Annotated in this window: 55 protein-coding genes (1 of these 55 running past the window's edge); 31 read left to right on the forward strand and 24 right to left on the reverse strand. The window is 37.4% G+C overall.

Annotated elements, in window-relative coordinates:
- Positions 1-75 precede the first annotated feature (75 nt).
- The 4 genes from GVN22_RS20820 to GVN22_RS20835 all read right to left on the reverse strand — a co-directional run bounded on the left by GVN22_RS20820 (position 76) and on the right by GVN22_RS20835 (position 3,592).
- Complete coding sequence (locus GVN22_RS20820) at positions 76-795, reverse strand: pirin family protein (RefSeq protein WP_205690985.1); 720 nt, start codon at positions 793-795, stop codon at positions 76-78.
- 478 nt (positions 796-1,273) lie between these two features.
- Positions 1,274-1,876: a Crp/Fnr family transcriptional regulator gene (locus tag GVN22_RS20825; RefSeq protein WP_166552940.1), complete on the reverse strand. Its 603-nt coding sequence runs from the start codon at positions 1,874-1,876 to the stop codon at positions 1,274-1,276.
- Between the two features lie 43 nt (positions 1,877-1,919).
- A complete protein-coding gene (locus GVN22_RS20830) occupies positions 1,920-2,897 on the reverse strand; it encodes a YheT family hydrolase (protein ID WP_166552941.1) in 978 nt (325 codons plus the stop codon).
- An 80-nt stretch (positions 2,898-2,977) separates the two neighbouring features.
- Positions 2,978-3,592 carry a YigZ family protein gene (locus GVN22_RS20835; protein ID WP_166552942.1) on the reverse strand — a complete coding sequence of 205 codons (615 nt, stop codon included), beginning with the start codon at positions 3,590-3,592 and terminating at the stop codon, positions 2,978-2,980.
- A 230-nt stretch (positions 3,593-3,822) separates the two neighbouring features.
- Here GVN22_RS20835 and GVN22_RS20840 point away from each other — a divergent pair, with 230 nt between their 5' ends.
- From GVN22_RS20840 to miaA, 3 genes are all read left to right on the forward strand, one after another.
- Positions 3,823-5,400: an NFACT RNA binding domain-containing protein gene (locus GVN22_RS20840; protein ID WP_166552943.1), complete on the forward strand. Its 1,578-nt coding sequence runs from the start codon at positions 3,823-3,825 to the stop codon at positions 5,398-5,400.
- Between the two features lie 644 nt (positions 5,401-6,044).
- A complete protein-coding gene (locus GVN22_RS20845; RefSeq protein ID WP_166552944.1) occupies positions 6,045-7,718 on the forward strand; it encodes a sodium/sugar symporter in 1,674 nt (557 codons plus the stop codon).
- A gap of 77 nt (positions 7,719-7,795) precedes the next feature.
- Positions 7,796-8,707, forward strand: a complete 912-nt coding sequence (miaA, locus tag GVN22_RS20850; RefSeq protein WP_166552945.1) for a tRNA (adenosine(37)-N6)-dimethylallyltransferase MiaA — start codon at positions 7,796-7,798, stop codon at positions 8,705-8,707.
- Positions 8,708-9,069: 362 nt separating this feature from the next.
- Here the strand turns inward: miaA and GVN22_RS20855 are convergent, their stop codons facing one another.
- Positions 9,070-9,303, reverse strand: a complete 234-nt coding sequence (locus GVN22_RS20855; RefSeq protein WP_166552946.1) for a hypothetical protein — start codon at positions 9,301-9,303, stop codon at positions 9,070-9,072.
- Between the two features lie 383 nt (positions 9,304-9,686).
- On the reverse strand, positions 9,687-10,127 hold the full coding sequence (locus GVN22_RS20860; protein WP_166552947.1) for a GNAT family N-acetyltransferase: 441 nt from the start codon (positions 10,125-10,127) through the stop codon (positions 9,687-9,689).
- Between the two features lie 304 nt (positions 10,128-10,431).
- Between GVN22_RS20860 and GVN22_RS20865 the strand changes: the two genes are divergently transcribed.
- From GVN22_RS20865 to GVN22_RS20895, 7 genes are all read left to right on the forward strand, one after another.
- Positions 10,432-11,958 carry an aldehyde dehydrogenase family protein gene (locus tag GVN22_RS20865; protein WP_166552948.1) on the forward strand — a complete coding sequence of 509 codons (1,527 nt, stop codon included), beginning with the start codon at positions 10,432-10,434 and terminating at the stop codon, positions 11,956-11,958.
- Between the two features lie 90 nt (positions 11,959-12,048).
- Entirely contained in the window at positions 12,049-12,966 is a 918-nt protein-coding gene (locus GVN22_RS20870) for a DUF1338 domain-containing protein (RefSeq protein ID WP_166552949.1), read from the forward strand.
- A gap of 249 nt (positions 12,967-13,215) precedes the next feature.
- Positions 13,216-14,271 carry a saccharopine dehydrogenase family protein gene (locus GVN22_RS20875; RefSeq protein WP_166552950.1) on the forward strand — a complete coding sequence of 352 codons (1,056 nt, stop codon included), beginning with the start codon at positions 13,216-13,218 and terminating at the stop codon, positions 14,269-14,271.
- A 514-nt stretch (positions 14,272-14,785) separates the two neighbouring features.
- Positions 14,786-15,958 (forward strand): PepSY-like domain-containing protein, encoded by a 1,173-nt coding sequence (locus GVN22_RS20880; RefSeq protein WP_166552951.1) that lies wholly within the window; start codon positions 14,786-14,788, stop codon positions 15,956-15,958.
- Between the two features lie 104 nt (positions 15,959-16,062).
- Positions 16,063-17,367: a hypothetical protein gene (locus tag GVN22_RS20885; protein ID WP_166552952.1), complete on the forward strand. Its 1,305-nt coding sequence runs from the start codon at positions 16,063-16,065 to the stop codon at positions 17,365-17,367.
- 451 nt (positions 17,368-17,818) lie between these two features.
- Positions 17,819-18,373: an RNA polymerase sigma factor gene (locus tag GVN22_RS20890; RefSeq protein WP_166552953.1), complete on the forward strand. Its 555-nt coding sequence runs from the start codon at positions 17,819-17,821 to the stop codon at positions 18,371-18,373.
- Positions 18,357-19,754: an outer membrane beta-barrel protein gene (locus GVN22_RS20895; RefSeq protein WP_166552954.1), complete on the forward strand. Its 1,398-nt coding sequence runs from the start codon at positions 18,357-18,359 to the stop codon at positions 19,752-19,754. The genes GVN22_RS20890 and GVN22_RS20895 overlap by 17 nt, the downstream gene beginning before the upstream one ends.
- A gap of 173 nt (positions 19,755-19,927) precedes the next feature.
- Here GVN22_RS20895 and GVN22_RS20900 read toward each other — a convergent pair whose 3' ends face one another.
- From GVN22_RS20900 to GVN22_RS20915, 4 genes are all read right to left on the reverse strand, one after another.
- Positions 19,928-22,255 (reverse strand): carboxypeptidase regulatory-like domain-containing protein, encoded by a 2,328-nt coding sequence (locus tag GVN22_RS20900; protein ID WP_166552955.1) that lies wholly within the window; start codon positions 22,253-22,255, stop codon positions 19,928-19,930.
- 459 nt (positions 22,256-22,714) lie between these two features.
- Positions 22,715-22,936 (reverse strand): hypothetical protein, encoded by a 222-nt coding sequence (locus tag GVN22_RS20905; RefSeq protein ID WP_166552956.1) that lies wholly within the window; start codon positions 22,934-22,936, stop codon positions 22,715-22,717.
- Positions 22,937-23,085: 149 nt separating this feature from the next.
- Positions 23,086-23,712 carry an NAD(P)H-dependent oxidoreductase gene (locus GVN22_RS20910; protein WP_166552957.1) on the reverse strand — a complete coding sequence of 209 codons (627 nt, stop codon included), beginning with the start codon at positions 23,710-23,712 and terminating at the stop codon, positions 23,086-23,088.
- A 161-nt stretch (positions 23,713-23,873) separates the two neighbouring features.
- Positions 23,874-24,341, reverse strand: coding sequence for a nuclear transport factor 2 family protein (locus tag GVN22_RS20915; protein WP_166552958.1), 468 nt, complete (start codon positions 24,339-24,341; stop codon positions 23,874-23,876).
- A gap of 132 nt (positions 24,342-24,473) precedes the next feature.
- On the opposite strand from GVN22_RS20915, the gene GVN22_RS20920 reads away from it, so the two are divergent.
- From GVN22_RS20920 to GVN22_RS20930, 3 genes are all read left to right on the forward strand, one after another.
- Positions 24,474-25,352 (forward strand): ChaN family lipoprotein, encoded by an 879-nt coding sequence (locus GVN22_RS20920; RefSeq protein WP_166552959.1) that lies wholly within the window; start codon positions 24,474-24,476, stop codon positions 25,350-25,352.
- Positions 25,353-25,986: 634 nt separating this feature from the next.
- Entirely contained in the window at positions 25,987-26,556 is a 570-nt protein-coding gene (locus GVN22_RS20925; RefSeq protein WP_166552960.1) for a hypothetical protein, read from the forward strand.
- A gap of 163 nt (positions 26,557-26,719) precedes the next feature.
- Positions 26,720-27,280, forward strand: a complete 561-nt coding sequence (locus GVN22_RS20930; protein WP_166552961.1) for a GNAT family N-acetyltransferase — start codon at positions 26,720-26,722, stop codon at positions 27,278-27,280.
- 73 nt (positions 27,281-27,353) lie between these two features.
- Here GVN22_RS20930 and GVN22_RS20935 read toward each other — a convergent pair whose 3' ends face one another.
- Complete coding sequence (locus GVN22_RS20935; protein WP_166552962.1) at positions 27,354-28,526, reverse strand: glutathionylspermidine synthase family protein; 1,173 nt, start codon at positions 28,524-28,526, stop codon at positions 27,354-27,356.
- Between the two features lie 35 nt (positions 28,527-28,561).
- Positions 28,562-29,236, reverse strand: coding sequence for a hypothetical protein (locus GVN22_RS20940; protein ID WP_166552963.1), 675 nt, complete (start codon positions 29,234-29,236; stop codon positions 28,562-28,564).
- A 379-nt stretch (positions 29,237-29,615) separates the two neighbouring features.
- Here GVN22_RS20940 and GVN22_RS20945 point away from each other — a divergent pair, with 379 nt between their 5' ends.
- Together GVN22_RS20945 and GVN22_RS28465 are read left to right on the forward strand one after the other, a co-directional pair.
- Positions 29,616-30,644: a trypsin-like serine protease gene (locus GVN22_RS20945; RefSeq protein ID WP_166552964.1), complete on the forward strand. Its 1,029-nt coding sequence runs from the start codon at positions 29,616-29,618 to the stop codon at positions 30,642-30,644.
- Positions 30,645-30,729: 85 nt separating this feature from the next.
- The gene (locus GVN22_RS28465; protein ID WP_166552965.1) at positions 30,730-31,080 is read left to right on the forward strand and encodes a LytTR family DNA-binding domain-containing protein; all 351 of its coding nucleotides are present in this window, start codon (positions 30,730-30,732) and stop codon (positions 31,078-31,080) included.
- Positions 31,081-31,262: 182 nt separating this feature from the next.
- Here GVN22_RS28465 and GVN22_RS20955 read toward each other — a convergent pair whose 3' ends face one another.
- The 3 genes from GVN22_RS20955 to GVN22_RS20965 form a co-directional block, all read right to left on the reverse strand.
- On the reverse strand, positions 31,263-32,600 hold the full coding sequence (locus tag GVN22_RS20955) for a Gfo/Idh/MocA family protein (protein WP_166552966.1): 1,338 nt from the start codon (positions 32,598-32,600) through the stop codon (positions 31,263-31,265).
- A gap of 121 nt (positions 32,601-32,721) precedes the next feature.
- Complete coding sequence (locus tag GVN22_RS20960; RefSeq protein ID WP_166552967.1) at positions 32,722-34,089, reverse strand: DUF1080 domain-containing protein; 1,368 nt, start codon at positions 34,087-34,089, stop codon at positions 32,722-32,724.
- A 227-nt stretch (positions 34,090-34,316) separates the two neighbouring features.
- Positions 34,317-35,246: a carbohydrate kinase family protein gene (locus GVN22_RS20965; protein ID WP_166552968.1), complete on the reverse strand. Its 930-nt coding sequence runs from the start codon at positions 35,244-35,246 to the stop codon at positions 34,317-34,319.
- Positions 35,247-35,341: 95 nt separating this feature from the next.
- On the opposite strand from GVN22_RS20965, the gene GVN22_RS20970 reads away from it, so the two are divergent.
- Positions 35,342-36,595, forward strand: a complete 1,254-nt coding sequence (locus GVN22_RS20970; protein WP_166552969.1) for a dipeptidase — start codon at positions 35,342-35,344, stop codon at positions 36,593-36,595.
- 247 nt (positions 36,596-36,842) lie between these two features.
- On the opposite strand, the gene GVN22_RS20975 is transcribed toward GVN22_RS20970, so the two are convergent.
- Together GVN22_RS20975 and GVN22_RS20980 are read right to left on the reverse strand one after the other, a co-directional pair.
- Positions 36,843-37,529: a hypothetical protein gene (locus tag GVN22_RS20975; RefSeq protein WP_166552970.1), complete on the reverse strand. Its 687-nt coding sequence runs from the start codon at positions 37,527-37,529 to the stop codon at positions 36,843-36,845.
- Between the two features lie 5 nt (positions 37,530-37,534).
- Complete coding sequence (locus tag GVN22_RS20980) at positions 37,535-38,404, reverse strand: dsDNA nuclease domain-containing protein (protein WP_166552971.1); 870 nt, start codon at positions 38,402-38,404, stop codon at positions 37,535-37,537.
- A gap of 185 nt (positions 38,405-38,589) precedes the next feature.
- On the opposite strand from GVN22_RS20980, the gene GVN22_RS20985 reads away from it, so the two are divergent.
- From GVN22_RS20985 to GVN22_RS21005, 5 genes are read left to right on the forward strand one after another with little or no spacing between them, the layout of a single operon-like run.
- A complete protein-coding gene (locus GVN22_RS20985; protein ID WP_166552972.1) occupies positions 38,590-39,195 on the forward strand; it encodes a hypothetical protein in 606 nt (201 codons plus the stop codon).
- 32 nt (positions 39,196-39,227) lie between these two features.
- Positions 39,228-40,061: an ATP-binding cassette domain-containing protein gene (locus GVN22_RS20990; RefSeq protein ID WP_166552973.1), complete on the forward strand. Its 834-nt coding sequence runs from the start codon at positions 39,228-39,230 to the stop codon at positions 40,059-40,061.
- 28 nt (positions 40,062-40,089) lie between these two features.
- Positions 40,090-40,875, forward strand: a complete 786-nt coding sequence (locus GVN22_RS20995) for a hypothetical protein (RefSeq protein ID WP_166552974.1) — start codon at positions 40,090-40,092, stop codon at positions 40,873-40,875.
- A 4-nt stretch (positions 40,876-40,879) separates the two neighbouring features.
- Positions 40,880-41,248 (forward strand): GntR family transcriptional regulator, encoded by a 369-nt coding sequence (locus GVN22_RS21000; RefSeq protein WP_095167038.1) that lies wholly within the window; start codon positions 40,880-40,882, stop codon positions 41,246-41,248.
- Positions 41,249-41,251: 3 nt separating this feature from the next.
- On the forward strand, positions 41,252-41,896 hold the full coding sequence (locus GVN22_RS21005) for a hypothetical protein (protein ID WP_166552975.1): 645 nt from the start codon (positions 41,252-41,254) through the stop codon (positions 41,894-41,896).
- Between the two features lie 52 nt (positions 41,897-41,948).
- Here GVN22_RS21005 and GVN22_RS21010 read toward each other — a convergent pair whose 3' ends face one another.
- A complete protein-coding gene (locus tag GVN22_RS21010) occupies positions 41,949-42,119 on the reverse strand; it encodes a hypothetical protein (RefSeq protein WP_166552976.1) in 171 nt (56 codons plus the stop codon).
- A gap of 302 nt (positions 42,120-42,421) precedes the next feature.
- A complete protein-coding gene (locus GVN22_RS21015; protein ID WP_166552977.1) occupies positions 42,422-42,613 on the reverse strand; it encodes a hypothetical protein in 192 nt (63 codons plus the stop codon).
- 387 nt (positions 42,614-43,000) lie between these two features.
- On the opposite strand from GVN22_RS21015, the gene GVN22_RS21020 reads away from it, so the two are divergent.
- From GVN22_RS21020 to GVN22_RS21045, 6 genes are all read left to right on the forward strand, one after another.
- Entirely contained in the window at positions 43,001-43,774 is a 774-nt protein-coding gene (locus GVN22_RS21020) for a PASTA domain-containing protein (protein ID WP_095167050.1), read from the forward strand.
- 30 nt (positions 43,775-43,804) lie between these two features.
- Positions 43,805-45,712, forward strand: coding sequence for a T9SS type A sorting domain-containing protein (locus GVN22_RS21025; RefSeq protein WP_166552978.1), 1,908 nt, complete (start codon positions 43,805-43,807; stop codon positions 45,710-45,712).
- Between the two features lie 33 nt (positions 45,713-45,745).
- Positions 45,746-46,042, forward strand: coding sequence for a rhodanese-like domain-containing protein (locus tag GVN22_RS21030; protein ID WP_166552979.1), 297 nt, complete (start codon positions 45,746-45,748; stop codon positions 46,040-46,042).
- A gap of 176 nt (positions 46,043-46,218) precedes the next feature.
- Positions 46,219-46,506 carry a rhodanese-like domain-containing protein gene (locus GVN22_RS21035; RefSeq protein ID WP_166552980.1) on the forward strand — a complete coding sequence of 96 codons (288 nt, stop codon included), beginning with the start codon at positions 46,219-46,221 and terminating at the stop codon, positions 46,504-46,506.
- A gap of 167 nt (positions 46,507-46,673) precedes the next feature.
- Entirely contained in the window at positions 46,674-47,522 is an 849-nt protein-coding gene (gene lgt, locus GVN22_RS21040) for a prolipoprotein diacylglyceryl transferase (protein ID WP_166552981.1), read from the forward strand.
- A 223-nt stretch (positions 47,523-47,745) separates the two neighbouring features.
- Positions 47,746-48,177, forward strand: coding sequence for a hypothetical protein (locus GVN22_RS21045; protein ID WP_166552982.1), 432 nt, complete (start codon positions 47,746-47,748; stop codon positions 48,175-48,177).
- 198 nt (positions 48,178-48,375) lie between these two features.
- On the opposite strand, the gene GVN22_RS21050 is transcribed toward GVN22_RS21045, so the two are convergent.
- From GVN22_RS21050 to GVN22_RS21070, 5 genes are all read right to left on the reverse strand, one after another.
- Positions 48,376-49,581, reverse strand: a complete 1,206-nt coding sequence (locus GVN22_RS21050) for a C40 family peptidase (RefSeq protein ID WP_166552983.1) — start codon at positions 49,579-49,581, stop codon at positions 48,376-48,378.
- 61 nt (positions 49,582-49,642) lie between these two features.
- Complete coding sequence (locus GVN22_RS21055; RefSeq protein ID WP_166552984.1) at positions 49,643-50,893, reverse strand: serine hydrolase; 1,251 nt, start codon at positions 50,891-50,893, stop codon at positions 49,643-49,645.
- A gap of 177 nt (positions 50,894-51,070) precedes the next feature.
- Positions 51,071-52,129, reverse strand: coding sequence for an aminotransferase class I/II-fold pyridoxal phosphate-dependent enzyme (locus tag GVN22_RS21060; protein ID WP_166552985.1), 1,059 nt, complete (start codon positions 52,127-52,129; stop codon positions 51,071-51,073).
- A 279-nt stretch (positions 52,130-52,408) separates the two neighbouring features.
- Positions 52,409-53,422: a dipeptide epimerase gene (locus GVN22_RS21065; RefSeq protein ID WP_166552986.1), complete on the reverse strand. Its 1,014-nt coding sequence runs from the start codon at positions 53,420-53,422 to the stop codon at positions 52,409-52,411.
- Positions 53,423-53,515: 93 nt separating this feature from the next.
- On the reverse strand, positions 53,516-54,724 hold the full coding sequence (locus GVN22_RS21070; RefSeq protein ID WP_166552987.1) for a molybdopterin molybdotransferase MoeA: 1,209 nt from the start codon (positions 54,722-54,724) through the stop codon (positions 53,516-53,518).
- Between the two features lie 119 nt (positions 54,725-54,843).
- Here GVN22_RS21070 and moaC point away from each other — a divergent pair, with 119 nt between their 5' ends.
- The 4 genes from moaC to tyrS form a co-directional block, all read left to right on the forward strand.
- A complete protein-coding gene (gene moaC / locus GVN22_RS21075) occupies positions 54,844-55,335 on the forward strand; it encodes a cyclic pyranopterin monophosphate synthase MoaC (RefSeq protein ID WP_166552988.1) in 492 nt (163 codons plus the stop codon).
- Complete coding sequence (locus tag GVN22_RS21080) at positions 55,335-55,892, forward strand: molybdenum cofactor guanylyltransferase (RefSeq protein WP_166552989.1); 558 nt, start codon at positions 55,335-55,337, stop codon at positions 55,890-55,892. Before moaC ends, GVN22_RS21080 begins: the two co-directional genes overlap by 1 nt.
- Positions 55,893-55,996: 104 nt before the next feature.
- Positions 55,997-56,659 (forward strand): thiamine diphosphokinase, encoded by a 663-nt coding sequence (locus GVN22_RS21085; protein WP_166552990.1) that lies wholly within the window; start codon positions 55,997-55,999, stop codon positions 56,657-56,659.
- A 548-nt stretch (positions 56,660-57,207) separates the two neighbouring features.
- Positions 57,208-57,671: the start of a tyrosine--tRNA ligase gene (gene tyrS, locus GVN22_RS21090; RefSeq protein ID WP_166552991.1), read on the forward strand. It continues 841 nt past the right edge of the window; the window shows 464 of its 1,305 coding nt (coding positions 1-464); it begins with the start codon at positions 57,208-57,210; the stop codon falls past the right edge of the window.

The raw sequence follows: 57,671 nt of genomic DNA on the forward strand, positions 1-57,671 counted from the left end.
CTCTTTGCCTCTTTGCCTCTTTGCCTCTTTGCCTCTTTGCCTCTTTGCCTCTTTGCCTCTTTGCCTCTTTGCCTCTTACAATGTCATTGGTACATCCATCAATAGGATTTCGGCATCTTGTGTTAGGGCTTTCAAAGCGATAGATTTTGTATTCCAGATACCCAAGCCATCACGTTGATTAACTGTTTGACCATCGATTTCAAAATCTCCTTTTAGAATAAAAGCATATACACCGTTTCCTTGACGTTTTATATCGTAGTTGGCAGTTGTACCAGCATCGAACGTACCAATATTAAACCATGCATCCTGATGAATCCAAACGCCTGCATCTTCTGGATTAGGAGAGAGAATTTGTTGTAAACGGTTGCGACGGTCAGCAATATCTAGCGTCATTTGGTCGTAGCGAGGCGTAACGTTTTTCTTGTTAGGGAATACCCAAATCTGTAAAAACTTTGTTTCTTTATCGCTGTTGCGGTTGTATTCGCTGTGATACACACCTGTACCAGCACTCATAACCTGAATATCGCCCTTTTTGATGACTGCCACGTTATTCATGCTGTCTTTGTGCTCAAGGTCACCTTCTAATGGAATTGAGATAATTTCCATATTGTCGTGCGGGTGAGTTCCAAAGCCACGACCTGCTGCTACTTGGTCGTCGTTGAGTACACGCAAAACACCAAAGTGGACTCTTTCTGGATTATAATAATTAGCGAAACTAAAAGTATGATGACTTTTTAGCCATCCATGATTGGCATAGCCGCGAGTATCGGCTTTATGCAATATTGTATTTGCCATGATTTTTGTCTGAGGATTGGGTAAATGATTCAAACCGATTACTTCCAATGGTTGCAATTCATCATTTTGATGATTGTTGAGTTCTTTTCCTAGAACTTTAGAACTCACAAACATTCCAGTTCCCAATATGCCTTTCTTAAGAAATTCCTTGCGTTCCATCGTTGTAAATCGTTTTGTTAAATGAACAGTACAAAGATGCACGAAGCGCAAGCCTCAAAACATTGAACTAGGACAAGAATTTTGGGATAATTTGAAGATTTGTTAATTTGAAGATTTGGAAATGGAGTTGTTTGATTTTTTCTGTCAGGGGTGAATAAATTCACCCACTAATTATTGAACAAGTTATCGATTCAGTTTGAAAACTGTTTAAAAAGTAAGTCCAAGACTAAGTCTTGAACTAGGAGTTCCAAGTTTGTTCAGGAAGAAAAAAATGACCTGTGTTTTTTTGCTTATAGCCTAATGCATACGGCTTTACAGCCTAAAACTGTTTTGCCAATTTGGCACGAACTTTACTCAAAAATTCGGCAGAAATACCCAAATACGAAGCAATATAATGTTGAGGAACTCTTTGAGGAATACTTGGATATCTTTTCAGAAAATCAAGATACTTTTCCATCGCAGGTTTGGCAATGGTATTGATTAATCTGTTTTGGGTAACAGACAAATTCCGTTGTACTAGCAAACGGAAAAATCGTTCGAACCGTGGAGCTTTTTCGAGAAGTGTTTCTTTGGTGTTATGGTCAAGGTATAAAATTTCACAAGCCTCAAGCGTTTCGATAAAAATGTTACTTGGAACTTGTTCATGAAAACTTGCAATATCACTAATCCACCAGCCTTCCACGGCAAATTGTAGAATAACTTCCGCACCTTTATCATCCAAATAATAAGTACGAGCACAACCTTTCACGATAAATGCTTCAATATCACAAACGTCTCCAGCTTTTAGCAAAAAGGTTTTTTTCGGGACTTTTTTATAAGTCAATAGGTCATTAAAAATGCTTAATTCTTCTGCTGTAAACGAAACATATTTGCCGATGGCTTGATTAATAATATCGTTGTATTGACTTGAGTAAGGTTGCATAGGATAAAAGATTGATAGTACGATTGAGAATAAAATGTAGACTTTAAATTAGTTGCCTATTGTAGTTGCCCTTCACAAACTCCCAAGTTCGATAATCTCCCCAATAAATGCCATTTTGATTAGGAGCGTAAAAACCACAATGTCCGCCGTGAGCGGGATATTCACTGAAAAGGTAATTCGACTTTTTAGCTTTATCCAAAATCGCACAACTTTCTGATAATACAGGGTCGTTAGCGGCATTTAAGATTAATGAAGGAATCCTAATTTGGTCTACTACATGAATTGCACTACATGAATCATAATAGTCTGCGGCATTTTTGAGACCGTGCAAAGGCGCAATGTATTCTCCTGTAAACTCATCTAAGGTTTTGTATTTTTCAAATAATGAAAACCATTTCGGGTCAATCAACTCAGTTCTTTTTTGTAAAAAACGATGAAGTTTACTTTTAAAGCGATTTGCATAAAAGCCTTCAGCACCCATCGCATCCACGCTTCCTTGAATATCGGTAGGAACAGAGATCGCTACAACTGATTTAATTTCTTGGGCTATGTTTACACCTTGCTCTCCAGCATATTTGAGCGATATATTTCCACCTTTGCTATATCCCACCAACGTAATTTGCGTGTAGTGTTTCATCGCCAAGCAATGATTGATTACATACGCCAAATCTTGAGAATCACCATGCGTTGTTAATCGCTCCAAACGATTATTTTCACCGCTCAGTCCTCTGTGATTCCAGCAAACCGCATCCCAATGGTTTTGATTAAACAATTTTACCGCTCCCAAAATATAGGGTCTTGTAGAGTTTCCCAGAAATCCATGTGTAACAATGACAAGAGATTTGCTAGGAACAGAACTTTTACTCCAATCCAAATCCAAAAAATCTCCATCAGGCAACTCTATGCGCTCACGTGTATAGTGCACTCCCTCAACCTTACGAAGCGTAGAAGGGTAAATAGTCGAGAAATGTGGGTTTCTCCAGATATGTTTTGCTTTGTAAGATGACTCGATTAAAGGCATATTGGGGTAGTGATGAGTTTTGAGTGCGGAGTGTTGAATTTAGTAATTGCTTTTGATTGCTAATGGCTGAAAGCTCTTCGTCAGACTGTTGCGATATGTTCAATCTCAATTGGTTCGATTTTTTCGAGTTTCCCAATGATTTGATTGGTCATATTTCTACGAAACTCAAGTTGTAAAGTACATTGATTGTCAAAAAGTTGATTCTTGACTTTCAGCCCAAATTCTTTTACTACTTTCATCACATCATTCATTTGAACAAATTCAAAACGTACTTCATAAATCTCATTGACCGTTTTTTCAACGATTTCTGCTTCAGCTAATGCTTCTTGAGTAGCCGTTTTGTAGGCATTAATCAGACCCGGAACGCCTAATAAAGTACCACCAAAATAACGAACGACTACCACCAAAATATTAGTTATATCTTTTGACAATAAGACATTCAAAATAGGTTTTCCAGCCGAACCAGATGGTTCACCGTCGTCATTGACCCTAAAATTGGTTCGGTCTTGTCCCAAGCGATAGGCATAGCAATGATGAACCGCTTTGAAATGTTCCTTTTTGAGTTGGTCTACTAATTCTTTTACCTCTGACTCGTCTTCAATAGGATAGGCATAGGCAAAAAATTTACTGCCCTTATCTTTAAATAGCCCTTCAGCCGAGCCAGTAATGGTTTTGTAAGTATCTTCAAATAACATAAAATCTCAATTTTGATAGTTGCACGGCTTTTGATGGCGCCGTGCATAATATCTACAAATTTACTTAAGTAATTGGAGAAAATGATGCTATCAAGGATGATACGTGTTGGACTTCGTTGCTGAATAGTTTGGAGCTACAGCATAAAGCATAATTATGCGTAACTTTGTGTTTTGAGATTGAAAACCGATATCGTATCAAATATCTGTTGGTACGATTAAAAGATATTATAATGCAAACGAATTATTATTTTCTTCGACAGCTTTCGAAGCGATTGGAAGAGGAGTTGGTAGGTTTGGTATTTGCCGAATGTTTTTCGCAAGAAAAAGATGAATTGGTCTTAGGCTTTTGTACCGATGGAAAACAGTGGAGAAAAAAGCGTGATTTTTATATAAAAGCTGTTTTGCATCCTGATTTTGCCTGTTTGAATTTTCCTGATGATTTTCGTCGCGCTGGTCGAAATTCGGTGGATTTGTTCAAGGAAATCAATGGTTTGAGAGTTGAAAGAGTCCAACAATTTTTGAACGAAAGGGCTTTTGCGCTATATTTTGAAAACAATTTTACTCTGTTATTCAAAATGTACGGTAATCGCTCGAATATCGTCTTATTCGAAGGTGACGAGGTACTGGATTTGTTTCATAACAAATTGGTTGTCGATAATAACCTTTCTCTCCAAACACTCGACCGTCCGATTGATCAGAGTTTTGAAGCTTTTGTGGCAGCAAATGGACAGCTAAATGCATTATTCCCAACTTTTGGAAAAGAAATCGTAAAGCTAATTCAGGGAAAAATTAAGGCATTAGAACAGCCAACTCTTGAACAGCAATGGGCAATAGTCCAAGAAATCCTTAAAGAGTTAGAAGCTTCTCAGTTTTATATCAAGACCATTGATTACCAGCCTGTGCTGTCGATGGTACAAGAGGGTGGCGAATGGGTGAAAACCTTGACAGACCCTATTGTAGCGAGCAATGAACTGTACTATTCTTTTGCTCGAATCAATGTTTTTGACAAAGAAAAAGGGCAGTGTATTCGTTATTTACAAAAGCAAATATCACGTACCCAAACTTATATTGATAAGTCATATACGCAGCTTTCGAGTTTGGAAGAGGATGTCAAACATGAAGAAATTGCCAACATCATTATGGCCAATTTACATGCGATTCCTGAGCGAACAGAGGTAATAGAGTTGTATGATTTTTATCGTGATAAACCTATTAAAGTAAGGTTGAAGCCTGATTTGACTCCCCAAAAGAATGCTGAAAACTATTACCGAAAAGCCAAAAATGAAAAGATAGAAATCCAAAAACTCATGGAGAATATCGAGGCTAAAGAGGAGTTGATGCAAGAATTGCAGGGGCATATCAGCAAAGTGGAGGCAATCGAAAGTCTGCGAGAATTGCGAAAATACATTAAGAATAATGTTAGCGAGCAAACCGACAAACAGGTGCTGACAGTTCAAGATTTATTTAAATATGTAAATTATCAAGGTTGGGAAATCTTAATTGGTAAAAATTCCAGAAATAACGATTTGCTTACTCAACGATACGCCCGAAAAGAAGACCTATGGCTTCACGCTCGTGACGTATCTGGCTCACACGTGGTCATTCGCCGACAAGCGGGGAAGAAGTTTCCAGTAAATGTCATTGAAAAGGCAGCAGGAATTGCAGCTTATTATTCTAAGCGAAAAAATGATACACTTTGTCCAGTGATAGTCACGCCCAAAAAATATGTTCGCAAAACCAAAGATTTGCTAGAAGGTCAGGTGATTGTGGATAAAGAGGAGGTAGTTTTGATTGAGCCAAGTTTGTAATTACCAGTAGAGACATAATACTTTACGTCTTAAGCTGAGTCAGGCATAGCATATTAATAGCAACATGAGTCATCCCGAATTTTAAGATTGGGGTTATCCTCCAAGTTTTCATCAAAAAAGCGGTCGGAATATATTTTCCAACCGCTTTTTTGATGCTCCCATACTGGATTTTACTCAGTATAAGACGCAATCATTGCGTCTCTACCACGAGAATACAAATTTTAACATAATCACTCATTCGCTCAATCACTCAATCGCTAAATTGTTTGATGCAGTACAAAATATGACTTGGCTTAAGACGCAATCATTGCGTCTCTACAAAAAAACACAAAATGATACACCTCACACCTTAAATAAATTATTTTTTATATAAAAAAGTTGCAATTGTTGTTCTAACTAAAGTATTTTTGCTATTGTAGAACAGTGTAGAACTGTATAAGATAATGTGCAATCATTTGAGCATCGAAAAAATTTGGATTATTCTTATAAAATCAGAATTAATTTCAAGTTTTTAAAGCAATAGTAATATAAGTATCCAGTAAATAAATACATATTGCCTTGTTTGTTTTGCCATTAAAATTGTAACTTTCAGATTCAAAATTTAATTTATCCCTGATTATAAACTATTCAAATCAATTCAACCCATGCACAAAGGACTGGAACTTATTGATTATCTGGTATTTCTCATTTATTTCGTGGTAGTGGCTGGCTATGGCTACTGGATTTATCAAAAGAAAAAATCAAAAGAAGCATCTTCTACAGATTTCTTCTTAGCTGAAGGTTCGCTTACATGGTGGGCAATTGGAGCATCGATGATTGCTTCAAACATTTCGGCAGAACAGTTCATTGGTATGGCTGGTAACGGCTATAAAATGGGTTTGGCAATTTCGACGTATGAATGGATGGCTGCTGCTACGCTTATTATTGTGGCGGTATTCTTTATGCCAATCTATTTGAAGAATAAAATCTTTACAATGCCTCAATTCCTGAAACAACGCTATAACTCTACCGTGAGTACGATTATGGCTGTTTTCTGGTTGATTTTATATGTTGTCGTAAACCTTACTTCTATCTTATATCTAGGTGCATTGGCAGTTTCGACCATCTCAGGTCTTGATTTTACTTTGTGTATGTGGGGATTAGCAATTTTTGCGGTAATCATTACACTAGGTGGTATGAAAGTAATTGGTTTTACAGACGTTATTCAGGTATTTTTCTTGATTTTAGGTGGTTTGTGTACTACTTACTTAGCCTTGACGTTGGTGTCAGACCAATTTGGTTCACAAGGTGCAATGGAAGGTTTGAGTCATATCTTCAATAAGGCAGATGACCATTTCCACATGATTTTGAAAAGAGATAACCCCAACTTTACTTCTTTGCCAGGTTTGACAGTGTTAGTAGGTGGTATGTGGATTGTGAACTTGAACTATTGGGGATGTAACCAGTATATTACACAGCGTGCTTTGGGTGCTTCGTTACCAGTAGCTCGTGAAGGTTTGTTGTTTGCAGGTTTCTTAAAATTATTGATGCCTATCATCGTAGTATTGCCAGGTATTGCTGCTTATGTATTGCACGCAAATGGTATGTTCCAACAAGAAATGCTTGGAGCTGATGGTACAGTAAACGCTGACCACGCTTATCCAGTATTGTTAAACTTGTTAACACCAGGCTTGAAAGGTTTGTCTTTTGCGGCATTGACAGCGGCTATTGTAGCATCTTTGGCTGGTAAAGCAAACTCTATCTCGACGATTTTTACCCTAGATATTTATCAAAAATTCTTTAATAAAGAGGCCTCTGAAGAGCAATTGGTAAAAACTGGTCGTATCGTGATTGTAATAGCTATGGTACTTGCTATTTTGATTTCTCCATATTTGGGTATCGATAAAAAAGGTGGTTTTGACTTTATCCAAGAAATGACTGGATATGTATCTCCAGGTATCTTTGCGGTATTCTTGTTAGGTTTCTTCTGGAAACGTGCTAACTCGGCAGGTGCTATGGCTGCAACGATTGGTTCGGTCGTAATTTCATTGATATTGAAAGATTTGCCAGAAATGACAGGTATGTATGATACTGTGTTTTACTCATCATTCTTGGATGGAGAAGGACATCATATCATTCCATTCCTTGACCGTATGGGCTTAACATTCTTAATATGTGTGTTGATGATGGTAGTATTAGGCTTGGCAGATTCATCAACAAAAGATGGGGAGAAAGCGTTGAAAATCGATGCTTCTATGTTCAAAACTAACACGGCATTTGCAGTTGGAGCTTCAGTGATTATTGCTATTCTTGTGGTTCTTTACACAGTATTCTGGTAGTTTTTTTATAATAGAAATATCATTAACAAAAACGGCGGTGAGGTTACTCATCGCCGTTTTTGTTGTAATTTTGTGGTATGTCAAATTCGTCAAAATATTTAATTATCATTGCTGGACCAACTGCCGTTGGCAAAACAGACCTATGTGTCAGGCTTGCTAAACACTTCGATACAGAAGTGGTTTCGGCAGATTCTCGACAGTTTTATCAAGAATTAGCTATTGGTACTGCTAAGCCTACCTCCGAGGAAATGCAAGGGGTAAAACACCATTTTATCGATTCTCACAGTATTGCTGATTATTACTCTGTTGGCGATTACGAACGTGATTGTTTGGCAGTATTAGAAGAAATTTTTACGCGTAAAGATGTAGCCATTTTGACTGGGGGGTCGGGGATGTTTATCAAAATCGTAACCGATGGACTCGACGAAATGCCTGAGGCGGATTTAGAGCTCCGAGAGTCGTTAATGAAGCGTTTAGAAACGGAAGGGCTTGAAAGTTTATCAGCTCAATTGCGCGAACTTGATCCCGTTTATTTTGAAGAAGTAGACCAACAAAATCCTCAAAGAATTGTCAGAGCGTTGGAGGTCTGTTTGGCTACAGGACAGCCATTTTCGGCTTTTCGTAAAAAACAAAAAAAGGAAAGACCATTTGAGTGTATCAGAATCGCCCTTGAACGACCACGGGAAGAATTATACGCTCGTATTGATTTACGAATGGATTTGATGCTGGCGCAAGGGCTAGAAGAGGAGGCAAGAAACGCTTTGCCATACCGAGAGCATTATGCCTTAAAAACAGTGGGCTACAAAGAGATTTATGAGCATTGGGATGGTCAGTATGATCGTGATGAAATGGTGCGTTTGCTTAAAAGAAATACTCGTCGCTATGCCAAACGCCAATTGACATGGTTTCGAAACCAAGATGATTTCCAATGGTTCGATCCAAAGCAAGAGGCAGAAATAGTGAAATACATTGAAAATGTAATGTTGTAAAAGGAAGTTATGATAATGGCATTTTAGTTATTAGAGTTAAATCATAATAAGGAGAAACAATCAATATACCTGTGCCATACGATAGTAAGTAGCTGCCAATAGCTGTAAATATATTTTGAGTAAAAATCCCGAAAGCTGAGTGCCAAAAGCTCAACGCCATCATAACAAATGTAGCGGCCTCTATTAGAAGTCGCTACAAAAGAATCCTTAAACCAAAACTAAATTTAAAATCTGAGCTTTCCAACATTCAAATTTGTTTGAATGAGGACGCAATATCTTGACGAAAAGCCACTATGATTTTGGTGAAATAGTGTATTTACACAAAATCATTAAGACTTCTCTAAAATCTTCTTTGTAAAAAATTAACCTTTATTTTGTTGAAAAACTGTCCCTAAAACAGTAGCTCCCATGGCAACAAGCTTACTTTTTTCCTTAAGCTTTGCAATTGAAATGGTACTCTTTGTTTTAGTTTCTTTAGCGACCTTCTTCTCCGTTTTCTTTGGGGCTAATAGGTTATGAGGAAATCCAATAGCTAACGACTCGAAATTAACCGAAGTTGCAATTACAAAAGAGGTCAATACTATGAGCTTTTTCATGTGACTTGTAAGTTTTTTAGTGCTTTGAATCGTTAGTCGCTCAAGGCGATTTTTAATTACAATTCAAAGTTATAGGTTTTGTATAGTATTATGCAATACATAGTACCGTTTTTATTCCAGAAAACAGGATGAGTGGTAATCTGTTTGGATGAATGGTTGGCCTATTTGTCCATAAGATGCAGCTGGTAGAAGGAAAGTTGCAGGATGGCTGAAATATTTTTTCAACTATTTTCAAAAAAGAAATTTAAAGAGCTGTTATATGTTGTAAATCAATTGATTATGCGATTTTGTTGGCTGAGGTGAACTATTGTGCTATTGGAAAATAAAGTAAGATTGGTATGATATTATCCTCAACTTTAGCATAATATCATTATCATACCGCTTCATAAAAACTTCTGTAATAAAATCCGACTTTGTTCGATTGGCTCACGTTTTTCAAAATCGATGATGTGAAAACCATTAGAAATACCAAAAATCTGCATAGCTTTTAGGTAATTTCTGGTTTTGAAGATAATGCTAGAATACCCTTCTTTTTTTGCCCAATCTTCCATTTGATCTGCTAAATTTTTAGCAATTTTTTGTTTTCGATACGCTGGCAATACAGCTCCCATCCAACTATAAAATGAACCATCGTCGCTTTTTTGATAGCCAGCTTTAAAGCCTACAGGTAGGTCTTCGTCATAAGCCACAAGGATGAGATGTTTAGGTGAATGATCAAAACGCTCTTGGTAAACATCCTTGGCATACAGATTTTCAAACTCGGGGATACCCGCCGATACGCTTAAAATGTCTTCTACGGTTCCTTGTCGATAAGATATTTGCATATTTTTTTAATTTTTTTTCGTACCACAAAGATAATTTTCATCTGAGTTAAATACCATACTTCCAAATTTTAGGATAGCCTAAAATTTTTTAGACTTAGAAAAGTAATATTTTTTGACTTTTGTTGCGTATATCATTTAGCGTTCAATCTACTTGAAAATGTTTGGAAATTTGAATAATAGCCCCTAGATTTCGAAAAAATCAATTCAACGATATTCCTGTCAATCATTTGACAATCTTTATTATATCCTAATGAAAAATTGGGGCTGAATGCTATTGCCCTTTTACAACAAACTATTGTAAACTATGCATGAATTACTCAAATCGCTGGGCATTGCTCAGTTGAATCATGGTACAAGCACAGGACTCAAATCATGGTCCTCGGGCGATACAGTGATTGATTCTTTTTCGCCTGTTGATGCTGAACTAATAGCCCAAGTATATCAGACTACTCAGGAAGATTATGAGTTAGTTTTGAGTAAAGCACAAAATGCCGCTACTGAATGGCGGAATATACCAGCACCAAAGCGTGGTGAAATAGTACGCCAAATGGGAGAGGCTTTTCGTAAGCATAAGGATAACTTGGGAAAGTTGGTTTCTTATGAAATGGGAAAAAGTCTTCAAGAAGGCCTTGGTGAAGTTCAAGAAATTATTGATATCTGTGATTTTGCCGTAGGACTTTCTCGTCAGTTGTATGGACTGACCATGCATTCGGAGCGACCCTCACATCGTATGTATGAGCAATGGCATCCATTTGGAGTTGTTGGTATTATTTCTGCTTTTAACTTCCCTGTAGCCGTTTGGTCGTGGAATGCTATGTTGGCGTGGGTCTGTGGCAATGTTTGTATTTGGAAGCCTTCTGAAAAAACGCCTCTGACAGCTATTGCTTGTCAGCATATTATTTCGGAGGTATTGCGTCAAAATCATCTTCCTGAAGGATTATCTTCGATTATTACGGGAAAGGCTCAAGTGGGAGATTGGTTGGTATCGGACAAACGAGTAGCCTTGATTTCTGCGACAGGTTCTACACGCATGGGACGTGCGGTAGGAACTAAAGTCGCCGAACGTTTTGGTAAATGTCTTCTAGAATTAGGCGGAAACAATGCCATCATTATAACTGAAAATGCTGATTTAAACATCGCAATTCCTGCTGTGGTATTTGGTGCAGTGGGTACTGCTGGACAGCGTTGTACGAGTACTCGTCGATTGATTATCCACGATTCAATTTATCAACAAGTAAAAGAGCGTTTGGTCAAAGCCTATGCTCAATTACGAATCGGAAATCCGCTTGATGCCCACAATCACGTTGGCCCATTGATTGATAAAGATGCTGTTAGAGCATACTTGTCAGCAGCTGCGCAAGTGGTAGAGCAGGGCGGAAAAATGCTCATCGATGCGGAGGTTTTGGAAGGTGCAGGTTTTGAGTCGGAATGCTATGTACGACCATGTATTGCTGAAGCCAAACCTGATTTTGCCATAGTGCAACACGAAACATTTGCGCCAATTCTTTACTTACTATCTTACAGTACAATAGATGAAGCTATTGCGATTCAGAACAATGTACCGCAGGGACTTTCATCGGCAATTTTTACCCTAAACCTCCGTGAAGCCGAACAATTCCTATCAGCAAATGGCTCAGACTGTGGTATTGCCAATGTCAATATTGGTACCTCGGGTGCTGAAATTGGTGGTGCTTTTGGAGGAGAAAAAGAAACAGGTGGAGGAAGAGAGTCAGGCTCAGATGCTTGGAAATCTTATATGCGTCGCCAAACCAATACCATTAATTATGGTACTTCGTTGCCCTTGGCACAAGGGATAAAATTTGATTTTTAAATGGGAAAAGAACGATTGGGTTTTTAAAAGATAGAGACCTTCGTCCAGATTTTATAACAAACTAATAAACTATTAACTAATTAAGCATTTATGAAAAATCAAGAAGCGATAACCCAATCTTTGATGGAACAGCTTTGGCAGAACTATTGTCAACGAGTGAGTTATGCACGTGCGTATGCCGACATGGTTTTGGAAAAAGGTGGACAAGTGGTCAACGACCACTGTGCATTCCGTACATTTAATACTTTTACAGGAGAACAAAAAGCAGGAATTACAGCCATTTCGGAGGTATTAGAAAGTTTGGGTTACGAAAAAATTGCACCTTATTCTTTTCCTTCAAAGCATTTGAATTCTTTTCATTATCAACATCCGACGAATATTAATTTTCCGAAATTCTTTGTAACTCAACTTGAGGTAGCAGAATTGCCTTCAGAAACACAAGCGCTGATTAATGAAGCAGTGGCTTCTGGAGAAGATGCTCTTGCAGGAGATGCGCGTAACTATTTGGCTGAACTTGCTGACAGCAAAGAGTTATCTGATGACAAAGCCGAAGTTCTGATTACAGCATTGGTGAAATTCTTTGGTCGTCCTTGGAAGCCCGCTAAAAAAAGCACGATTCTGGAAGTGAATAAGGTTTCTCAGTTTGCTGCATGGACGCTGTTGCACGGCAATTCGGTAAACCACTTTACGGCTTATATCAATTATCAAAAAGTAGAGGGATGGGATGATATAGAGTCAACGATGAAAGCGCTGGAAGATGCAGGTATCCCAATCAAACCTGCTGTTGAAGGTGCTAAGGGAAGCAAACTTCGTCAGAGTTCGACTCAAGCAGTTGACGAACTTTGTCCTGTGATAGAAGAGGATGGAAGCGAAGGGCAATTGCAATGGTCGTATGCCTACTATGAACTAGCTGAGCGTAACTATATCGAACAAGATGGTCAACAAGTTTGGTTTGACGGCTTTTTAGGCGAACAGGCTACGAATCTTTTTGAGATGACGAAGAGATAGTTTTTTTAGGCACTAGGGGAGAGGGGTTAGGGTTGAGTTTTTTATTTAGGGAACAGGCACAAAGGCACAGAGTGGTTTTAGGTACTAGGGGAGAGGGTTTAGGGGATAGTAGAGACGCAATGCTTTTCGTCTTGATTTCCTTAATAAAAGTGTTAGTAATCTAAAATTTACATTCACAATTCATCATTCACAACTCATCACTAATCCCTCTTTGCCTATCCCCTTACCCCTTCTTTAAATTAATTTACTATGAAAAAAATACTTGTAATTGGAATGGGAAAAGTGGGCTCCTTGGTAGGGGTTTTACTTTCCAAAAGATTTGAAGTGACTGGTCTCGACAAAAACGGACCAGCTACAGAAGTGGGTTTTCCAACAATCAAAGGAGATGTCACAGACCGTGCATTGCTCGAAAAACTAATACCAGATTTTGATGCAGTGGTATCTTGTATGCCCTACAACCTGAATTTAGCCATAGCCGAAACAGCCTACCAATCAGGCAAACATTATTTTGACTTGACTGAAGATGTTCCTACGACAACCGCTATTCGTGAAATGGCAGCTCGTGGAAGCCGTGCTGTTTTGGCACCACAGTGCGGTTTGGCGCCTGGCTTTATTGGTATTGTGGGTGCTGACTTAGCCAATCGCTTTACTCGTTTGAGAGATATTGAGTTACGAGTTGGTGCTTTGCCTAAATATCCTAATGGCTTACTGGGATATTCATTTACATGGTCACCTGCTGGGGTAATCAACGAATATATCAATGACTGTGAGGTGATTCATAATGGTAAAGTCAAACTAGTTCCAGCATTAGACGGTCTCGAAACCATCAATATCGAGGGAATGGAATTTGAAGCCTTTAGTACTTCTGGTGGTTTGGGTACGATGTGCGAAACTTACGCAGGAAAGGTAGATACGCTTAATTACAAAACCATTCGCTATCCTGGGCATGGCAAACTAATGCGTTTCCTTTTATATGAATTAATCTTGAAAGATCGTCGTGAGTTAATTGAGGAAATTCTTACAGAAGCTAAACCCCCTGTTCAGGAAGATGTGGTTTATGTTTATGCCGTGGTTGAAGGCTGGAAAAACGACCGTATCGAGCGTGAAGAGTTTTATCGTGCTTATTCGCCAATCAAGATTGATGGGAAACATTGGCGAGCGATTTCATGGACAACAGCAGCTTCAATTGTTGCGGTGGTAGAGCTAGTAGCCGATGGCAAACTGCCACAAACAGGTTTTATCAAACAAGAAGATATACCTCTAGCAGATTTGCTAGCCACAACGACTGGGCAATATTTTAGCTAAGTAATAGGTGTGATTGTAAGATATTAATTGTCAATATTTTATAATCACACCTGTTGGTTTATTTCGAATTTTGAAGCTAGGAAGATGATACTATCTTTCATAATAAAACCTCTTAAGACGCAATGCTTTGCGTCTCTACAGTTAGAATACAAATGTTAAAATAATTACTAAATCACTCAATTAGGGGTGACTCATGTCTAAAGTACATTAAAGATTCCAATCCAATATCTCTACCTTTTTAAGAATTTTTAACAAACAGTGCAACCCTTCTTTTTCCCTTCTTGTCAATATCATTGAATTCAACAAGCCCATATATCTGATGCTGAATATTTTGGAAAATCTTCAACCATGGATGTATACCACACCCTACACTTCGAAACGTTTTGAAATAAAGCCATAGCTTTTTGCTATGATCAACAAAATATTTCTATCCATTGGGGAGTCAAACTAGAAAATCGGTATCTGGCCAACTGCTGAGAAAATCTTTTGACAATCCATAAGTCCGTAATCGAACATGAAAAAGTTCCTTTTATTTTCAGCACTCATGAGTGCAATTTTATTGGCAAGTTGTGAACCAGAACAAATTGCCGTTGATAATAATACCAACAATTCAACTGTAATTCCTTCAGCAGTACGTTTAGCGGTTAGTAGCAACTTCCCGCAGGCAGCACAGGTAAAATACACGACGCTTAGTACAAGTACCACGTATGGGGTAGACTTGAAAGTGAGTGGAAAAAGTATGGAGTTGACAATTTCGGCAAATGGAACAGTTTTGAGTTCATTTAGCCTTTCGGACGATACGACTAAGGTTTCTTTACCTGCTAATGTTACAACCTATCTTAATACTAACTATGCAGGGTATAAATTGGAGCGCGTTGCAGCAGGAAAAGACAAAGATGGCAATACGCTTTATAAAGTTTTGATAGAATGGAATGATCAAAAAGTGACAGTAGTATTTGATGCCAATGGCGCTTTTGTAGCAGAATTCAAAGAACCTAAACGCACTGGACAAATTAAAGGTAAGTTTAGAAAATTCTATTCTGTAAGCTATGACCAGCTGCCAGCAACAATTCAAACCCAATTAACAGGTTATACTTTTGTGCGAGCTGCTGCCAATGCCGACTCTACAGGTAATAAATTTTATTTTGTGCTTGCCAAAAAGGATAGTGTTTTCTATGAGTTTTCGTACGATAACGCAGGCAAATTGTTGACAACTAAAACGTATGCCCCTGCTGTTCGTAAAATTGAAGATAAGAATCTCAAACAGTCTGAACTTCCAGCTAACATTGCCGCTTATTTGAGCGCAAATTATGCTTCTTGGAAATACGAAAAAGGTATCGAAATCATCAAAAACGGAGCAGTAGATTCTTACTATATTTCTTTATCGAGTGATAAGAAACTAGTATTTCTGACTTTTGATGCTTCTGGCAATTTAACAAAAACTGTTAGCGGAGAATTGAAACTTCCTAAATTTGAGGACGTTAAGTTAACGGCTGATGTGTTGCCTGCTATTATAACTAGCTATCTCAATACTACCTATGCAGGCTGGTCACTCGATAAAGCAATAGCATTCAAAATAGATGGTGTAATCGAATCTTATTACTTACATATCGTTGTGGGTACAAGTAAATATCATTTATATTTTGATAAAGATGGGAAATTTTTGGTGGCAAAAATTGATAAATAGATAACTTAGCAGAAAGCTTTCTGCTTGAGCATTCAACCACATAAAATAAAGACAGACAACAAGGAAGATTTCAGCTTGCTAACGCTTTCTTGACATAAATCATAATGAAGTTTTTTATAAAACATATTGCCATTTTATTAAGCGTAGTGAGTTTATTGCTGGGATGTGACGAAATCAAAAAAGATGTTGTCAGTATTACGCCAGTCAATACTCAACCTGCACTTTGGGATATTCATACGCTTTATACAGCCCCATCGAATATGGTGACGATTAATGTCAAAGATTTTTTGAAAAATATGACAGGTCATGCCATTAAAATCGAAAAAAACGGGGCGTTCGGAAAAGCGTATTTTACCACCAATGGCAAGTTTATCGTGTATGTGCCCGACTCTACAGTGTCGGATGCTACCGATATGCTGATTTTGAGTGTTGTTAACCTAGATACTCAAAAGCAAGTCAAAGATAGTATCTGGGTAAAAGTGACCAATAATTGGGACAAAGTTCCATGCAACGCAGGCGTTATGCCAGACTTGTTTCATTGTCTCAATAAAGGTACAGAATGTGTGTTGGATGTCTTGAAAAATGACCGTTACTGTAATGCAATTTTAGATTCGGCAAGTCTTCAGATTGCTTTTGACCCATTGTTTGGGTCGGCTGTAGTCAAAAATAACCGAATTGTTTATACCCCCAAAAAAGACTACGACGGACCCGATTTATTATTTTATCGGGTCTGTTCGGCAGGCACTCAGGGTATTTGTATGACAGCAGCGGTAAAATTAGATGTGGAAGGTTCCTTGGTTAGAGCTTGTACTACGAGTCTGTTGCCAAACTATTACGTGATTCCAAGTAATAGTCCGAAGGTACAATTAGATGTTTTGTCGAATGATAATCTGTGCTCTACTTACAATGCCAATACGCTCAAAATAACGAAATGGCCAAAATATGGTACAGCCAGTGTCAATAATGGCAAAATCGACTATGAGCCAGCAACATCAAGTTTTCCTGGTTATCTAACACAGATAGATGATTATTTAGAATATACGCTTTCTGATAAATATGGTGTTGCCTCGCCTAGTGTGTGGGTAAAAGTAAGTCAGATTCGTGCGATTACTTGTGATGCCAAATTTGATAATGGCGTAATGGAGGTTTCGGAAACTATTGTTCAAGCCACACCATTTGAAGTTCCTTACCAACTTTATGTTTCATCTTGCGCCGAGATTAGCTCGATAAGCATTACAGAGCAGGGGTCTCATGGAACTGCGTATGTAAAAGGTACCAAAATTTACTATCAAATCAGCGCTTGGGATAAAGACAAAGGCAAAGATCGAGACGATCAAATTAAAATAAAGTTGACGACTACTCAAGGGAAAGACTTGAGCGCCAATTTTAAAATTAAAATCAAAAAATAAAGACGCATTTGGATTCATAAATAATTATACAAGTGGTTTGAATGTAAAGGCTTTCCCGAATTTCGGGAGAGTCTTTCTCGTAAATCAAATATTGTGATTGAAGTAGTTTTTCCCTTTTATATTTTCTAGAAAAACGTTATTGTATTATTAGGCTTATTTTGAATAGGTATATTGTAAGTGATTTAAAATGAACATTTTATAGTTTTGTGTGTTTGGTTTTATAAGACATTGTTATTTAAGCCAAAATAGAGATAAGCAATCACTTTATATACTTTTATGTTAGATGACTGCTCAAAGTGATGTACGTCCGATGAAAAAATTGGCTAATGTATTTGTAACAAAGTCATTGCTTTGAAAGTAGTGACTGTAGTTATAATATTGCATTCATAACTCACAATTCTGCATTGCTACTTAGGTGAGTATTCGCTTAAAGAAACTAATTGCCAACTGAATGATAAATGAACAGGATTTAGTCAGAGCCTGCCAGCGGAATGATCGCAAAGCCCAGACTGCCTTTTACAATATGTATAAGGGCAAGTTGATGGGTGTTTGTCGTCGTTATGCCCGTTCGAAAGAGGAGGCTGAAGACATTTATCAAGAAGCATTTGTCAAGATTTTTAATAACATTAAGTCTTTAGAAAAGCCAGAGGCTGTTGGCGCATGGGTACGTAAAACCGTTATTCATACTGCCATTAATTACTATCATGCAAATTTAAAATTTCAACAAAATACGGATTATGAAACAGTTGTACTCAGCAATGATGATTACCCGAATATTTTAGCAACACTCTCAAGCGAAGATTTACTAGCACTTATTCATCAACTTCCCGACGGCTATCGTATGGTTTTTAACCTATATGTAGTAGATGGCTATAATCACAATGAGATAGGGCAGATGCTTGGAATAAGCGAGAATACCTCCAAGTCGCAACTGTCTCGTGCAAAAGAGTTGCTCCGTAAACAACTAAAAAAACTGGGAATCGTCAGCTATGAACGCATCCAATAATGATATAGACCCCTTTGAAGGCTTTTTCCACGATAAGTTCAATGATTTTGAATCTGAAGTGGACGACGCGCTTTGGGCTAACATAGAGCCTCAATTGCCGTTACCTTCTTTCTCACGACTGATGCTTTGGCATTTGGCGGCGGCAGTGGTGTTGTTACTGCTGTCGTTTGGTCTATTGCCAAGATTTATGATCTCTCCAAACTTAGAAGTGAGTCATGTAACAACAGGACAAACGCACCCAAATACGGGAGCTCAGAGTAGCAATACCTCAAAGACTGAATCAAATCAAGGTTTTGACAAAAGCATATCCAATACTCAAGGTACTGAGATAAACGCTCATTATGCCAGTCCTGAAGTAGCAAAAGAACAAAAAGAGGAAGGTTTAGAAAAAATTAAAAAGGCTAACTCTTTTACCGAATATTCAACAACAAGTACAAATAGTAATATTGATGAGCCTGTAGCAAGCTCAAATATTGGAAAGAGAAACACCACGAAGTCTGGAGGTGTAGTAACTTCTAAATCTTCGAAAAGAGCGCAAAAGACTTTAAAAACAAAAGTCATTCCTTCGACTATGTCTACAGATGAATATCATAGAATTGTTCGTGCAACACAGAATACAGGAGATTATTTGTCAACTTCGGAAGAGGCTTTAGAGCCTAATTTAGAAATTCTAACCTCAAAAGAACCTGTAGATTTATCGGTGAAATTTAACAAAGCTCGTATTAAAGCGCAACAACGTAAACCTAATCGATATTTCCAACCAAGCAAGCCAGTATCCTTGTATTTTAGTGCAATGCCATTGGTTAATTACTACACGATTACCCCAAATGGCTCAGATTCAAAATATGTGCACAATATTGAGGTAGATGACGATAATAGTCGCATAGGGGTATATCTTCAGGCTGGCTTGAAGTTTACGCTGTCTGATAGATTACAACTAAAAACGGGTATTTCTTATACCAAATCTAGTCAAAGTATTAGTTTTAAAGTTCGCACAGATTCGTTGGTGGTTCGTAGTGTAGATAACCAAACAGCAGATGTAGCTTTTGAAGAACAAAGTAAAACGTATGCTTTGTCATCGCATTATATCGGTACACGAGTTGACTTGGAATATACCTTTTTGAAAGGCGACGCCCTAAGTCATCATGTGTTACTAGGTATGGAAGGAAGTACTAGTTTGAATGGTACTGCGGCTGGCAAAATCAATAGCTTTTTGAATATTGGCTATGGCATAAGTCGTCAAATAGGAGACAATGCCTATCTTTTTATTGAGCCGACTATGAGTATTGCGCTCAATCACCAATCAGATGCAAGTGCTCTTTTGCTGGTAAGACCTAATAAAATTGGCTTTAATATTGGGCTCAATTTTAAGATAAAATAGAGAGTAGCCTTTTACCAGCATAGACTCTATTGAAAGATTAAGTCAAATGTTCTTCTTATTATTTATATCGATAGGTTGTTCAAATATTGCAAGTTATGGGATTCTGTAACTTGCAATAATGTTTTATATGAACCTTACCTCTAAGCTTTTTGGAGGGAAATGTTCTTTAGTATCTAAAACTCTAAACGATAGTTGAAAACAGGTACTATTCCTAATTGATAAAAATAAACGATTTTCTTAAAATTTGGGCTGTAATTATAACTAAGTGGGTTTTTGTGATCAGTTATATTATTTAAATCTAAAGAAAAGGTAGAAGACGTCTTACGTTTATTAACTACATAGCTTATACGATAGTCGGCACGGAAAAAGTTGGGTAAATGATTCTCATAAATATTTTTGTAATCATAGATTGTGTATCCATTTTTTTCAGATAGGACTAAGTCAATAGGAGGAACTCTTAGCCCACCAGCCCAAGTTACTTTCAAATTTATATTCAACATATTCTTCTTAAGTTTTCCTACTTTCCATTCCTTTCCAGCTAGGATATTTTCAACGAAATTACTACTAAATCTTCCCGTTCGTTCTATTCCATCGCTAGCCAAGTAGGTTGCTCTGTAAAGAGATGTAGTATTCAATAAATAAAAACTGTTCGTTAAAAACTTCTCGATGGTTAATTCTATGCCATAACTTTTCCCTGTCCCAGTACTTTGAAGAGCTGAGGTTAAATTTGCTCCAACCTCATTAAGAGTGGAGTAAGTAGATTCATAAGAAGAAACATTTGATGAAGAAATGGTAGAAACAAATGCTTGATAGTGATATTGATAGTATGCTTCCGAATTTATACGCCAACTATTACTGGGACGGTATTCATATCCTACAATAAAATGTGCTGATTTGGGTATTGGTAAATTTTTATTAGACTGAATTACAGTTGTATCTCCATTCGAGTTGGCCGTATATCCTCTACTTGATAGATAAGTTGGTAGAGCCTCTAGGCGACTGTGTACTCCAATTCCCAAATTAATTGTTTTTGTGTTATCTAACTGCCAACGTAACCCCAAGCGAGGTTCAATAGAGTATTGTTTATTTAGTGCTAAATACATAAAATGCACCCCAGTATTTAATGTTACTTTGGTATTTAATCTATGTTTCCATTGAAAATAAGTTTGCAATAGTTGGGTACTATTTTTGTCTTTTAAGATATATAAATAGGTTGGTGTTTGGTCAAGGACATATAGCCTTTTATCAAGTAAATTATAGGTATTATGGCTAATAATCAATCCCATACGGAATGTGTTTTGGGCATCTAACTTTAAATTTAACCTTGACGAATAGCGCAAGAAGCCATAAGTATAGTTTCTAATAGAAACTATATCATTATCATTGGTCTCGCTACCAGACGCAGAAACAATATTTTCCCAGTATGCCTTATCATTGATTAAACTCACAATATTCAACCCAGTAGCATAAAAATTAGAACCATTATTAGGGAGGTAACTTGCAAATTGCGCATTTTCATTCGCACTTAGTCCACCTAGTCCCCATAGGGATATGGTGGTTTTTTTGAGGGGGATAAAAAGTTTAAATGCTAAGTCTTGGTAGGTGGGCTTATCATGGACAAGATTAATAATCCCTAATTTTTGTACAAGTCCTAATGTCGAATATCTATAGTTTAATAAATATGAGGCTTTAGTTGTTGAAGAAATAGGACCTTCCGTGGATGCTTCTAACCCTTGAAATCCTAACTGTATGCTACTTTCTCGTTTATCACTGTTTCCATTCCTCATGGTTAAATCGAATACTCCAGAGGAAGCATTCCCATATTCTGAAGGAAAAGCTCCTGTATAAAAATCTGAGTTACTTAAAACATTGATACTAAGTGCTGAAATTCCGCCTCCAGAAGCTCCAACACTTGTAAAATGGTTAGGGCTAGGAATTTCTATGCCATTCATCCGCCAAAGTAATCCTTTCGGACTATTTCCTCTTATGACTATTTCATTGGAGGAATCGTCTATGTTTGATGTACCCGCAAAAGATAGTGCCATTCTTGCGGGATCGCCCCAAGTTGCAGGATAACGTTTAGTTTGTTCTACCGAAAAGGATCTTAAACTAACGGTTGCCATCTCATTATTGGAAGAACCATATTCTTCTTGAGGTCTTACAACCACTTCGTCTAATACTTTTATTTGCTCTGTTAACTTAATATTCAGAATGAGCTCCTTTGCGCTTCCCACTAATATGTCTCTGATGATATTACTCTCATAGCCAATACGACTAAATTTTATCGAATGTCGTCCAACAATTATACTTTTGAGTAAAAAGTACCCTTTTGCATCGGAAACGGTATGATAGTTATCTAACGTTATAGTTACATTTTCAATAGGGTATCCCGACTCTGAATCAGTAACTTGACCTTTAATTGTTTGGGCTGGAGACTGCGCATTAGAAACGATAAAAAATAGGCAATGGATAATGGTGAGTAGAACTGTTCTTTTAATCATAGTTAATATAATAGGTTGTTAGAGTTTATCAAGATGTATGGAGTTGAGTATTCTCTCAGGTAAATCTAAGAATATCAACAGGAAATAAGAACTATTCCATGAATATTATAATGTAATTTACAGGGCTGTTAAATTAGTCTGTGCTCAAATTGTAGCTATACTATTCTCCCAGTAAAACTTATTTGCCAAACAGAAAGCGATAAAGCCGTACCGTATCGGTTATTATTTACACACTTTCCACCCCCAATTGCTTCAAATGATGATCTAAGTGACATAAATAATCTTGTGCTACTTCCCATAGGGTAGGGTATGCATCGGGCACTGTTTCTTTTGTCCAATTTGTTAAAACTTGATATTTTTCTTCTGGTAAGTTTGCCAATACCCGCACTAGATGCTTATTAAGCAGTCTCCATAATTCCAGCAAATCTTCAGAAGGATAAGTTTGATAATCGGCCGATTTTACCCAAATATTCTGCTCATAAATAATCTGAGCTTTGGATTGTGACCTACTACAAAGCGACGGACATTGTTTTGTGCCGAGTCAATCAAATGTCCAAGCACCTCTTTCTTACTCCATTTTTCAGATGAGCTTTTCAACGATAGTGATTCTTCAGATTGAGATTGCCAATAGGCACTCACAAGGTCTATTCTATGACTCAGCGATTCAAGTAGTTCTTTCATGTGTATAAACGAGTTATGAGAGGAAGGTAAAAAGGGAGTTAAAAAGTTCAAATTACTTCATTTTCAAATCAAAAATACTTTTTCTAAGATAACAAAAAAAAGACTACACTCACAGAGCATAGTCTTTTATGGATAACCAGATAATCATATTAAATTTTTACGAATAACTTATCTGTTGTTCTTCTAACCTTTTTCGCTTTTGCTAATGAGTCATTCGCTTCATCGCGGTAACCCAAAGCTAAAATGGAAACGCTTTTTAAGCCTTTTTCTTTCAAACCTAAAATCTCATCAACTGCCGCAGGATTAAACCCTTCCATTGGAGTGGCATCTACTTGCTCGTAAGCAGCAGCTACCAAAGCAGTACCCAATGCTATATATGTTTGGCGAGCTGTCCAGTTGAAGTTTTCTTCAGCCGAGCGACTCAAAATACCACCAAAATTGGCTCTAAAACCAGCCAACGACTCCACAGGAATACCACGTTCTTCGGCGATATGAGCCATGTAGGCATCTACTTGAGCTTCAGAAACGTTGTCCCAAGCAGCAAATACCAAAATATGTGAAGATTCTACAATTTGTGGTTGATTGTATGCCGCTGGTTGAATTTGTTTGCGCAATTCAGGGTTTTCAATTACAAAGACTGTATATGGCTGAAGCCCCATCGACGATGCCGACAAACGGATAGCCTCTAAAATATGGTCGATTTTTTCTTCAGGAACTGTAGCTCCTGTCATTCTCTTGGTCGCGTAGCGCCAATTCAATTTCTCTAATAATTCCATGAGTTTGGTCAGATAAAATATTTAATGTAACGATATTTAATGTATGTACATTTAATAAACCAAAGGCTATGAAAAAAAGTTTCAAGGAAAGAGAAAATGTTGATTTTTTTTGGAAAGTACTATTGGAAAGAGAAAATTGTAGCCAGAAGAAAGGCTTTTGTTTATGTGTGACTTTTCGAATAAGATTCGAGTCGTTGCATCGCTTGTTTGCGAACACTATTTTGTAAAAAACTTGACCAACCCAAAAGTTTTCCTTTTAGTCCTAAGGATTGACTGGCCCATTTGTAAAAATTAAAATGGTCATTTTGTTGATAGATTTTGTTTTCTGAGAATGAAAAAGTAGATGTGATGGTATTTACGACAGGCAATCCTGTACTTCCAAAAGTATAAGAAGCCCTCCATGTAGCTTCTACCTTGTTTTTATGAGTACGAACTTTCAACAGTTCAATTTTCATATCTGAGCCTCGTTCTATCAGCATACGCCACATATCCATAACAAATGGCTGTTTTAGATAAAAAATGGGGTCTTTGAAGGTGGCTTTAGGATGATAGCAAGCTTCCATGCTTTGGGTATCTTTTTGAGAAAAGGCATGGTAAAAGTTAGTGACTAATTCTTCTTGTGTCGTCATTGGGGATTGGTATTTAACAGTATAGCAATGTATCGGTTCGGAAAATTAATAAAGATAGCGCAGAAAGAACCATCTTTCTACAAAAGTGTTATTTTAACATCAATTTGAAAATAAAACATCCATTTTTTTATTATGCGGAGACTTACCCTAATACTATTACTAGCATCTTTTGCTTTTGGTTTTGCTGCTGACAAGCCAGCTTATTTAATTTATACTGGACAATTGAAGTCCAGTTCTTATGAAAAACTTATTTCTGATGCCAAAGAGGCAGATATTGTGTTTTTTGGAGAACTTCACGATAACCCCATCGCTCATTGGTTAGAGTTACAAGTTACTAAAGACTTATATACGGAAAAAGGGGGTAAGTTGGTTTTAGGAGCCGAAATGTTTGAGGCTGACAATCAAGTAGTTCTTGATGAGTACTTGAAAGGTATTATTACAGGAAAACAGTTTGAGACTGAAGCTAAAATGTGGCAAAATTATGCCACCGATTATAAGCCAATGGTCGATTTTGCCCAAAAAAACAAGATTCCTTTCGTGGCAACCAATATTCCAAGACGCTACGCAAGCTTAGTTTCAAAAGGGGGCTTAGAAGCACTTAATCAGTTGAGCGATGACGGAAAAAAAAGTGTAGCGCCACTCCCAATTACTGTCGATTTGACCCTGCCAGGTTATGCCGAAATGATGAAAATGGGAGGGATGCATGGCATGGGAGGAAGTACCATTTCTACCGAAAATATTGCTAAGGCTCAAGCAAGTAAAGATGCAACCATGGCACATTTTATTTTGAAGAATTGGTCTGAAGGTAAATCATTTTTGCACTTCAATGGCAGTTACCACTCCAATAATTTTGAAGGAATTATTTGGTATTTGAAGAAAGCAAACCCAGCCTTGAAAATTGTCACCATCAATACCATAGAGGAGGCTGACATCAAAGAACCTAATACCAAGCATAAAGGCTCTGCCAGCTTCGTAGTAGCGATTCCAAGCGATATGATTAAATCTTATTAGTTGTGAGTGCTGAGTTTAGAAAAACTGTTTATTTGTATCGATGGGCAGTGTGACACTCGGCATGGAGATAAATCTTATTAGGTAGAGATATATGATTTTGGAATGTAACAATTGCCGTATCGAATTTGCGGATAATCGAATAAAGTGTCTATACACATATTTGGGTAAGAAAAATACATGGGTTATTACACTTGGCGAAAGGTTATCTTGTAATGAGCATGTGCTAATACTTGACCATATTCAGGAATTTCAGTATGAGGTCATAGACACTTTTTCTAAGTCTTTTGTGTTTCAAACGGCAATTATATATTATATCTTGAAAGACGATTCTAATCCTATCGAACTATGTAGGTTGTGTGTAATAGATGAAACAAAGTTAACTCGTGAAACAAAGTCTTATCAGTTTGCCACTGAGATATTAAAAGGTATTTCATCTTTTTATGAAATACCTTTTGTCTTTAAGCATTCTGTAGAAAAAAAAGATGAATCATTAGTGGCTATATTTATTCTATTAATCTTGATAGGTTTTACTTTATTAGCATGTGTAATAGCGTTCTAGCTCCTGCTGCTGTATAGCTACTGTACCCATTTATTGATAAAAAAATTAAGAAACTAATAATTATTAATCCCTATCATGCAAGATATTGAACCCTTTTATCAATGGGAAAGTCATTATGTGGCATCAAAAGACCCTCGTTCTCCCTTTTATGGAAGGTTATATAATACTTCCATGTACGAAAATGACATTTATGGTTATTACATTCATCCATTTTGGGATGAGTTTGAGTCTCCTACTTTATATTGTAAAATCCTTTTTGCCGATTATAGTCGACAGTTTGTAATTATCGAAATGTTTGGCGAATGGAATGATACGCTTCATAATGACGTCATGTGGTTTAAACGCAATGTAATCGACCACTTGATTGGACAAGGTATTAATCAGTTTATTTTAATTGGTGAAAATATCCTCAATTTTCATGGCTCAACCGATGATGATTATTATGCCGAATGGTTTGAAGAAGTAGAAGATGGTTGGATTGCCGCTTGTAATTTTAGGGATTTTATCCAAAAAGAATGGACCAAATATCACCTTGACTATTATATCAATTTTGGAGGTACCTTAGATGTGGTCAATTGGCGCACTTTACAACCTGTAGTACTTTTTGAAGTCATCAAAAGACTCATGGTGAGAAGATTGAACTAATGCTTTTTTGTTATAAAAATATCGAAAAAAGGTATTTTTTATTATAAATTAAAATTTAGAGTTTTGTCTTTCGAAATAAACAAATCAATACTATAAGTATAGTAAAGTGTTGATTATTTGGAGTTTAGAAGGTTAACGAAATAGAATTTAAAGTTTGAGCCAAATGTCAATCGTATTCACCACCATCACAAGCGATGAAGAAGTAAATCAAGTATTAGATTTACAACAACAGAATCTCAATAAGAACATTTCAGAAGACGTGGCAACAAGCCAAGGTTTTGTAACTGTTCAGCATAATTTTGATTTACTGTCTAGAATGAATGCCGCTGAGCCACAAATCATTGCCAAGGATGGCGACAAAGTGGTAGGTTATGCGTTGGTTATGCCAACAAGCTTTAGATATGATATTCCAGTATTGATGGCAATGTTTGATATGTTGGATGAACTCAACTATCAAGGTAAGCCAGTAAAAGAATACAAATATTATGCGATGGGTCAAATTTGTGTAGCCGAAGGGTATCGTGGACAAGGGATTTTTGATGGTATGTATGCCTTACATAAAGAGCGGCTATCTGGTAAATATGACCTTTGTATTACCGAAGTCGCTAAAAGAAATACACGCTCGTTAGCTGCTCATGCCCGTGTAGGATTTGAAATTATTCACGAGTATTTTGATACTACCCACCCAGAATTATGGGAGGTGGTTTTGTTGGACTTGCGATAAGCTATTGAATGATTTAGTGAATGAGTGATTATTTTAAAATAATCACTCATTCACTAAATCACTACTCACTAAATTACTCAATAATATGTCCAGCAAATTGTGCCGTATTATTAATGATTTTTCCTCCTTTTCTAAAGCCTAAGCCACAAGCTTCGCCCGCAAAAAATACGCCCGCTTGATAGTAGTTTCCTTCCGCATCTTGCAAGAAATCAACGTATTCTTGATAAACTTTATTCTGTTCAAAATATTCTCCTTCTGTTTCCGAAACGGCATTTCCTGCGGTATCCAAGATTTTAACATTAGCACCTTCACGACCAAAAAGAACTTTTTCGACAGAAGTCTTATTGACTAATGGTGTTGAGGCAGTCTCTAAAAGAAGTGGATGATTTGGGAATAATTGCCACAAAATTTTCAAGATACCTTTTGATTGGAAAAGAAGCGTGTAGGCAGGATTTAGCACAATTGTTTTTTCATTTGTAACCAAATCTGTCAAAATCTGAGCTAATTCTGGTTCGTCCCAACCGATATATTCCCAAGGTACAAGCTTAAACCAATAATCATAGCGAGTGAAACTGCCATCGTTGGAACTTTGTTTGTAGATACCTTCTACGCTCGAAAACTCAGTGCGTTCGATATGCTCAAAAGCTACCTCAAAACCCGCCTCACGGGCTGCTTCGCCCAATACCTGCATATTGGTGTCGTCCTCTGGATAGCCCTCCATCGTCGAAATCAAAAGCGTTGGTTCATGGTCAGGATTTTGCTTGCGCATTTCGCCAAACTGAGCCACTAAAGATTCGTACAAAGTATTAAACTGAAGCGTTTCATCCAGTCGATTAGCTTTCAACGATGCCCACTGCACAACTGCTGTTTCGGGAATACAGGTAGCTGTATCGGCATTAAATTCAATGAGTTTGATGGGCTTGCCATCGAGTCCACCAGCTAAGTCGAAACGTCCGTAAATATGCCAATGACGGTCGTTGTCCCAAGAATACTTTACTAATTCGACAAGATTTTCAGGAATACCTAATTCAGCAAATTTGTTTTGGTCAATGACATGTTGAGCTGCCTCAATGTACATTTCATATAGCTCATTGACTGCGGCATAATACTTTTCAGCTTCAGCTTCAGAAACTACCACTACTTGGTTGGTCAAATAACTTTGTGTATCCTCTCCAAGCATCCAATACCAGTCGGCATTACGAAGAGCTGACTCAGGCGAGTTACTTAAACTTTTTAAATGAATCATAAATTTTGAAATTGGGTGAAATAAAATTAGGCTATTTAGCCATGGAATCCTCCATGTGAGCTACTGTGGAAAAAGCCAGAGCGCCCACCCGTTGGTCTACTAAAAGTTGTACGAGAGGTATTAATAGCATGATGTACTTGTTGAGAACTATTATATACCTGCTGACTTACATAATATCGACTCCAAAGACTGCTACCAGTGTGATAGCGACGCCTGTGTGTAGTATCGTTTTGGGTTTGAGTAGAGCTAAAACCATTGCTCGACAAATCGGGACGATAGTTTGAGTAGCTAGGACTCAGAGTTCTACCCAAAAAATATCCCATACCACCATAAAGTAAAGCATTTGACAAACTTGAGCTTTGCCCAATATGTTGAGGATGTTTAGCCACGTCTTGGTCAATAAGCGCTTTTACAGCCCTTGGCGATAAGGTATCTTGTTTTCCATCCAAATAAGTGACGTATGCCACCGAGCTATCCGCATCGGTTTCAATTTCTTTCGTTATTTTAAAAACGCCTTTACTGGTTTCTGATATATATGTTTTTACACCTTTTTTATAAACTTCTACCTCTTCATAGTCTCCATCATCGTTTTGATTACTCGAACAACTTTGTAATAAAACCGCTGGTCCGAATAAACTCAAAGCGATTGTACTTCCTATAGTGATGTCTTTTACCTTCTTGATAAAAGCATGTTGTTTAGACGGGGTCATCTGAAATTTTGGTTTAATGGTTGTCAGTATATATTCAAAGTTAGGACTAAAAATGGAGTTACACTAAAATCTTTGAGGAATGGTTTTCAGCACAATGGAGCGGTTGTTTTAGGTCAATTTTCTATACTGTTCAAATGCTTGAATGATAATTTACTATTCATGTAATGAAAATGCCCATCTATTCATCAAAAACATCCATTCAAGAGGGAAGTCTGATTTACTAAAATCGGGAAGCCTACATTTGTAATGTTGTTTAGGCTATGACAACCCTCCAACGGTCTGTTAACATTATCTGATTTATGTGGCGGCATAAATTGGATTGATGAGACCGTTGGTTTTATATCCTAAGTATTTATTTGATAAAAGTCTATTCAAAATTATGATCAACATCAGAAGATTTTTATATCTATCTCTTGCTTCTTTGGCGCTATTCGGCTGTAGTAAAAATAATGATGCAACCCCCAATACCGATGGAACAGCGCCAACAGATGTACCTGCGACATTTGGTGTTCGTCACGATATACCTTTATCAAAATACGAAACCGTTGCCACCAATCAAGCCCCATTCAATACCTCTGATTATCCTGATTTTACACCAGTAGTATTTATCAATGCTGATCATGGCGAAGCTAGCGGTACTTGTACAGGAACTCTAATCGGATCGCAATGGGTGTTGTCGGCAGGTCATTGTTTTTTTGATCCTGCCAAAGATACTGCTCCAACGAGTATCTCAAAGCTGAGTATTTTGGTAGGAGCAGACCCAAATAATCCAATCGAAACACGTAAGGTTTCGGCTTTGTATATAGCGCCAAGCTGGTTAGATGGCGGTGATTTTTATAAATATGGAAATGACATTGCGTTAATAAAACTTGCCTCGCCGATAACATCTGTAACCCCTGCTGCTGTGAATTTTACCATGGATGCTGAAACTATCGGAAGTACAGTATGGTATGCTGGTTATGGCGATTACAGTGCCCAAGCGGGACAGGATGCTAGCAAACGCTCTAAAAAACATGCCTTAGAAAATATATTGGATCGCCGTATGGGAGGACTTACTCATGTGATAAGTGGGGTAAACTATGAAGGAGGAACTTTGGCTTTTGACTTTGATGATCCATCAGGAATAATTAACACACTAGGAGATAGCTATGCCAATGACCAAGAAAAAGCCTTGGGCTCAGGTACAAGTACTAACAAGGCTTTGGATTGGGAAGCTACAACAGTGCAAGGAGATAGTGGAGGACCATTGTTGATGAAAATTAATTTTAAGTGGACCGTCATTGGTGTGCTTAACGGAGGTGTGACAGAGCCCCTTGTTGGCTTGAAAGATGGTGCGTATGGCGATATTAGTACCTTTACCAGAACGGCTTCTTTCCGTACATGGATTCAAGATACAATGAAAAAATAGAGTGTCTTTTACGCTCGTAAATTAGCCTTATTACTACAGCATCATTGGATAAGATTTATGTTGTAACCTATTAAATTGAGTATTTATGAATTTCGAAAACTTTTGCACAACTACACATGGTTATCTTGAATTTAGATTTCAGAAAATTAAGATACCTATTCAACAAATTGTGATGTTGCAAGCTGATTGTAACTACACATATATTTATTTAAAAAATGGAGAAAAGTTTCTTTTTGCACGCACTATTAAGTTTTTTGAGTATATGCTGAAAGATTATAGGTTTGAAAGAATTCATAAAACCTATATGATTAATTGTGCACATATCAGAAATTATGACGCCAAAAGTCAAAACCTGATATTGAGTAATAACCTAAAAGCAACCATTTCACGACGCCGAAAATGCCAATTACGAGGACAAATCTCGTGCTTGAATTAATTTCCTAGATACCTAAATCACCTACCTGAACCTATATAAAAGCGAAATCCCACCCAAAAGGTGGGATTTCGCTTTTATATAGGTAATGAGAAAGCCTAAAATAATAATATATCTATGTTATCCTTCTGAATATAAGCTTATACTAATAACAGATATATGATTAACTAATAACATCTATTTACCTAGTATTTGAATATTTTCGAACCAGCCATTACGTTTTGAGTTTTTGCATCGAACGTTACTCTTTCGCCAGTACGATAAGCTGCATTTGCCATGATACAAGCGATTGAGTGTTGATAACCTGCTTCGATTGGAGCGTTTGGCGTTTTACGAGAACGAACACATTCCATCCAGTTACGGATATGGTTTGACGTTAAAACATCATAACCTGTGTTTGCATTCGTTTCTACTTTGGTCACTTCACTCAACGAAAGTTCTGGCAACAAATTAGCTTTTAAGCCCATTTCTGCTGCTTCTCTTTCTGTCAAACCACCACGAGGAGAGATTTTGTTTGTATCAAGATTTAACTCACCACCATTTGAGTAGTAAATTTCTTTTGTACCACCCGCAGAGTTAGAGAAACGGCTTGTAAACTGTACTTGGAAGCCTTTGTTTTTATCATTTTCAGGACCGTAATCAAATACCACTGTCATCGTATCTGCATTTTTACGACCGTCGTTCCACTGGTAGATTCCTCCGTTAGCTACAGCGCTACGTGGGTGCTCTAAGCCTGTAAACCAGTGTACAGTATCAATTTGGTGGCTCATCCATTGTCCAGGAATACCCGAAGAATATGGCCAGAATAAGCGGTATTCTAAATATTTGCGTGGATCAAAAGTATCAGCAGGACGGTTGATTAAGAAACGTTTCCAGTCGATATCTGATTCTTTCAAGATAGAAGTCAACTTTGGACGTCTCCAACGACCTGGCTGGTTTACGTTCCACATCAATTCTACCATTTTGATGTCACCAAACTTACCTGACTTGATATAATCTTCTGCTGCGAAGTAGTTTTGACCACTACGACGTTGAGAACCAATTTGTACGATTTTACCAGAGCTTTTTACGGCTTTCAATACCGCACGAGCATCATCCATCGTTTCAGCAAGTGGTTTTTCTGTATAAGTATCACAGCCAGCTTGTACTGCTTCGATTGTATGAATAGCGTGTTGGAAGTCAGCCGTAGAGATAAATACAGCATCTACTGCTTTGGCTGCATATAGCTCGTCGTTGTTGCGATATGTGGTGATTGAGTTGCCTAATTCTTTTTCCAAAAATGCTTTTCCCTCTTCACGACGGCGATTCCAAAGATCTGAAACTGCTACCATTTCGAAGTTCATTTCTTTCATGAATGCTTTGAATGGAGGTACGTGAGAGGCACGAAAACGGTCAGAATAACCCACACAACCTACACGTACGCGGTCGTTGGCTCCTATAATTTTTGAGTATGATTTTGGACTAAATGCCAAAGCACCTAAAGATGCAATAGCTGATTTTTTGACAAAGTCTCTTCTTTCCATGATAAACAGTGAGTTTGAAATGATTAGTTACTAGGTAAAATTGGGAGGTAAATATTACAGCAAAAGGCTTTAAGCAGTAAGCTGTAGGCAGTGCTTAAAGCCTACAGCTTACGGCTTAAGGCTATTTTTCTATTGTTCTAATCTTTAGATTTCTGAACGATACGTTGTCGCCGTGGTCTTGGAGGAGGATATTTCCTGTTTTGCCCATACCGAAACCATCGTATTTGGCATATTTACTACGAGCTACAAGTGCTTTGAAAATGTTACTTCCTCTTTCGTATTCTACCACCTTGAAGCCATTAAGCCAATGTTGCACCATGTTGTTTGGATATACAATTATACGACCTTGGTTCCAGTCTCCAATTTTTCTTTGGAAACGTTTGTCTGGCTTATAAGATGGAATCAAGTCATACAAACTACCCAAGGTACGATTGCCTACTGCTCCCATTTTCGCATCAGGATGCTTTTCATCATCTAATACTTGAAACTCCAGACCTACGCCAGATTTACCATTTGAATCGAAGTCTTCGTTTACAAAATATTTGACCCCAGCATTAGCACCATCTGACAATTTAAACTCAAATGTTAGTTCGAATGCCCCGTACTGTTCGGTTGCTACGATGTCGTTGCCTGTTTCCGAACCATCAGAAGGACTCACATTGATGGCACCATCTACCACTTTCCAGTGGATAGTCGGCATTTTATCTTGGTGAACGCCTCTCCAACCTGTAAAATCTTTACCGTTGAATAATAATTTAAAACCTTGTGATTTTTCTTGCTCAGAAAGATTATTGAGGGTAAGGTTCACAACAGGTGTGTTGTCGGCTGGGTGAGGGTGAATATCTGCACCTGTTTGAATACGGATATTTCTCCAACGAATTTGTTGTCCTGACGCTTGGTCTTTACCGATTGAATGTACTTGCAAAGCAATAAATCCTTTGTCTGTCACATCATCAATCAAACAAGCTACTGGAATATCGTTAATCCAAGTACGAATTACATTACCAATTGCCTCCACACGGTATTTGTTCCATTGTCCACCACGTTTGAAAGCTTTTTGTCCAGCAGGGTTGATGTTTGGGATATACAACCAGTCACGGCGAGCTTCGTCATACAAACCACCCGACCAAGCACGGTCTGATGGGTCAACTTCCATTTGATAACCGTGTACACGACCGTTTTGATAATCTGGTTTCGACAAGCTTCTGAACTGAATACCTGAGTTCATGCCTTCAGCTACGTTAAGTTCTACTTCGAAAACAAAATCACCATAGTCTTTTTCTGTACACAAAAATGAGTTGGGAGTTCCTGAAACCGTAGTACCCACGATTTCACCATTTTTAACCTCATATTTAGCTTGCCCACCAAGTTGTTTCCAACCTTTTAAGGTTTTGCCATCAAATAATGAAGTCCATTTTTCCTTTTGGGCATTGGCTGTAAAAGTGAGCGCACATACCAAAAGACATCCGTTAATAAACTTTTGTATCATATATTTTTTAATAGATAGTTTTATACAAAAGTCTAGGATGTTTTTTTTTTACTCAAAAAGAGCACTTAAAAAGAGACAACCTAAGGCAGGCTTTCGACATAAGGCAAAATATTATCAGATAAACTGGTTGAGAGCACGCAGTGTAAAAGCCAATTTCAGTAACAAAGTGAACAGGCAAAGAGGCACAGAGTGATTGTTAGATTACTCTGTGCCTCTTTGCCTTGTTACTAATCAATGTAAAGTAAAGCTTTGTCAACTTTGGCAGGAAGGGGTCCTTTGGTGACTAATTTGAGTGCTGCTAAGTTAGCACCTGCTTGTGAGCAAACTTCTGGTGTTTTCCCTTCGCTAAAGGCAGTCAAAAAACCTGCCCAATAGGCGTCTCCTGCACCTGTAGCGTCTATGACTTCGATAGGTTTTACGCCTACCGTAATTTTATCTTTTCCTTTATTATAAGAAATAACAGAGCCATCGCCCCCTTTTGTCAAACAGATAAGGTCGGCACCCATGGCATGAAAGTCTTCTAAAATCTGTTCTTCCGTAACTTTTTTACCATATAATCTTTCGGCGTCGTCTTCACTGAGTTTTACCAGTCCATCTTGCCCACAATAGGCTGAAATAACTTTCCAGGCTTGTTCTCTATCAGGCCATATTTGAGGCGCATAATTACAGTCGATACTCACACGGCAACCCAAAGCATTGGCACGCTTAGCAGCATCTACAATGGTGCTTTGTGCGGGTTCTTGACTTAAGGCAAAACAAGTAGTATGAAATACTGCTGATTCAGATAATAACTCATCAGAGATATGTTGTGGTTGCAACATCCTGTCGGCTGTGCGATAAGCGATAAAATCAGGCGTTCCTTTTGTTCGAGATACCACTACAATACTCGTAGGCTGAAGTGGGTCGACGGCAATATGCTGTGTATCGATTCCTGTTTTGGCTACTTCTTCACGTAAGAAAACACCTAGGTTATCATTTCCAATACAAGAAATCAACGCGACAGGCTGCCCCAAACGAGCCATATTGGCGGCCATATTGGCAGGACTACCTCCTTGAAAACGCTCAAATACAGGTGTTTCTAATATGCTAGAGGCCAATTCTGTTCCGATAAGGTCAACCAATAGTTCGCCTACCGAAAGTAGTACGTATTTTTTCATGATATAAAAATGGTTTTATGATTTGTGGTGCAAATTAAAGATTTATTCCAAAGAATTTTATAGATTAAATAAACAAACTAATTTCTTGAAAAGATATGCGTAAAAGACTACCTCTCATTACAATATTTTTATTAAATCTTGCTTTTATCTCTTTTTCGTCAACGACGATTCCTCAAAAGCAAAAAACTATCATCAAAACAACGACGGATGATGAGGCATTGAAGAAAAAAGCAGAGGCATTAGCCCATCGTTTTGTCATCGTTGATGGCCATGTGGACCTACCGTATCGCTTACACGGTAAAATGGAGGATGTTTCTGTGCAAACTGCGGGCGGCGATTTTGACTATGTTCGAGCTAAAAAGGGTGGTTTGACAGCGCCTTTTATGTCGATATATGTCCCTGCCGATTTACAGAAAAGAAAGGGCTTTTCGAAAGCTCTAGCGGATTCATTGATAGACTTGGTTGAAAACCTCACTAAAACCTATCCCGACAAGTTTGCTTTGGCCAAAAGTCCATCCGATATTTTACAAAACTTCAAGAAAGGCTTGATTTCTTTGCCTATGGGTATGGAGAACGGCTCGCCTGTAGAGAGCAATCTTGAAAACCTCAAGCATTTCTATGATCGTGGTGTTCGCTATATCACCCTGTGTCATGGAGAAGATAATTTTATTTGCGATACTTCCTACGATACCACACGCACATGGGGTGGTTTGAGCCCGATTGGTCGTCAGGTGGTGCGCGAAATGAATCGTTTGGGTATTATGTTAGATTGTTCACATATTTCTGATGATACCTTTGAACAAGTGGTAGCTTTGTCAAAAGCACCTGTTATTGCTTCGCACTCGTCTTGTCGCAGTTTTACGCCAGGTTTTATTCGAAATGCCCCCGATGTTTTGATTCAAAAAATGGCTAAGAAAGGTGGAGTAATCATGATAAATTTTAGTTCAATGTTTTTGGATTCAGCTTCAAATAAAGCCTACGAACTCAAACGCAATGCGATGAAAGCTTTTCAGAAAAGTAAAAATCTTCCCGCTGATGCACCAGAAGTTCAGGCTTTTGAAAAAGAATATGTGGCAAAGTATCCAACGCCTCTTACTACTGTAGAGCGAGTGGCTGATCATATAGATCATGTCGTAAAAATTGCAGGCATCGACCACGTGGGACTAGGTTCGGATTTTGATGGGGTAGGACCCACACTTCCAGATGGTCTCAAAGATTGTTCAGAAATACCGAATTTGATTTATATTTTGCTTAAAAGGGGCTATTCAGAAAAAGCTATCGAAAAGATATGTTACAAAAACTTGTTCAGAGTATGGAATCAGGTGGATAAGGTGGCGGAGAGGGAATAGACAACCTAAATATTAGTCATCCTAAATTTTGAGCACTCTTCTTAAAAGTATTTTAATTATTATTTATTGCTTTTGGGAAGGGTAAAATTAGCTTTCTATAGAAGAGATATACCGACAAAATAATATCAAAGTGGTGTTCGAAAAACTTATTTCGAACACCGCTTTGATAATACTACCATTTATCTTAAAAATAATCACTCATGAACTCATCACCAATCACTAAATTTGGGATGACTTATCTTTATACTTATACTGAAAGAGCATTTCTTCTATCTTTTACCAGCTGAGGTATATATTTATTTTTAATCTGCGAGTCCCCTAATCCTAGTCTTTGGTATATATTTCCACCTATGCCAGGGATAACTTCATCTTCGTTAGAAACTTCATCATCAATAGCAAAGTAGATATACTCGAACTTTTTACGTATGGAAGACTCAAACTCTTGATTAAGAGAACTCTCTGATGATTTGAACATGACTGGAGCAACTATAAGTATTTTATCAGGGTTAATTTGATTGATAAGAAACGTCAAATTCGTTCGCACAACGCATGAGGTATAGATAATTGACTTACAAATTATTAAGGTCTTACAGTTTGAAGTTTCTTCGATATAAGACTTCACAATTGGAGCTACTATTAGTTCCTTATCATCGGCAACTTTCGCCCGTAGGTTCCAAAATACAGCCAAATTGATATTCGTATTCCATAAAGATTGTAGTATTCCTTTTCCAAGCCAATCGGCATCTTCAGAAGTACAAGCGAGGACTATCTTTTCAGAAGAGGTAATTTTGGGATTAATAAGTACAGCAAGCTTTTTGCCTAAAATATTTAAAGCATTGGCATAAATCTCTGCACGAGTTTGCTTATCAGCTAATAGAGAAAGATTAGCCTGAATTTCTTCATCTTGTTGGGCAAAAGTTGTATATCGTCTCATGGGATTTATGCAATAATAGTTTCTAAGGCTTCAAAACTGCTAGGCTTTTGGACCAAAATTTCAGTCTCAATTTCTTTAAAATCAGGAGTTCCGATTGGAAATGGAATGATACCTGTATCGGTGTTTTTAAACTTCCATGTTAAATAGTTATTATGAACAATGTAGCTAAAATTAGGAATTAAATCTAAAACCAATTGTATTTCATGCGATAAATAAAAAATCTCTCTTGGTCTGATAAATGATAGTGACATCTTTTCTAAGTGAGAATATATATCTTCAAGCGATATATCTTTTTTATTACAAGCGTTCCAAACTCCTAAAATGGCAGTTGCCAAGGCTTCCAATTTGTCGATTGGAGGTGAATTAACTGCAATTAGCTTTTTTAGCTCTTCTCTAAAAACTAGGTGCTGACTAACTAAATTATGAATACTATCTGAATATGGAAAAAATACAACTTCAGTGTGTTGACTTAAGCTTTTGGGGAGAGATTGAGTTAAATTCAAATGTATAGACTCAGAACTAACTATAAGAAATAACTTAAACTTGGAGTATTGATCTTTTTCAATTCGCTTCTGATTTAAAAAGTCATAGCATAAGCTTTTTTGCTTATTCCCATGTTCCCATTTTAGCGATTTGCTATTCTTTATTTGATAAAATTCTTTGTTGTCTTCTTCTAAAATGATTAGCAAGTCATCTACAAATGCCTCAACTTGGGAAGAAAAAACTACTTGCGCTTTCGATTCTGAATATGAGTTTAGGTATTCAGTAACTTTGAAAATGGCAAAGTGATTTTCAAATCTATTGCCCTTTTCATTATTAGCTCCTCCCTTCAGCTTATTGCTAAGATATTGTCTTTTTTTAGATGTAGTACTCATGGTATCATCAAATGTGGTTGCGATAAAGTAAATATAATGAACAATATTACTTTAAAAAATAGAGTCTTCGTTTTTCCTCCCCATTCATCCACCTTTTCGACCGCTCTACATTTGACTTTATTTCACACTTGACTTTTTAATTTTAATTGTTCTATATTTGTAGTGTACTATTTAACTAATACACTATGTTTAAATTTATTCTGACACAGCGATGGATTGTAGGGTGTATTCGATTTTGGTTAGGTTTTATCTTACTAAGTGCTGGGGTTACCAAAATGTTACATGGCAATTTTATCCAACTCATTGGTCCTCCTTGGTTGATTGAAGTGCTCGCCAAACATCAATTGGGTTTGTTTGCCGAGTTTATTGCGATTAGTCAAATCATCATTGGTTTTTGTTTGCTGGTCAAGCGATTTGCAACCCTAGGAGCTGTAATGGCTATTCCGATGTTCCTGAATATTCTGATGGTGACTATTTCGCAGAATTGGAGAGGGACACCTTATGTAGTAAGTTTCTTTTTGGCTTGTAATATTTACCTTTTGATATGGGATTTTGATAAACTCAAATTCTTGCTCATCGATCAGGAGGAGGCTGTTCCGAAGGGTGGGATTACCAGAAAAAACATACAAATAGATTTGTTATATCTCATTGGTTTGGTGCCCATATTACTAGCAGTATCGATTACTATGCCTTTGAGAGCTTCACAGATACTCGCATTTGGCGGATTGGTGTGGTGGATAGGCGTGTACGTTTGGCAATTGATTAAAAAACAAAATAATATTCATAAATAAGAAATCTTCACTTCAACCTCAAAACTCAAAATATGGTTTCGATACATAATTTAGGATTTGGTTATAGCAAGAAAAAGCCTGTATTCGAAGGGCTGAATCTTGAACTCCAAACGGGCAATGTCTACGGGCTACTTGGGCGTAATGGCGCTGGAAAATCTAGTCTTCTGCGTAATATAGCTGGTTTACTTACGCCTACATCAGGGCAATGCACAGTCAATGGGCATACACCACATTTGCGACAACCTAAGTTTTTGCAGGAGTTATTTTTCTTGCCAGAAGAACTACATATTCCACCCATCAGCATGAAGGAATTTGTGTCGGTGTATGCGGTGTTTTATCCCAATTTTTCTCAAAATCAATTGAACGAATATCTCAAAGAGTTTGAGGTGGATAGCACAGCACGACTTACCGAATTGTCGTTGGGACAAAAGAAAAAGGCTTTGATAAGTTTTGCGCTTGCGACCAATACGCCTTTGCTAATTATGGACGAGCCTACCAATGGCTTGGATATTCCGTCGAAAAGTCAGTTTCGAAAAATCATTGCTTCTTCCATTACCAACGAAAGAGTTATCCTGATTTCGACGCACCAAGTACGTGACCTTGAATCTTTGATTGACCCGATTATTATCATGGATAACCGAGAGGTTTTGCTCAATGCAGGTACCGATGTGATAGCAGAAAAGCTTTCTTTCAAAACAGTTCAGCAAGTGACTAATCATGAAAAAGTCCTTTATTCAGAGCATTCTATCAGAGGATTTGGTATCGTGATTCCGAACGAAGATGAGTCATATACCAAAGTAGATTTGGAATTATTGTTCAATGCAGCTTTAGAGAAGCCACAGGTAATCAAGCAATTATTTAACTAAACTTGGGAAAACTTTTTAGATAGAAAACATGAATCAAACATTAGATATACAAAGATTAGGGTGGTTAATCAAACGCATTTGGGTTGAAAACCGAAAGCTGTTTGGCATGACCTATGTTGTAATGGTGCTGTTGTGTATTGCAGCTTATTATTTAGGACGTGATGCGGGTGGTGCTATTGTGGATAGAGACATCAGATTTGGAAGCTTGATTGTCGGAATGTTCGGGCTAGGAGTATTGTTTGCCAACTATATTTTCAGAGATTTTTCTCATACACCTTCTACGATGAGTTATCTGTTGCTTCCAGCATCGCATTTAGAAAAATTCTTGAGTGGACTTTTTTATGTGTTTATTGTTTATCCGATTGTCATTATATCAACACATTCATTGATTGATTATGCTGCATTCGAAATCATAAAGTTTTCTTATCCAGATACTCCTATGGAAAGGACGATTATTCCATATTCAGAGCTTTTTGAAACATACTTTACTGTTCAGGATACAATGTTTTTCAATGGGGTTACTTTCCTAATGAACTTCTGGACTTTTACGATTATGGGAACTTTATTTTTCCAACGATTATCGTTAATCAAAACGGCCTTTTTGGGGTTTTCGAGTATCGCTATCATTGCTTTGTTGGAGTATCTAATGTTCCATTATATTATCGGTGATTTGAATAATAATATCACATTTAATACCGAAAACGACTCGCTTTTAACAGAGTATATCACTGTAGGTATCGTTTTGCTTCGCTTCATTCTACCTCTATTTTGGTTGTTGATTGCATATTTAAAGTTAAAGGAAAAGGAGGTTTAACATCATGGAATTTAGAGAAAACCAAGCCATATATCTACAAATAGCAGAGCTAATTTGTGAGAGAATACTGCTCAAACAATGGGCATCAGAAGATAAAGTTCCTTCTGTCAGAGAACTTGCCGTTCAATTAGAAGTTAATCCCAATACAGTTATGAGAACGTATGATTTTTTAGAACAAAAAGGTATCATTTTTACCAAAAGAGGCATGGGTTTTTTTGTATCAACAGATGCACACGATAAAGTGACGGAGTTTCGACGTGAAGAGTTTTTACAAAATGAATTACCTCAGTTCTTCAAAGCCATTCACTTATTGGGAATCGACTTTTCTGAATTACAAAATAGATTTGAAGCTTTTAAAACCGAAAATTATTAATCCATGAAGACATCCAACAAACTCCTTGTGACAATGGCAGCCTTGGTCATCATAGGGTTATTAAGTTTTAATATTACTTTAAAAGGCAAATTAGTTGAGTACAAGGAAACTCACAAGAATACAAAATTAGTCCTAAAGCCATTCAAATATCTGACATTTAGCGCAAAAGCTGCAAGGTATGTAAATGTGGATATTGCCCAAAATCCTGAGTATGCTTTGTTAAGTGCTCAGGAAGGTGTTACTCAAAAATATGTTGGTGATACCCTAGTGCTAGAACTCAACGAATCCGTAGATTATATGCAATTACAGTTGCCAAGAGTTTTAGGTATCAATGTGACAAGTGGAGAAGCTATCCAAATTAATATAAACAATACGTTTAAAGTAGATAGCTTGTGGATAAAATCACAAATTTCTAGTACGACACTTGAATTAAAAGGTATCGAAACAAGCAATTTAGATTTGTATTCTTCTCAGTCCTTAATCGTGAATTTGGACCATATAAAAGCTGATCGTTTAGCAATAAATGGGGGAAGAAATAGTGAACTAAGAATAAAAGACACGAAAGTTCAACCGAATCAGTTAATGTTGAGCGACAGTATTGCTGTACAGGTTTTGGGTAAAGATGCCATGAAGATATTGAATAAATAAAGAGTAATAAATAAAGGCACAAAGAGGATTTAGCTTCTTTGTGCCTTTTTATTTATTTTAATTCCTCAGTATCTCGAAGTTTACTTTTACCAGTAAGGTAGCAAACCAAACCGAATAAAATAACATAAATCTCAAGCTCGTAGATTTTGAAAAAAAATAAAATAGCCATTAGAATACTAATGGTCAAGCTTGCTGCTTTGTAGAATTGATATTTATTGTTCATGTTTTGATAAATTCCTAGTTCAAGACTCAGTCTTGGACTTATTTTTTAACAGTTTATAAACAGAAGCAACATTCAGTCCGAGACTAAGTCTCGAATTAGGGAAGTATTCTTAGAACCTTTTTTATCCTCTGTTATTCTATGCAAAAAACAGTGCATAAAAAATAGCTATTCCACCAACTGCCATTGATAGGACTTCTATTAATATCATAATTTTTCTTCGATTTGCTTTCATTTAGTGAATAGTTGAAGGTGCAAATTGTGTCTATAAAGTTTCCTTAGCTAACAGATATACGATTAACGTATTACTTTCTATCAGTCTCTCGAAAAAGATATACCGTTAGTATCCCAGTCATAAATCCTCCTATAAACCAAAGTGTTTTAGATAAGCTCGTGAACGGTGAAAGCTTTTGGAATGAAAAAGTAGTATCGGAGCGTGATGCTATGATGAAAGCGATTACGAACCATAATAGGGCAGTTGGGAATTTGAATTTCATGGTGTAAAATGTTTTGTTGTAGTTTATTAAGCAATAGGTAATCAGTTTATGAGTGCATTCTAGTTACGGATATACTCTTAACTAATAACTTTTCTTACTCATTTGAAGGTATTGAAAATAAATCGATTAGTCAATGCTCGGGCTTGATTAAATATTTTTTATAAAAGCCTATCCTAACTCAATATCACATCGCAAGATTATTTCGTTATGTAAACCCTGTGAGGTATTGAGCCGTAAAAGCTACAATTTGAGAAGGACTTGTTTTTATAACCTTTTCTCAACATCTTACATTCAAATATCCCAACCCAATGGTGCATTTTGTGAAAGGCATTTTCCAAAAACAAACTTATCTTGTAAATTGCACCAAATACCATAACGAAGACCGAAATGATCAAAATTCCAACTAATTCTAAAAAAGACGTCTATACTCACGCAGCCATTATTGTATGCCTATTAATGGTCTTATTTTTTGGATTTTTCTTTATTTACCTTCCTTGGAGTACCAATCACGGCGAAACTATTACTGTGCCTAGCTTGAAAGGCTTGACAATGGAGGAGGCCGAAGATTTATTGGACGAAAGAAACTTGGACTACGAAGTGACCGATAGTACTTTTACACCTGGTAAAAAACCGCTTACGGTACTTTCTCAGTATCCGCTCGAAAACTCTAAGGTAAAACAAGGACGAAAAATTTATTTGACAATCAATACCGAAACGGCTCCAATGATTAAGCTTCCAAAACTGACCGAAATGTCAGTACGAAGTGCCGAACAACAGTTGTTGATTGCGGGTTTGCTCAAACCTTCACTTGAATACCAAAACGATATTCGTGAAAATGAGGTACTCGAAGTAAAATATCAAGGTACGAAAATCGACGCTGGAACGTTAATTGCAAAAGGTTCGAAGGTTACACTCATCGTGGGCAATGGCACAGGTAATGTCGAGTTAGAAATCCCTTGTTTAATAGGCAAACCGCTCGATGAAGCTATTATCATAATTTCTGGTTCTGGTTTACAAAAAGGAACCGTTATCTATGATCCAGATTCTACCGAACCAGCAGGCACAGTGATTCGTCAGAATCCTGCTTGCGAAGATGGCAAAATTAAAGCTGGCGAAATGATTGACCTTTGGGTAGCGGGTAATCCTCCGTCTGGAGAATAAACCTACCAATGGGTATTTAATAAAGTTCAAATGAAAAACATTTCTTCTTACACTTTTATAGGTTCTAAGAAGCCTTTCTGCGGAAAGGGTAAAAAAGGGTGGTTAATTTTTTTACCACTCTTTTTTATTGCTCAATTCCGTACTTTGGCTCAACTACAAACTATTTCTCTAGGCACTCATGTAACACCTAGTGCGGCAAGAGTAGCTGCGACCAACGCAGCCAAGCTCCCATTCTTTGACGATTTTTCGTATGGACTCAAACTCAATACCAATAATTGGTTGAGTTCGGGAGGTACGTTGGTCAACAATGATTATGCGACGAATCATCCTACCATCAATATGCTTACTTTTGATGGACTCAAAGCTGATGGTAATCCCTACAATTTTGTTAATAGTTTGGCTGAAGGACCTACCGATACCTTGACTTCTCAAGTATTGGATTTGTCCAATTATTTGCCTGCCGATTCTCTATATTTGAGTTTCTTCTGGCAAAATAGCTCTTTGGGCGACAAGCCTAATACGAATGATTCTTTGCGGGTACAGTTTTTAACGAATGGCGGTATTTGGCAAACGGTTTGGGTGATGAAAGGTGATCAGGAAGTAGCAAATTTTCAACAAGTACTGATTCCTATTCGAGCACGCAATTTGTATTTTCATAACCAATTTCAGTTTAGATTTCAGAGTTTCGGTCGTCAATCTGGACAGTTTGATATTTGGAATATTGACTATGTTTATTTGAATACCAAGCGTAATCAAAACGATAAATACTATGCAGATTTGGCGGTAAGACGAAATATGCCATCGTTGCTCAAACGATATAGAGCTATGCCTGTTAGGCAGTTTATGCGTCGTCCAACACAGGAACTCAATGATTCCTTGAGTACAGATGTCGTGTATTTGAACCAAACGGCGGTCAATAACTTTTTTGATTATGATTTTACCGTAAAAGATTTACTGACTAATACAACACTACAAAAAACTACTCAGACCAATGTGGTGATTAGCCCCAATCCAGCGGGTTTATCCAGTGTGAAAATTGCACAGAAACTAGCTACAACCTTAAGTCAACTGAGTAATGACAAATACAGTTTACAAAGCACATTTGCGCTAAAAACTACCGACGAAGGTGTTATTATCAATAGAAAACAAAACGATACCATTCGCATAACAACGGAGTTTTCGGACTATTATGCTTATGACGACGGAACAGCGGAGGCTGGTGCATATTTAGGAAAAGGCTTTGGGCGAATTGCCGCGCAGTTTACCAATAATTCCAATGATGTAGTTTCGGGAGTTCGCATTAATCTATTACCCATGTTGACCAATCTTGAAGGTAATGCCATTACGATTCAGATCATGGAAAATGACAAAGGAAAGCCAGGGAATGTGATTCGTTCATTATATAGTAAGGTGTCGTATAGCAAAGTGGTGAATGGTTTTATCGAATACACTTTTGACCCTGTTGCGGTAAAAGATACTTTCTATATTGGTGTTTTACAATTTACTGATGGCGAACCTTTGATTATTGGTTTGGATAAAAACTCTTCACAGTTTTCTTCAAAATACTTTTATAATTTGGGTACGCAATGGGTAAATCTTGCCACTCAAACCAATAATGCTGATTTTAAAGCTGCTAATGGTGCTTTGATGATGCGACCTATTATGGGGGGAACTGTCAAAGAAGTAATTTTAGGAACAGAAAAAGATATTCAAGACCAACAATTAGTGGTATTCCCTAATCCTGCAAAGGATTATGTTTCATGGAATGATCCAACTTTACGCAGTGTCGAGCTTGTCGATTTTCAGGGTCAAAGTATATTGAAACAAAGAGTTTTCGAAAGTAGAGTTTCAGTCGAAAATCTTAATTCAGGCATATATTTATTGTTACTCTCAGACGAACGTAATACATTTGTTCGCAAAATCAGTATCGTTCGTTAAATTGTGACCTCAACGAAGTAAACAGAATAAAACATGGATATTACAGTAGAAGAATTAAAACAACGCCTAGATGCTGGCGAAGAATTCAACTTTCTTGATGTAAGAGAAGAATACGAATACGAAGAAGATAACTTGGGTGCATTGTTGATTCCACTAGGCGAATTGCCAGACCGTTTAGAAGAAATTGATGGCTGGAAAGGACAAGAAGTAGTGGTTCATTGTCGTTCAGGTGCTCGCTCAGCACGTGCAAAAGCATTTTTAGAGTCACAAGGATTTACTAATGTTAGAAACGTGCTAGGCGGAATTTTGGCTTACAACGATTTAGACTAGATTCTTGAAAGACATGAAATCAAAATGGTTCGGACGAAGGTCTGAACCATTTTGATTTTGTTGAAATAAAATAATATTAATTAGGCTACTGAGTGGACGGGCTTCTTGAATGTTGAAGAGATTCTTCTTTTTACCCGAATACCAATAGTTGACCGCCCCAAGCCCTAGAAACTATCATGATTGATATCTCAGCAGAGGAGTTTAAAAATCGACTTAAGGAGCTTCAAATCGTAGATATTCGTACTGAAGCAGAGGTTCAAGATTTTGATTTGGGAGGATTACATTTACCCTTTGATGAATTACTAGAAAAACTTGATGAAGTAGATTTCTTGAAAAATAAAGAGTTTGTCATCATTTGTTATACAGGACTTCAAAGTAAAGTTGCAGCTACAATCCTCAGAAAAAGAGGCTTCGAAGGGGTGCGTAATCTTACAGGTGGCATAGAGGCATTCCTGAGTATTTAGCTCAAATAGAAAAGCGAAAATTTGCGAGTTGAGCGGATACCCTATGATTTTTAAAATCAAAAGTCATCATTCTTAACTGAGCACGCTTAGCTTATTCTTAGAAAAGTTTTAAATTTGGGTTTCAGATACACAACGAATTCCATTTAAACAATAATCCAATAAACCGAATGTTAGCATATATAGATTGGTTCACAAGTTCTGATATTTTCACATTTCCCGAATCTTTACCTTTAATAGGTGGCTTACCTGTGCGTTGGTATGGGGTAATGTTTGCCACAGCTTTTTTGTTAGGCTATCAAGTTATTTCATATTTTTTCAAAAAAGAAGGTCGTCCACTCGAACAAGCCGATGAGCTTTTGCTCTATGCTATGATTGCCACTGTGCTCGGCGCTCGAATGGGACATTATTTCTTTTATGAATATCCAACTTTATTGAGTAACCCCGGTCATTTCTTCTGGTCAATGATTCGTCCACCTTATGCAGGTTTGGCTAGTCATGGGGCTGCTATAGGCCTATTTTTAGCCTTCTATTTGTATGTTCGCAAGCACAAAGATATTAGCTATTTGTACGTAACCGACCGTGTTGTACCTACAGTTGCCTTGGGCGGAGCTTGTATTCGTATTGGTAATTTGATGAATTCTGAGATTGTTGGAAAGGAGACGGATGTACCTTGGGCATTCAAATTTTATAATGATCCATCGCTCAATCACGACTATTTTGCGGTAGTGCCTCGTCACCCAGCACAATTATATGAAGCTCTTTCTTGTATTGTCTTATTTGTGATTCTTTTTATGATTTGGAACAAGAAAAAAGAAAAAACACAAGAAGGTTTAATGACAGGGGTATTCATGGTAGTCTTGTTCATTCTTCGTTTCTTCTATGAATTTATCAAAGAAAACCAAGTAAGCTTCGAAGATGGTATGAGTCTTAATATGGGACAATGGCTAAGTATTCCAGCTATTTTGTTTGGATTAGGAGTACTTTGGTATTCGTTTAAGAATAAGAAGTCTGTTTAGGAGAAAAGGCACAAAGTAGCAAAGGCACAGAGGGACAAAGTGGAGAGTTTGAATAATTTCACTTTGTCCCTCTGTGCCTTTATGCCTGTTCCCTCTTCAGACCTGTTTACTTTTTTGTGACATTTATTTGATTTTTGCGTAACATAAGTGCTTGATTTATCAATAGATAAATTGTAAATTGGTTAAAAATAACTTCAACTTATCACCCAAACACAAATCACTCATGGAAAATAATCAAACTGAACCTACTCCAAAAGGACAAATTGAAGAATTGAAAGATGCAGCTGTAGACAAAATTGAAGACTTAGCTGCAACTGCAGGTGAGAAAATTAAAGAAGCTACAGGAGTAGATGTAAAAGCAAAAGCTGAAGAGTTAGCAGCTGAAGCAGGTGCAAAATTGGAGGAACTTGCAGATGCCGCAGATGATAAAATTGAAGAAGTATCAGCAGTAGTTTCAGAAAAAATTGATGCTGTCGAAGATAAAATCGAAGAATTAATTGGTGGCGACTTAGGCGAAAAAGCAGAAGAGCTAAAAGCTCAAGCTGAAGAAAAGCTAGAAGACCTCCAAGAAGCAGCCGCTGAAAAAGTTGAAGAAGCAAAAGAAGCTGCTTCGGGCTTGTGGTCAAAAATTAAAGGAGCATTTGGAGGTAATTAATCAAGTACCGTTCTACAACTTAGAAGGAGCATCAATATCCAAATACGTATCAAAAAAGCGGTCGAAAATTATTTTCGACCGCTTTTTTGATATATAAAATGCTGAATATCTCTTTTTAGACGAGAGAAACTGCGTCTCTACAGGTGAAATATAGGTTGAATACTAATCACTCATTTACTAAATCACCACTCACTAAAGTTACTGTGGATAAACGCTATCTGTTTTGAGTTTTACGACACTGCCAGTCTTCAGAATACGCTTAGCTCTCAAATATCTTTTGACATTGTATTCGTCGAAGCTGGGTGCTGATGCACTGACACTCCCAATGCGAACTTTGTCAGAAGCATGGATAAACTGATTATTACCAATCCACATACCTACGTGCACTACGCGTTCGGAACCATCTTCTCTTTTTTCCCCAAAGAATAATAAATCTCCTTCTTTCAAATTGCTCCAAACCCCAGATTTATCAATCGTTTCTCCTACCATTACTTGCTGCGAAGCATCACGTGGCAATAAAATACCATTCAAGAAATAAACCGTTTTAGTAAAACCACTACAATCAACACCTTTAAATGAAGTTCCTCCCCATAGATATGGCACTCCCATCAAACGCTTAGAGGTATTCACTAAGGCATCTTCTGTGGCGGTGGTATTATTTACCCAATTTTTCACCAATTCAGCTTCCTTTGAGAATACGTACCCTATACGATTATCTGGCAAAATTACTTCGTAGTAGCCATTTTTTTCAGCTTTTAATTCCATCACACAACCTGCAACAATGTCTGAAACAGGCATGGAGCTATTATTAGATTCACTATAAACCGTACCAAATGAGTTGGTATAAATTACCTTGCTTTTTGCTTTCCAAGTATTTAATTGCTCTGTGGTAATGGCAGTAATTGCTCCACGGTCTACCCAAGCGATGTAGTGATCGGGGGTTTGGATCAACAACCAGCCATTATCTTCTCTATCCAAAATACGCACGGGCGTACCCATAAGAGCCTGCGAAGCCATTTCTCCTGAATGACGAGGACTATAACGTAAATTACAAACTGAAACTTCTACCAAACCCCATACTTTCTCACCTAGCTCTATAGCAGGAAGCGTACGGATTTGATCAACGATTTCGAGTTTTTCATTTTTTAGTCTTTCCAATAAAAAGCTTTTGGCTCCGATAAGATTGGTCTTTCCTATCAAAATTAATTGATTTTTCTGACGATAGGCATCTATTTGAAAAATAGCCGTTCTTTTATCAGGGGCAAAGCGATGACTAAATTGATCGATGACTTGTGTTACGGAAGAATCTGCCTTAGTGCGTTTTGCGTTATTATTTTTTCCTGGGTTCAACCACGTTGAGCCAATAAGCACAACCCATGAAAATAGTATTAAAATTAGCTTCATATTAAAAATTGGGGTTTAAGACGCCCTCTTCAACCCGCAAAAACTATGCCGAGCAGTGGTTTTATTTATCGTATTGAAACTTAAACTTGCTCAAGTTAGGAAGATGTTTTTTAGGTCTATTTGCTTCATATTGATACACCAACTCACCTAAATTTTTCATAAAAGGAAAGCCAATAGTATCATAGTCGTATTTGCTGTCATTAAAAATTTGATCCTCGTTGCACAAAATCACTGCCGACAACATAAACTCGATTCCTTTTTCAAAATCGACGATATAGGCATTATCCAACAAAAAGCCATAAGCATCACCCACTTTGTTGAAAATGCGAATATTGGGATTGATCACAGCATCTTTTTGTCCTCCATACATCAAAAACTTACAGTATGCTGGCCAATAGTCAGGAAGACTGTACGCGGGGTATTTGCTTTCTGTAGGCATTTGGGACATATATTTGTGCAAAAACTGATAGTCTTCAGTCGTCAAATCAAAGCGTTGTTCTTTGGGAACAGCATTGGGGAAAATAATCGCACGCAACAATTGTTGTTGTTCGATTAATGGGAAAAAATTCTTTTGCGTAAACTCAAATGGCTCATAGATGGTAGCATCTCCTTTGATATATCCTTTGCCCATTTTGATAGGTTCTACAGGGAAGTATTCTTTGGTAGCCGTAATCATCGGTTGCTCATACACCACCTGAGTATTTTCTTTAAAGCTAATGGGGTTTGTTCTTTTGTTTTGCTCCACACTCATGCCTACTTCCAAACGATGCACTATGCGTGTATCTTTCAACCCTTTTGCTCGTAAACCATCATTCAAACCTTCCTGACCCATAAATTCATACAGACGATTAAAGGCATCATTATCCGATACCATCAAGATTTTTTTGGCATAATGCGATACCGACGCCATTCCATTGGCAGAAGTACTATCGCCCGTCACAGGGGTATGACGTTCGTATTCTGCACCCGTAAACATGGGGGTATCTTTGGTTAATCCTTTTTTATTAAGCTGGTTTATTTTTTGCAGGGCTAGTACACAAGCAGGCAATTTTACGGTACTTGCTGGGTAAAAGTACTCTTGAGGATTGAGTCTAAAGCCATAAGTCGTGAAGCTCGGGCGATTTAATACATCTCTATCTATTTGGGTATAGACAATTTGAACCCTAAGTCTATCAGCATTATCAAGAATAAATTGAAATTTTTCTGGTTGAGATTTCATCAACTCAGGTAACAACTGAAAATCTATTTTTTGAGCATAAAGCTGTGTTGACATTGCCAGTATTGTCAAGAATTGTATAAGTGTTCTTTTCATCTGTTCAAATGGTTCAAATATCAATTGAGAGTGCAAGCAATAATTAGTTATGGTTTTTGAAGTGTACAAAAGAGTAAGCTTAATTCATTTGCCAATAGCCGCAATCTTTAATCTTTTGTACACCACCAATTATGGTTTTATAATTTTTCCCGATAATACAGTTTTCTTTTGAAATCCTTATCCTGATATTTTAGCAAATTGGTTGCACAACTGGGCTAAATATAAAAGCTCGTCTTCATTGTGCATCGCACTAATTACCAAACGACTCACAGGTTGGTCATGCACCGTAGGATAGGGAAAGCAGGATGTCATGACTCCATGGTTCTTCAAAAAATCATGTAATCCTTCTCGGTGAGTACAAAATGCAGGGTAATTTTTGATTGTATCCAAATAATCTACTTCAAGATTTTCTGTAAAATACTGGATGTTATGAGTAAGCTTTTCTTTTTGCTCATAATATAAACCTGTACTAAGCATAAAAGCATCTAATAGGGCAGGCATCATTGGGGAAGCCCCAGCAAACATAGGTGTGTGGCGGAGGTGATTGATAATTTCGGGTTTACCCAAAATCACACCACCAGTCATACCCATAGCTTTGTTGAGCGAACCTGTCACAATCAAATGGATATTGTCGTTAAAGTCAGGCTCAAAACCTAAAAAGTCCGCAATATGTTGAATCCCCAAGCTATGTGAAGCATCTATTACTACTACTATTTCTTTGTTTTTGGGTAAAGTTTTGATCCAACTAAAATCAAAGTCCTCAACATAGGGTGAACCCACCGAGTCGGAACAAATCACAATTTTTTCAGCAAGATTTTTCGAAATATTCTCTGAAATCGTACTAGCCCATTCCTCGTAAGAATCAATCGGCAAATGCTTATGATGAGGCCAAAGGGCAGGGTGTGTTTTGGGCGCTATTTCAATATGATATTCCAAACTTTGATAATATGATACCGTCACTTGTCCTGCCGACATACCCGAAGCGACAGTCAAAGCAGCAGGAGCTCCAAAAAACTGAGCTAAAGCTTGCTCGGCCTCTTCATAGATAGAAAGGCGAACATTGTTGTTTCTAGAACTTCCCCACGAACTTCCCCACTGAACCAAAGATTCAATCAGATTTCGTTTGAAAGTAGGATGCTGAGCAATACCCAAATACGCCGTACCACTAAACCAATAGTAATCTTGGTCTATAGTTTGGAGTGTATTGTTAGGTATTTTGGATGAATAAAAAATCATGACTTTACTTTGGATAAAACGTAATTAAGAGAGTGTTTACAAGTCAATTTTATAAAAGGTAATTGGAACAGTAACGTAGGAGTGTACAAAACCCTTTCTTTCGGATATCGGATATCGGATATCGGATGTTGGAAGTGTAAACTTCTTTATTTTGTGAAAAATAGCGGTATTATACTTTATTTCCGAAATCAGAAATCCCAAATCTGCAATAGTTTGGAATCCTTTGTACAGTTCTAACTAGCCTATCGCCTAAGGCCCTAAAGCTTAATGCAGCTAAAATCATTTTAGATTGGCGCCAGTTCCATTTTCATCGGCATAAATCACTTTACCATAATCGATGATAACTCCAGTAGAAATTTGATCATCGACCAACAAAATACCGTCCATATCAACATAATCCAATAATGGTAAGAGTTGCGCAATTGCCGAACAACCTACATTCGATTCGGTCATACAGCCTACCATCACTTTCAAACCCAACTTTTTGGCATGAGCAATCATGCGTAGGGCAGGAGTGAGACCGCCACATTTCATTAACTTAACATTGATACCGTGAAAAAAACCATAACATCTTGCCACATCTTCTTCTACAATACAACTTTCGTCAGCAATAATCGGAAGTACTGATTCGGCAAATACCTTTTTCATCCCTTCCCAGTTATCAGCTTTCATTGGTTGCTCGATAAACTCAACACCTAATTCTTTCAAGGCAATAGCATTTTGTATTGTTTCTTCAACACTCCAAGCGGTATTGGCATCTACTCTGAAGACAGCGTCGGTATACTTGCGCAACTCTTGTACAATCTTGATATCCTCCTTAGTGCCTAATTTGATTTTATAAAGTGGAAAGGGTACCTCTTGCATTTTTTCCACCATTTTCTCTAACGTGTCAATTCCTATGGTATAATCCGTAATAGGATTATTGCTAGGGTCTAGTCCCCAAGCTTTGTATAGGGGTAATCCCTTTTTCTTAGCCCAAAGATCATTAGCTGCGATATCCAAAGCACATAAAGCAAATGGATGCTCATCCTTTAAATAAGGAAATACATCTTCCCAAAATTGTTTGGGATCTTGTAAATCATAGCTTTCTACAAAGTCTCTCACGGACTCCAATTGAGCTGTCATTTTTTCCATAGTCACGCCGTAATATGGCGTTTCTGTTGCTTCTCCAAAACCTCTAAAGTCGCCATCTTGTAGTTCGACAATCAAAGTTGGTTGTATATCTCGCGACTCGTGAGTAATCGTAAATGTGTGTTTTAGGGGTAATTGGAAAGTGTGAAGTACCAGTTTCATAATCAAAAAATTGGGTTGAATGAAGTAAGTTATATCAAAAACTACAAGAGCAATAAGCGCAGTAGCCTATTGCTCTTATAAGAAAAATTCAAATTAACGAAATCGGACGAAATTAACTATTTCTCCTATCTCAAAATGAGTTTTTTCAGACGGGAGTTCTACAAAACCATCACAGTTGGTCAAGTTAGCAAAATCTGCCGAACCACTGCCTTCAAACGGAATGGCCAACATTTTTCCATTATCAAAATATACCTGCGCAGGCGCAAAATAGGTAAGATTAGGTTTGAAAAACACTTCTTTAGCCAAACTCACTTGTTCTACTTTGGGCTTTTGCTGTGCAATCACAGGTAAAGCATATTTACAAAAACATAAGAAGGTAGATACAGGATTGCCAGGAAGGGCAAAAACTAATTTTTTACCTTCGTTATTTTCTACATCTTTTGTGCCAAACCAAAATGGTTTCCCTGGTTTCTGGGCTACTTTATGAAAACATTTTTTTACACCTAATTGAGCTAAAATCTCAGGAACATAATCTTTCTTTCCTGCCGAAACACCACCACTTAGCAAAATGATATCATGCTCTTCTAAAATTTGAGTAAGCTTTTCCGTTAATACTTCAGGGTCATCAGTCAAATGGAATAATTGAGCTTCGATATTCCAAGTTTGTAGCGCTGCCGCTAACATATAGGAGTTTGACATACGAATTTGATGACTTTCTGGCTTTACAGCAATATCCACTAATTCGTCTCCCGTCGAAATCACCGCCACTTTCGGCGATGCTACTACCTGTACTTCTTGCTTACCGACCGACGCCATTACGGCAATTTCGGCTGGACTAATTCTGATACCTGCTTCCAATAAGATTTGTCCTGCGATTTTATCAGAACCTTGTCGGTGTACATTTTGTCCAAGAGTGATTTCTTCAAACGGAATGGTGATTTTGGCTATTTTCTTTCCTTCGATTTCCTCTATGGTCACGTCTTCATATCGTACTACCGTATCGCAACCCGAAGGCAAAATGGCTCCTGTCATAATTTCGATACAAGCATGGGTATCTTGAAGCTGTTTTTGCGTTTCACCAGCAAATTGAATTTGCTCTACCAAGATTGCTGCTGGATTAATACCTTCAAAAGCAAAAGCGATACCGTCCATCGCTACCCGATTAAAAGGAGGGAAGTCTCGGTCAGCCGTAATGCTTTCGGCTAATATTCTGCCTTTTGAACTCAGTAACGCTACTTTTTCGTTTTGCTGAGGAAATGTATATTGTTGAATAATCTGGTAAGCCTCTTGTGATGTTATCATAACTTTGAGAACGTTTTTAGCTTTTTTTCTTTTTATGATAAAACTTGAAAAGACAAATTTCTACAATTTACCTTACCTTTTGAGGAGGCGTACCGTATTTTTGTAAAAAACATAGAGCAATGGCACAAGAACAATCCGAAAATAAAGACTTTTCACATTTAGATACTCAGCATAATCCTTCTATGGTAGATGTTTCGGGCAAAACTATTACCAAACGTACCGCAACTGCCAGAAGTATTATAGCACTCACGCCCGAAATTGTGGCGCAATTTGTCAATGGCGATATTCAAACTAAAAAAGGGGCGGTTTTTCAGACAGCTATTATTGCTGGAACAATGGGAGCCAAAAAGACCTCAGATTTAATTCCACTATGTCATCCGTTAGGGTTGGATTCATGTAAATTCAATATCGAATTACAAGGCAACGAGGTAATCATTGATTGTACGTGCTCATTAACTGCCAAAACGGGCGTCGAAATGGAAGCACTCACGGGCGCAACCATTGCCGCTTTGACTGTATATGATATGTGTAAAGCATTTTCACATGATTTAGTGATTAAAGAAACTAAGCTCCTATCGAAAACAGGAGGAAAAAGCGACTATAAAGCCTAATGAATGGATTGATACTTTCGGGGGGACAAAGTTCTCGTATGGGTCGTGAAAAACGATTGATTCAATATCATGGCAAAACACAAGAAGAATATCTATTTGAGTTGCTGAGTTTATATTGTGAAAAAGTATTTGTTTCACTAAATGCCAATCAGCATAGTGACTATCCTTATATATATGATGCGTATCATGAATTAAATAGCCCTTTGGTGGGTATTCTTTCTGCTTTTCAGCACGAGCCCAAACAAGCTTGGCTGGTGGTAGCTTGTGACATGCCTTTTGTCAATCAAGAAACGATTCAATCTTTGATTGAAGCCAGAGATATATCTCAAAAAGCCACAGCTTTTCAAAATCCAGAGGAGCTTTTTCCTGAACCACTCATTACGATTTACGAACCAAGTATTTATCCCGACTTGTTGCAAGCATATCAACAAGGACGTAAATCTGCTATGCGAGTATTATCGCAGCAGCCCATAAAGCTGATTAATGCGCCTGATCCACAAATGCTAAAAAGTATTAATACTCCAGCAGAATACGAGGAGGCTATCAAGAGGAAATAGTCTATAGTAATTCCTCACGACAAAATGAAAACATTTAAGCCTAACGCCTACGGCTTACAACCTAAAGCGTTTTAATTATACATCCGAAATCCGCATTCGAATTTATGTCATCTCATCATATTATACGCGACGAACAAGAACCAGCCTTAATCATTGCAAACGGCGAAGCTTGTAGTCAAGAGTTACTTGGACAGCTTTTAGAATGGTCACCACTTATTGTTGTGCTAGATTCAGCTATTCATCGAGTTCTTGAATTAGGCATAAAAGTGGATGTATTACTTGGGGATTTTGACCGCGAGCTTGATATTGATGCTATTCGTTCAGCTCAGTATCCCATTGAAATTGTCCATACGCCAGACCAAGAAAAACATGATTTAGAAAAAGCTTTCGAATATCTAATCTCTCGGGGCTTTCCAGCGGCTAACGTAGTTTGGGCTACTGGTCGCCGTGCCGATCATACCATGACCAATATTACTAATATTGTTAGATTTCGAGATCAGCTCAAAATTGTCATGATTGATGACTATTCCAAAATCTATCTGTTACCTTATCAGTTTGAGAAGTGGTATACCAAAGGCACGCCTATTTCACTGATTCCTATTGGTGAGGTGCATGGTATTCAAACATCAGGTTTGAAATATAACCTATTCGACGAAGCACTTACTTTAGGTTATCGAACAGGTTCAAGTAACGAAGCCGACCAAGACGGGTTTGTAAAAGTTTCCTACACAAAAGGCGATTTACTCATGATGGAGTGTACAGACTAAAAAAGGCTTGAAAATTACTTTCAAGCCTTTTTTTATACTGAGTTAAGATCTAAACTGGTCATCATTACTAGTCCTTCTTTTAAAGGAATACAAAACACCTGAAGCCAAAATGGCCAAAACAATAACATAAAGTGTTCTCATAGCATTAACTGGTTATTTCAGATGCACGATGAGCGCATCGGAGGTGTTACAAATAGTTACGGTGAAATGTCAGAAAATTAACGAGTAGCAGCTAGGGATATTTTGTGTTTGTAATTAAATATTACAATACAATTACGTAAAAGTCAACACTTTAGATTGCTATTGCAGGATTTTTATTTTGTGGTAATACAAATTAGTGATAAGTGCTTGTGCACACCTAAGCATTTTTACTTATTCAATAATGAAAGTCTATAAAATCCTACATTCTCTATTCTTTTCTTATAATCTTATACAGTTGAATAATCTCGAGGATTTGTTGCGGATAAAGTCTAACTTTGCGGGAAATTTGGAATCTATAGATACACAAATAGTCAACAAACTATTTGTTCATAATTATTAAGCACAAAATGCATAAGAATTTCATTGAAGAATTGCGCTGGAGAGGTATGCTCCACGACATGATGCCCGGAACAGAAGAACAACTCAATAAAGAAATGACAACCGCTTATATCGGTTTCGATCCAACGGCATCTTCTTTACATATTGGTAATCTCGCTACAATCATGTTATTAAAGCACTTCCAGCTTTGCGGTCACAAACCGATTGCCTTGGTAGGCGGTGCAACTGGTATGATTGGCGACCCTTCGTTCAAAGCAGCTGAGCGTTCTTTCCTATCTGAAGAAACCTTGCGTTTCAACCAAGAGGGAATCCGCAAGCAATTATCTAAATTCTTAGATTTTGATTGTGGCGACAACTCTGCCGAATTAGTAAATAACTATGATTGGTTTAAGAATTTCTCTTTTCTTGAGTTTTTAAGAGAAGCAGGAAAATACCTTAGCGTAAATTATATGATGTCGAAAGACTCCGTAAA

The sequence above is a fragment of the Cellulophaga sp. BC115SP genome, from assembly GCF_009905545.1.
Lineage (GTDB): Bacteria > Bacteroidota > Bacteroidia > Cytophagales > Spirosomataceae > Flectobacillus > Flectobacillus rivi.

What these genes read in the sequence shown, in the direction of transcription:
- GVN22_RS20820 (WP_205690985.1), bottom strand. Translation starts at nt 795, where the DNA reads ATGGCAAATACAATATTGCATAAAGCCGATACTCGCGGCTATGCCAAT.
- GVN22_RS20825 (WP_166552940.1), bottom strand. Translation starts at nt 1,876, where the DNA reads ATGCAACCTTACTCAAGTCAATACAACGATATTATTAATCAAGCCATC.
- GVN22_RS20830 (WP_166552941.1), bottom strand. Translation starts at nt 2,897, where the DNA reads ATGCCTTTAATCGAGTCATCTTACAAAGCAAAACATATCTGGAGAAAC.
- GVN22_RS20835 (WP_166552942.1), bottom strand. Translation starts at nt 3,592, where the DNA reads ATGTTATTTGAAGATACTTACAAAACCATTACTGGCTCGGCTGAAGGG.
- GVN22_RS20840 (WP_166552943.1), top strand. Translation starts at nt 3,823, where the DNA reads ATGCAAACGAATTATTATTTTCTTCGACAGCTTTCGAAGCGATTGGAA.
- GVN22_RS20845 (WP_166552944.1), top strand. Translation starts at nt 6,045, where the DNA reads ATGCACAAAGGACTGGAACTTATTGATTATCTGGTATTTCTCATTTAT.
- miaA (WP_166552945.1), top strand. Translation starts at nt 7,796, where the DNA reads ATGTCAAATTCGTCAAAATATTTAATTATCATTGCTGGACCAACTGCC.
- GVN22_RS20855 (WP_166552946.1), bottom strand. Translation starts at nt 9,303, where the DNA reads ATGAAAAAGCTCATAGTATTGACCTCTTTTGTAATTGCAACTTCGGTT.
- GVN22_RS20860 (WP_166552947.1), bottom strand. Translation starts at nt 10,127, where the DNA reads ATGCAAATATCTTATCGACAAGGAACCGTAGAAGACATTTTAAGCGTA.
- GVN22_RS20865 (WP_166552948.1), top strand. Translation starts at nt 10,432, where the DNA reads ATGCATGAATTACTCAAATCGCTGGGCATTGCTCAGTTGAATCATGGT.
- GVN22_RS20870 (WP_166552949.1), top strand. Translation starts at nt 12,049, where the DNA reads ATGAAAAATCAAGAAGCGATAACCCAATCTTTGATGGAACAGCTTTGG.
- GVN22_RS20875 (WP_166552950.1), top strand. Translation starts at nt 13,216, where the DNA reads ATGAAAAAAATACTTGTAATTGGAATGGGAAAAGTGGGCTCCTTGGTA.
- GVN22_RS20880 (WP_166552951.1), top strand. Translation starts at nt 14,786, where the DNA reads ATGAAAAAGTTCCTTTTATTTTCAGCACTCATGAGTGCAATTTTATTG.
- GVN22_RS20885 (WP_166552952.1), top strand. Translation starts at nt 16,063, where the DNA reads ATGAAGTTTTTTATAAAACATATTGCCATTTTATTAAGCGTAGTGAGT.
- GVN22_RS20890 (WP_166552953.1), top strand. Translation starts at nt 17,819, where the DNA reads ATGATAAATGAACAGGATTTAGTCAGAGCCTGCCAGCGGAATGATCGC.
- GVN22_RS20895 (WP_166552954.1), top strand. Translation starts at nt 18,357, where the DNA reads ATGAACGCATCCAATAATGATATAGACCCCTTTGAAGGCTTTTTCCAC.
- GVN22_RS20900 (WP_166552955.1), bottom strand. Translation starts at nt 22,255, where the DNA reads ATGATTAAAAGAACAGTTCTACTCACCATTATCCATTGCCTATTTTTT.
- GVN22_RS20905 (WP_166552956.1), bottom strand. Translation starts at nt 22,936, where the DNA reads ATGAAAGAACTACTTGAATCGCTGAGTCATAGAATAGACCTTGTGAGT.
- GVN22_RS20910 (WP_166552957.1), bottom strand. Translation starts at nt 23,712, where the DNA reads ATGGAATTATTAGAGAAATTGAATTGGCGCTACGCGACCAAGAGAATG.
- GVN22_RS20915 (WP_166552958.1), bottom strand. Translation starts at nt 24,341, where the DNA reads ATGACGACACAAGAAGAATTAGTCACTAACTTTTACCATGCCTTTTCT.
- GVN22_RS20920 (WP_166552959.1), top strand. Translation starts at nt 24,474, where the DNA reads ATGCGGAGACTTACCCTAATACTATTACTAGCATCTTTTGCTTTTGGT.
- GVN22_RS20925 (WP_166552960.1), top strand. Translation starts at nt 25,987, where the DNA reads ATGCAAGATATTGAACCCTTTTATCAATGGGAAAGTCATTATGTGGCA.
- GVN22_RS20930 (WP_166552961.1), top strand. Translation starts at nt 26,720, where the DNA reads ATGTCAATCGTATTCACCACCATCACAAGCGATGAAGAAGTAAATCAA.
- GVN22_RS20935 (WP_166552962.1), bottom strand. Translation starts at nt 28,526, where the DNA reads ATGATTCATTTAAAAAGTTTAAGTAACTCGCCTGAGTCAGCTCTTCGT.
- GVN22_RS20940 (WP_166552963.1), bottom strand. Translation starts at nt 29,236, where the DNA reads ATGACCCCGTCTAAACAACATGCTTTTATCAAGAAGGTAAAAGACATC.
- GVN22_RS20945 (WP_166552964.1), top strand. Translation starts at nt 29,616, where the DNA reads ATGATCAACATCAGAAGATTTTTATATCTATCTCTTGCTTCTTTGGCG.
- GVN22_RS28465 (WP_166552965.1), top strand. Translation starts at nt 30,730, where the DNA reads ATGAATTTCGAAAACTTTTGCACAACTACACATGGTTATCTTGAATTT.
- GVN22_RS20955 (WP_166552966.1), bottom strand. Translation starts at nt 32,600, where the DNA reads ATGGAAAGAAGAGACTTTGTCAAAAAATCAGCTATTGCATCTTTAGGT.
- GVN22_RS20960 (WP_166552967.1), bottom strand. Translation starts at nt 34,089, where the DNA reads ATGATACAAAAGTTTATTAACGGATGTCTTTTGGTATGTGCGCTCACT.
- GVN22_RS20965 (WP_166552968.1), bottom strand. Translation starts at nt 35,246, where the DNA reads ATGAAAAAATACGTACTACTTTCGGTAGGCGAACTATTGGTTGACCTT.
- GVN22_RS20970 (WP_166552969.1), top strand. Translation starts at nt 35,342, where the DNA reads ATGCGTAAAAGACTACCTCTCATTACAATATTTTTATTAAATCTTGCT.
- GVN22_RS20975 (WP_166552970.1), bottom strand. Translation starts at nt 37,529, where the DNA reads ATGAGACGATATACAACTTTTGCCCAACAAGATGAAGAAATTCAGGCT.
- GVN22_RS20980 (WP_166552971.1), bottom strand. Translation starts at nt 38,404, where the DNA reads ATGAGTACTACATCTAAAAAAAGACAATATCTTAGCAATAAGCTGAAG.
- GVN22_RS20985 (WP_166552972.1), top strand. Translation starts at nt 38,590, where the DNA reads ATGTTTAAATTTATTCTGACACAGCGATGGATTGTAGGGTGTATTCGA.
- GVN22_RS20990 (WP_166552973.1), top strand. Translation starts at nt 39,228, where the DNA reads ATGGTTTCGATACATAATTTAGGATTTGGTTATAGCAAGAAAAAGCCT.
- GVN22_RS20995 (WP_166552974.1), top strand. Translation starts at nt 40,090, where the DNA reads ATGAATCAAACATTAGATATACAAAGATTAGGGTGGTTAATCAAACGC.
- GVN22_RS21000 (WP_095167038.1), top strand. Translation starts at nt 40,880, where the DNA reads ATGGAATTTAGAGAAAACCAAGCCATATATCTACAAATAGCAGAGCTA.
- GVN22_RS21005 (WP_166552975.1), top strand. Translation starts at nt 41,252, where the DNA reads ATGAAGACATCCAACAAACTCCTTGTGACAATGGCAGCCTTGGTCATC.
- GVN22_RS21010 (WP_166552976.1), bottom strand. Translation starts at nt 42,119, where the DNA reads ATGAACAATAAATATCAATTCTACAAAGCAGCAAGCTTGACCATTAGT.
- GVN22_RS21015 (WP_166552977.1), bottom strand. Translation starts at nt 42,613, where the DNA reads ATGAAATTCAAATTCCCAACTGCCCTATTATGGTTCGTAATCGCTTTC.
- GVN22_RS21020 (WP_095167050.1), top strand. Translation starts at nt 43,001, where the DNA reads ATGATCAAAATTCCAACTAATTCTAAAAAAGACGTCTATACTCACGCA.
- GVN22_RS21025 (WP_166552978.1), top strand. Translation starts at nt 43,805, where the DNA reads ATGAAAAACATTTCTTCTTACACTTTTATAGGTTCTAAGAAGCCTTTC.
- GVN22_RS21030 (WP_166552979.1), top strand. Translation starts at nt 45,746, where the DNA reads ATGGATATTACAGTAGAAGAATTAAAACAACGCCTAGATGCTGGCGAA.
- GVN22_RS21035 (WP_166552980.1), top strand. Translation starts at nt 46,219, where the DNA reads ATGATTGATATCTCAGCAGAGGAGTTTAAAAATCGACTTAAGGAGCTT.
- lgt (WP_166552981.1), top strand. Translation starts at nt 46,674, where the DNA reads ATGTTAGCATATATAGATTGGTTCACAAGTTCTGATATTTTCACATTT.
- GVN22_RS21045 (WP_166552982.1), top strand. Translation starts at nt 47,746, where the DNA reads ATGGAAAATAATCAAACTGAACCTACTCCAAAAGGACAAATTGAAGAA.
- GVN22_RS21050 (WP_166552983.1), bottom strand. Translation starts at nt 49,581, where the DNA reads ATGAAGCTAATTTTAATACTATTTTCATGGGTTGTGCTTATTGGCTCA.
- GVN22_RS21055 (WP_166552984.1), bottom strand. Translation starts at nt 50,893, where the DNA reads ATGAAAAGAACACTTATACAATTCTTGACAATACTGGCAATGTCAACA.
- GVN22_RS21060 (WP_166552985.1), bottom strand. Translation starts at nt 52,129, where the DNA reads ATGATTTTTTATTCATCCAAAATACCTAACAATACACTCCAAACTATA.
- GVN22_RS21065 (WP_166552986.1), bottom strand. Translation starts at nt 53,422, where the DNA reads ATGAAACTGGTACTTCACACTTTCCAATTACCCCTAAAACACACATTT.
- GVN22_RS21070 (WP_166552987.1), bottom strand. Translation starts at nt 54,724, where the DNA reads ATGATAACATCACAAGAGGCTTACCAGATTATTCAACAATATACATTT.
- moaC (WP_166552988.1), top strand. Translation starts at nt 54,844, where the DNA reads ATGGCACAAGAACAATCCGAAAATAAAGACTTTTCACATTTAGATACT.
- GVN22_RS21080 (WP_166552989.1), top strand. Translation starts at nt 55,335, where the DNA reads ATGAATGGATTGATACTTTCGGGGGGACAAAGTTCTCGTATGGGTCGT.
- GVN22_RS21085 (WP_166552990.1), top strand. Translation starts at nt 55,997, where the DNA reads ATGTCATCTCATCATATTATACGCGACGAACAAGAACCAGCCTTAATC.